General features: G+C 72.2%; 44 protein-coding genes (2 of these 44 cut by a window edge). 22 read left to right on the top strand and 22 right to left on the bottom strand.

Annotated elements, in window-relative coordinates:
- Positions 1 to 2,226, bottom strand: partial view of a preprotein translocase subunit SecA gene (secA, locus tag AB1K56_RS04335; RefSeq protein ID WP_371204728.1) — the 5' portion only. 573 nt of this gene lie to the left of the window's left edge; the window shows 2,226 of its 2,799 coding nt (coding positions 1–2,226); its start codon is at positions 2,224 to 2,226; its stop codon lies beyond the left edge, outside the window.
- Between the two features lie 184 nt (positions 2,227 to 2,410).
- On the opposite strand from secA, the gene AB1K56_RS04330 reads away from it, so the two are divergent.
- Entirely contained in the window at positions 2,411 to 3,724 is a 1,314-nt protein-coding gene (locus AB1K56_RS04330) for a hypothetical protein (protein ID WP_371204727.1), read from the top strand.
- Positions 3,725 to 3,787: 63 nt separating this feature from the next.
- Here the strand turns inward: AB1K56_RS04330 and hpf are convergent, their stop codons facing one another.
- From hpf to mtrA, 5 genes are all read right to left on the bottom strand, one after another.
- Positions 3,788 to 4,450: a ribosome hibernation-promoting factor, HPF/YfiA family gene (hpf, locus tag AB1K56_RS04325; RefSeq protein WP_136586986.1), complete on the bottom strand. Its 663-nt coding sequence runs from the start codon at positions 4,448 to 4,450 to the stop codon at positions 3,788 to 3,790.
- A 93-nt stretch (positions 4,451 to 4,543) separates the two neighbouring features.
- Positions 4,544 to 5,209 (bottom strand): ComF family protein, encoded by a 666-nt coding sequence (locus AB1K56_RS04320; protein ID WP_371204726.1) that lies wholly within the window; start codon positions 5,207 to 5,209, stop codon positions 4,544 to 4,546.
- A gap of 86 nt (positions 5,210 to 5,295) precedes the next feature.
- Positions 5,296 to 6,954 (bottom strand): LpqB family beta-propeller domain-containing protein, encoded by a 1,659-nt coding sequence (locus AB1K56_RS04315; protein WP_371204725.1) that lies wholly within the window; start codon positions 6,952 to 6,954, stop codon positions 5,296 to 5,298.
- Positions 6,951 to 8,636 (bottom strand): MtrAB system histidine kinase MtrB, encoded by a 1,686-nt coding sequence (mtrB, locus tag AB1K56_RS04310; protein WP_371204724.1) that lies wholly within the window; start codon positions 8,634 to 8,636, stop codon positions 6,951 to 6,953. Before mtrB ends, AB1K56_RS04315 begins: the two co-directional genes overlap by 4 nt.
- A 7-nt stretch (positions 8,637 to 8,643) precedes the next feature.
- Positions 8,644 to 9,324, bottom strand: a complete 681-nt coding sequence (gene mtrA, locus AB1K56_RS04305; RefSeq protein WP_136586990.1) for an MtrAB system response regulator MtrA — start codon at positions 9,322 to 9,324, stop codon at positions 8,644 to 8,646.
- Positions 9,325 to 9,487: 163 nt separating this feature from the next.
- Between mtrA and AB1K56_RS04300 the strand changes: the two genes are divergently transcribed.
- The 8 genes from AB1K56_RS04300 (at position 9,488) to AB1K56_RS04265 (ending at position 20,019) form a co-directional block, all read left to right on the top strand.
- Positions 9,488 to 10,990 (top strand): glycerophosphoryl diester phosphodiesterase membrane domain-containing protein, encoded by a 1,503-nt coding sequence (locus AB1K56_RS04300; RefSeq protein ID WP_371204723.1) that lies wholly within the window; start codon positions 9,488 to 9,490, stop codon positions 10,988 to 10,990.
- Positions 10,987 to 11,643, top strand: a complete 657-nt coding sequence (locus AB1K56_RS04295; protein WP_371204722.1) for a DUF4129 domain-containing protein — start codon at positions 10,987 to 10,989, stop codon at positions 11,641 to 11,643. Before AB1K56_RS04300 ends, AB1K56_RS04295 begins: the two co-directional genes overlap by 4 nt.
- Complete coding sequence (locus AB1K56_RS04290) at positions 11,640 to 12,809, top strand: DUF4350 domain-containing protein (RefSeq protein WP_371204721.1); 1,170 nt, start codon at positions 11,640 to 11,642, stop codon at positions 12,807 to 12,809. The genes AB1K56_RS04295 and AB1K56_RS04290 overlap by 4 nt, the downstream gene beginning before the upstream one ends.
- Before the next feature lie 197 nt (positions 12,810 to 13,006).
- A complete protein-coding gene (locus AB1K56_RS04285; protein ID WP_136587204.1) occupies positions 13,007 to 13,936 on the top strand; it encodes a MoxR family ATPase in 930 nt (309 codons plus the stop codon).
- Entirely contained in the window at positions 13,936 to 15,237 is a 1,302-nt protein-coding gene (locus tag AB1K56_RS04280; RefSeq protein ID WP_371204720.1) for a DUF58 domain-containing protein, read from the top strand. Before AB1K56_RS04285 ends, AB1K56_RS04280 begins: the two co-directional genes overlap by 1 nt.
- A gap of 125 nt (positions 15,238 to 15,362) precedes the next feature.
- Complete coding sequence (locus AB1K56_RS04275) at positions 15,363 to 16,385, top strand: 3-oxoacyl-ACP synthase III (protein WP_371204719.1); 1,023 nt, start codon at positions 15,363 to 15,365, stop codon at positions 16,383 to 16,385.
- Positions 16,382 to 19,063: an alpha/beta fold hydrolase gene (locus AB1K56_RS04270; RefSeq protein WP_371204718.1), complete on the top strand. Its 2,682-nt coding sequence runs from the start codon at positions 16,382 to 16,384 to the stop codon at positions 19,061 to 19,063. The genes AB1K56_RS04275 and AB1K56_RS04270 overlap by 4 nt, the downstream gene beginning before the upstream one ends.
- Positions 19,060 to 20,019 carry an NAD-dependent epimerase/dehydratase family protein gene (locus AB1K56_RS04265; RefSeq protein WP_371204717.1) on the top strand — a complete coding sequence of 320 codons (960 nt, stop codon included), beginning with the start codon at positions 19,060 to 19,062 and terminating at the stop codon, positions 20,017 to 20,019. The genes AB1K56_RS04270 and AB1K56_RS04265 overlap by 4 nt, the downstream gene beginning before the upstream one ends.
- Before the next feature lie 243 nt (positions 20,020 to 20,262).
- Here the strand turns inward: AB1K56_RS04265 and katG are convergent, their stop codons facing one another.
- From katG to AB1K56_RS04250, 3 genes are all read right to left on the bottom strand, one after another.
- On the bottom strand, positions 20,263 to 22,515 hold the full coding sequence (gene katG / locus AB1K56_RS04260; protein WP_371204716.1) for a catalase/peroxidase HPI: 2,253 nt from the start codon (positions 22,513 to 22,515) through the stop codon (positions 20,263 to 20,265).
- A complete protein-coding gene (locus AB1K56_RS04255; RefSeq protein WP_136586998.1) occupies positions 22,512 to 22,973 on the bottom strand; it encodes a Fur family transcriptional regulator in 462 nt (153 codons plus the stop codon). The genes katG and AB1K56_RS04255 overlap by 4 nt, the downstream gene beginning before the upstream one ends.
- Positions 22,974 to 23,276: 303 nt before the next feature.
- Complete coding sequence (locus AB1K56_RS04250; protein WP_371204715.1) at positions 23,277 to 24,272, bottom strand: stage II sporulation protein M; 996 nt, start codon at positions 24,270 to 24,272, stop codon at positions 23,277 to 23,279.
- Positions 24,273 to 24,288: 16 nt separating this feature from the next.
- Between AB1K56_RS04250 and AB1K56_RS04245 the strand changes: the two genes are divergently transcribed.
- Positions 24,289 to 25,119, top strand: a complete 831-nt coding sequence (locus AB1K56_RS04245; RefSeq protein ID WP_371204713.1) for an RDD family protein — start codon at positions 24,289 to 24,291, stop codon at positions 25,117 to 25,119.
- A 152-nt stretch (positions 25,120 to 25,271) separates the two neighbouring features.
- On the opposite strand, the gene AB1K56_RS04240 is transcribed toward AB1K56_RS04245, so the two are convergent.
- Positions 25,272 to 25,478, bottom strand: a complete 207-nt coding sequence (locus AB1K56_RS04240; protein WP_136587001.1) for a DUF3499 family protein — start codon at positions 25,476 to 25,478, stop codon at positions 25,272 to 25,274.
- A gap of 273 nt (positions 25,479 to 25,751) precedes the next feature.
- Here AB1K56_RS04240 and AB1K56_RS04235 point away from each other — a divergent pair, with 273 nt between their 5' ends.
- Positions 25,752 to 26,099: a hypothetical protein gene (locus tag AB1K56_RS04235; RefSeq protein WP_371204712.1), complete on the top strand. Its 348-nt coding sequence runs from the start codon at positions 25,752 to 25,754 to the stop codon at positions 26,097 to 26,099.
- 142 nt (positions 26,100 to 26,241) lie between these two features.
- On the opposite strand, the gene AB1K56_RS04230 is transcribed toward AB1K56_RS04235, so the two are convergent.
- From AB1K56_RS04230 to manA, 4 genes are all read right to left on the bottom strand, one after another.
- Positions 26,242 to 27,633, bottom strand: coding sequence for a DUF5719 family protein (locus AB1K56_RS04230; RefSeq protein ID WP_371204711.1), 1,392 nt, complete (start codon positions 27,631 to 27,633; stop codon positions 26,242 to 26,244).
- A complete protein-coding gene (locus tag AB1K56_RS04225; RefSeq protein WP_371204710.1) occupies positions 27,630 to 30,473 on the bottom strand; it encodes a glycosyltransferase in 2,844 nt (947 codons plus the stop codon). The genes AB1K56_RS04230 and AB1K56_RS04225 overlap by 4 nt, the downstream gene beginning before the upstream one ends.
- A 104-nt stretch (positions 30,474 to 30,577) precedes the next feature.
- On the bottom strand, positions 30,578 to 30,901 hold the full coding sequence (locus AB1K56_RS04220; RefSeq protein WP_136587005.1) for a WhiB family transcriptional regulator: 324 nt from the start codon (positions 30,899 to 30,901) through the stop codon (positions 30,578 to 30,580).
- A 143-nt stretch (positions 30,902 to 31,044) separates the two neighbouring features.
- Positions 31,045 to 32,208 (bottom strand): mannose-6-phosphate isomerase, class I, encoded by a 1,164-nt coding sequence (gene manA / locus AB1K56_RS04215; protein ID WP_371204709.1) that lies wholly within the window; start codon positions 32,206 to 32,208, stop codon positions 31,045 to 31,047.
- Positions 32,209 to 32,269: 61 nt separating this feature from the next.
- Here manA and AB1K56_RS04210 point away from each other — a divergent pair, with 61 nt between their 5' ends.
- The 4 genes from AB1K56_RS04210 (at position 32,270) to AB1K56_RS04195 (ending at position 37,975) form a co-directional block, all read left to right on the top strand.
- Positions 32,270 to 33,670: an O-antigen ligase family protein gene (locus AB1K56_RS04210; protein WP_371204708.1), complete on the top strand. Its 1,401-nt coding sequence runs from the start codon at positions 32,270 to 32,272 to the stop codon at positions 33,668 to 33,670.
- Positions 33,667 to 34,998 (top strand): O-antigen ligase family protein, encoded by a 1,332-nt coding sequence (locus AB1K56_RS04205; protein WP_371204707.1) that lies wholly within the window; start codon positions 33,667 to 33,669, stop codon positions 34,996 to 34,998. The genes AB1K56_RS04210 and AB1K56_RS04205 overlap by 4 nt, the downstream gene beginning before the upstream one ends.
- A 98-nt stretch (positions 34,999 to 35,096) precedes the next feature.
- The gene (locus AB1K56_RS04200) at positions 35,097 to 37,007 is read left to right on the top strand and encodes a glycosyltransferase (RefSeq protein ID WP_371204706.1); all 1,911 of its coding nucleotides are present in this window, start codon (positions 35,097 to 35,099) and stop codon (positions 37,005 to 37,007) included.
- A 2-nt stretch (positions 37,008 to 37,009) separates the two neighbouring features.
- Positions 37,010 to 37,975: a glycosyltransferase family 2 protein gene (locus AB1K56_RS04195; protein WP_371204705.1), complete on the top strand. Its 966-nt coding sequence runs from the start codon at positions 37,010 to 37,012 to the stop codon at positions 37,973 to 37,975.
- Between the two features lie 145 nt (positions 37,976 to 38,120).
- Here AB1K56_RS04195 and AB1K56_RS04190 read toward each other — a convergent pair whose 3' ends face one another.
- Genes AB1K56_RS04190 through glf form a run of 4 tightly spaced genes read right to left on the bottom strand, consistent with a single transcriptional unit; the run spans position 38,121 to position 42,861 of the window.
- Positions 38,121 to 38,861 (bottom strand): ABC transporter ATP-binding protein, encoded by a 741-nt coding sequence (locus tag AB1K56_RS04190; protein WP_264630243.1) that lies wholly within the window; start codon positions 38,859 to 38,861, stop codon positions 38,121 to 38,123.
- Positions 38,861 to 39,652: an ABC transporter permease gene (locus tag AB1K56_RS04185; RefSeq protein ID WP_371204704.1), complete on the bottom strand. Its 792-nt coding sequence runs from the start codon at positions 39,650 to 39,652 to the stop codon at positions 38,861 to 38,863. Before AB1K56_RS04185 ends, AB1K56_RS04190 begins: the two co-directional genes overlap by 1 nt.
- A 22-nt stretch (positions 39,653 to 39,674) precedes the next feature.
- Positions 39,675 to 41,717 (bottom strand): acyltransferase family protein, encoded by a 2,043-nt coding sequence (locus tag AB1K56_RS04180; protein WP_371204703.1) that lies wholly within the window; start codon positions 41,715 to 41,717, stop codon positions 39,675 to 39,677.
- 7 nt (positions 41,718 to 41,724) lie between these two features.
- Positions 41,725 to 42,861 (bottom strand): UDP-galactopyranose mutase, encoded by a 1,137-nt coding sequence (glf, locus tag AB1K56_RS04175; RefSeq protein WP_136587013.1) that lies wholly within the window; start codon positions 42,859 to 42,861, stop codon positions 41,725 to 41,727.
- Positions 42,862 to 43,008: 147 nt separating this feature from the next.
- Between glf and AB1K56_RS04170 the strand changes: the two genes are divergently transcribed.
- The 7 genes from AB1K56_RS04170 to AB1K56_RS04140 are packed head-to-tail and all read left to right on the top strand — an operon-like array spanning position 43,009 to position 52,967.
- Positions 43,009 to 44,934 carry a DUF6541 family protein gene (locus tag AB1K56_RS04170; protein WP_371204702.1) on the top strand — a complete coding sequence of 642 codons (1,926 nt, stop codon included), beginning with the start codon at positions 43,009 to 43,011 and terminating at the stop codon, positions 44,932 to 44,934.
- A 1-nt stretch (position 44,935) separates the two neighbouring features.
- Positions 44,936 to 46,138: a glycosyltransferase family 4 protein gene (locus tag AB1K56_RS04165; RefSeq protein WP_371204701.1), complete on the top strand. Its 1,203-nt coding sequence runs from the start codon at positions 44,936 to 44,938 to the stop codon at positions 46,136 to 46,138.
- Positions 46,135 to 47,331: a glycosyltransferase family 2 protein gene (locus AB1K56_RS04160; protein ID WP_371204700.1), complete on the top strand. Its 1,197-nt coding sequence runs from the start codon at positions 46,135 to 46,137 to the stop codon at positions 47,329 to 47,331. The genes AB1K56_RS04165 and AB1K56_RS04160 overlap by 4 nt, the downstream gene beginning before the upstream one ends.
- 5 nt (positions 47,332 to 47,336) lie before the next feature.
- The gene (locus AB1K56_RS04155) at positions 47,337 to 48,470 is read left to right on the top strand and encodes a glycosyltransferase family 4 protein (protein ID WP_371204699.1); all 1,134 of its coding nucleotides are present in this window, start codon (positions 47,337 to 47,339) and stop codon (positions 48,468 to 48,470) included.
- On the top strand, positions 48,463 to 49,701 hold the full coding sequence (locus AB1K56_RS04150) for a hypothetical protein (RefSeq protein ID WP_371204698.1): 1,239 nt from the start codon (positions 48,463 to 48,465) through the stop codon (positions 49,699 to 49,701). Before AB1K56_RS04155 ends, AB1K56_RS04150 begins: the two co-directional genes overlap by 8 nt.
- A gap of 31 nt (positions 49,702 to 49,732) precedes the next feature.
- Positions 49,733 to 50,710: a glycosyltransferase family 2 protein gene (locus AB1K56_RS04145; RefSeq protein WP_371204697.1), complete on the top strand. Its 978-nt coding sequence runs from the start codon at positions 49,733 to 49,735 to the stop codon at positions 50,708 to 50,710.
- 52 nt (positions 50,711 to 50,762) lie between these two features.
- Positions 50,763 to 52,967, top strand: coding sequence for a glycosyltransferase (locus AB1K56_RS04140; protein ID WP_371204696.1), 2,205 nt, complete (start codon positions 50,763 to 50,765; stop codon positions 52,965 to 52,967).
- Between the two features lie 131 nt (positions 52,968 to 53,098).
- On the opposite strand, the gene AB1K56_RS04135 is transcribed toward AB1K56_RS04140, so the two are convergent.
- From AB1K56_RS04135 to AB1K56_RS04120, 4 genes are all read right to left on the bottom strand, one after another.
- Positions 53,099 to 54,307 (bottom strand): ABC transporter ATP-binding protein, encoded by a 1,209-nt coding sequence (locus AB1K56_RS04135; RefSeq protein ID WP_371204695.1) that lies wholly within the window; start codon positions 54,305 to 54,307, stop codon positions 53,099 to 53,101.
- Between the two features lie 5 nt (positions 54,308 to 54,312).
- Positions 54,313 to 55,179: an ABC transporter permease gene (locus AB1K56_RS04130; RefSeq protein WP_371204694.1), complete on the bottom strand. Its 867-nt coding sequence runs from the start codon at positions 55,177 to 55,179 to the stop codon at positions 54,313 to 54,315.
- A gap of 96 nt (positions 55,180 to 55,275) precedes the next feature.
- The gene (locus AB1K56_RS04125; RefSeq protein WP_371204693.1) at positions 55,276 to 57,204 is read right to left on the bottom strand and encodes a rhamnan synthesis F family protein; all 1,929 of its coding nucleotides are present in this window, start codon (positions 57,202 to 57,204) and stop codon (positions 55,276 to 55,278) included.
- A protein-coding gene (locus AB1K56_RS04120; RefSeq protein ID WP_371204692.1) for a rhamnan synthesis F family protein crosses the window boundary here: on the bottom strand, positions 57,201 to 57,671 show its 3' portion. The gene runs 1,488 nt beyond the window's last position; the window shows 471 of its 1,959 coding nt (coding positions 1,489–1,959); its start codon lies beyond the right edge, outside the window; its stop codon occupies positions 57,201 to 57,203. The genes AB1K56_RS04125 and AB1K56_RS04120 overlap by 4 nt, the downstream gene beginning before the upstream one ends.

The raw sequence follows: 57,671 nt of genomic DNA, 5'->3' as shown, positions 1-57,671 counted from the left end.
GTCCGAGATGATCTCGCGCTTGAGACCGTCGGGGGTGATGCGGCCCTTGTTGCCACCGGCCTCGGCCACGACCTCATCGATCGTGACGCTCACCGGGTAGAGGGTCTTCAGCTCGGTCCACAGGGCGTCGAAGTCCCACGACTCGGTGTGGCCCGAGCCGGTGTGATCGTCGATCACGGCGGTGATGGCGTCTTCGATGAAGTGCTGCACGCGGTCGGCGATGTCGTCGCCCTGGAGCATGTGGCGACGGTCGGCGTAGATGGCCTCGCGCTGGCGGTTGAGCACGTCGTCGTACTTGAGGACGTTCTTGCGCATCTCGGCGTTGCGGGCCTCGACCTGCGACTGCGCGCTCTTGATCGCGCGGGAGACCAGACCCGACTCGATCGCGACGTCGTCGGGGAAGTTGGTGCGCGCGAGAATCGCCTCGGCCGCGCCCGACTGGAACAGACGCATGAGGTCGTCGGTCAGCGACAGGTAGAAGCGGCTCTCGCCCGGGTCGCCCTGACGGCCGGAGCGACCGCGCAGCTGGTTGTCGATGCGGCGCGACTCGTGGCGCTCGGTGCCGAGCACGTAGAGACCCCCGGCCTCGGTGACCTTCGCCGCCTCTTCGGCGACGGTGTCGCGCATCGCCTGGTAGACCGAGTCCCACTCCGCCTCGTACGCCTCGGGCGTTTCGACCGGGTCGAGGTTCTTCGCCTTCATCTCCTGCACGGCGAGGAACTCCGCGTTGCCGCCGAGCATGATGTCGGTACCGCGACCGGCCATGTTGGTGGCGACCGTGACCGCGCCGAGGCGACCGGCGCGGGCGACGATCTCGGCCTCGCGCGCGTGGTTCTTCGCGTTGAGGACCTCGTGGCGCACGCCCTTCTTGGCGAGCAGGCGCGAGAGGTACTCGCTCTTCTCGACGCTCGTGGTGCCGACGAGGACCGGCTGGCCCTTCTCGTGGCGCTCGACGATGTCTTCGACGACCTGCGCGAACTTCGCGGTCTCGTTCTTGTAGACGAGGTCGGCCTGGTCCTTGCGGATCATCGGCTTGTTCGTCGGGATCGGGACGACGCCGAGCTTGTAGGTCGACATGAACTCGGCCGCCTCGGTCTCGGCGGTACCGGTCATGCCCGAGAGCTTGTCGTAGAGGCGGAAGTAGTTCTGCAGCGTGACGGTGGCGAGCGTCTGATTCTCGGCCTTGACCGGCACGTTCTCCTTGGCCTCGATGGCCTGGTGGATGCCCTCGTTGTAGCGGCGACCGACCAGGATGCGACCGGTGTGCTCGTCGACGATCATGACCTCGTCGTTCATCACGACGTAGTCGGTGTCGCGCTTGAACAGCGCGATCGCCTTGATCGAGTTGTTCAGGAACGAGATCAGCGGGGTGTTCGCCGACTCGTAGAGGTTGTCGATGCCGAGGTAGTCCTCGACCTTCTCGATGCCGGGCTCGAGCACGCCGATGGTGCGCTTCTTCTCGTCGACCTCGTAGTCGACCCCGGCCTCGAGGGTGCGAGCGAGCTTGGCGAACTCGGCGAACCAGCGGTTGGCCTCGCCCGACGCCGGACCCGAGATGATCAGCGGGGTGCGGGCCTCGTCGATGAGGATCGAGTCGACCTCGTCGACGATCGCGAAGAAGTGTCCGCGCTGCACGAGGTCTTCTTTGCGCCAGGCCATGTTGTCGCGCAGGTAGTCGAAGCCGAACTCGTTGTTCGTGCCGTAGCTGATGTCGGCCTCGTACTGCTCGCGGCGCACCTCGGGGGTCTGGCCCGCGACGACGGTGCCCGTCGTCATGCCGAGAGCGCGGTAGACGCGCCCCATGAGCTCGGACTGGTAGCTGGCGAGGAAGTCGTTCACCGTGATGACGTGGACGCCCTTGCCCGCGATCGCGTTGAGGTACGCCGGAAGAGCCGCGGTCAGGGTCTTGCCCTCACCGGTCTTCATCTCGGCGATGTTGCCCAGGTGCAGGGCGGCGCCGCCCATGATCTGCACGTCGTAGGGGCGCTGGCCGAGGGTGCGCTTGGCCGCCTCGCGGACGGCGGCGAAGGCCTCGGGCATGAGCTGGTCGAGCGTCTCGCCGGCGTCGTAGCGGGCACGCAGCTCGATGGTCTCGTTGCGCAGCTCGTCGTCGGTGAGCTGCTCGTAGTCCTCTTCGAGGGCGCCGGTCGCCTTCACGACGCCCTGTAGGCGGCGCAGGATGCGGCCTTCGCCGGCGCGCAGCAGTTTCTCGAGCGGATTTGCCACGAAGAATCTCCATCTGTCGGGTGCGGCGCCCGCGCGGACGCCGGCCTGCGAACAGGCATACGACCCTCATGCTATCCGTGTTACCCGTTCGTGACCTGCGAGGAGGCCGCAATCCGAAAGTCTCCGCGCGCGCCCGCAGCGAACACACGGCGACGCCCGCGAAACCGCCGCCTAGGATCGGTCCATGGCCGGTTTCTGGGGCAAGAGGAAGCGCGAAGAGCAGGATGCGGCGGACGCCGACCTGGCACGGCGGGCGGAGCTCGCGATCGTCGCCGCCGACGAGCGGGTGCGGCTCACCTCCGATGAGCTCGATTTCGCCCGCGCCGAGCTCGGCGACAAGGCGACGGAAGACCTCGCGGCGGCGCTCGACTCCGTTCGCACGCATCTGGCCGAGGCGTTCCAGCTGCATCAGCTGAACCACGACGAGATCCCCGACACCAAAGAAGAGCTGCGCACGCGCAACGCGCGCATCATCCAGCTGTCGGAGTGGGCCGAAGACCTCCTCGAAGAGCGCACCCAGGTGCTGCAGCCGAAGATCGACGCCGTGCGCCGCGCGCCCGAGACCCTGGCGCGCGTGCGCGCCGATCGCGAGCGCCTCGCCGCGCGAATCCCCGGCGCCCGCGAGGTCGTCGACCGCCTCTCCCGCCGCTACAGCGAATCCGCTCTCGCGCAGATCGGCGGCAATCCCGACGAGATCGAGCAGCTCCTCGACTTCGCGGTGCACACCGCGGGCGTCTCGGAGCGTCGCCGCGAGGCCGGCCAGCGAGAGCAGGCCTCCGTCGCCCTCGAGGCCGCGACCGAAGCGGTGCGTCGCGCCGAGTCCCTCCTCGATGCGGTCGACACGTTCGAGATCGAGGCGCTGCGCGCCGAATCCACGCTGGCCGCCGTCGTCGACGACTCGCGCAACGACCTGGTCGAGGCGCGGCAGGGCGCCCAGACGCCCGCCGTGACGACCGCGATGGCCGCGCTGCAACAGGCCCTGACCGCCCTGCCCGCCTCGGGGACGCGCAGCGACCCCTTCGCCGCGCTGTCGTCGCTGCGTCAGGCCAACGCCGCCCTCGACCTCGCGCGCGAGCGCGCCGCCCGTCCGGTGCCGTCGCAGGAGCAGGTCGAGCACGCCATCGACGACGCCGACCGACAGCTCGCGGTCGCCCGCGGACTGATCACCGGTCACCGCGGCTGGATCGGCGCCGATGCCCGCACCCGCTTCGTCGAGGCCGAGCGACTGCGCGCCGGCCTCCCGCTCGGACCGGTCGCGGAAGACCAGCGCGAGACGGCCCTCGCCACCGCGCGGCGCGCCGGGTCGTTGGCATCCGAGGCTCTGCAGATCGCCCAGCGCGACATCGAGCAGTCCCGCCCGAACGACTGGGGCGGCGACGGATACGGTCGCGGAGGCGGCTACGGCCGCGGAGGCGGCATGGGCGGCGGCAACATGGTCGGCGGAATGCTCGGCGGTCTCGTCATCGGCTCGCTGCTCGGCGACATCTTCGACGGCTGAGCCGCTCCCCCGTCACGACGACGCCCCCGGCCCATCGGCCGGGGGCGTCGCTTCATGCGTGCGTCAGGACGCCACCGACACCATCGGCGACGCCTGCGTCGTCAGCTCGATCACACCGTAGTCCCAGCCCTTGCGGCGGTACACGACGCTCGGGTGGTCGGTGCGGGCGTCGATGAACAGGAAGAAGTCGTGGCCGACGAGCTCCATGCGGTCGACGGCGTCTTCGACGGTCATCCACTCGGCCTCGAACTCCTTCTGCCGGATGACGACGGGGCAGTAGTCCTCTTCTTCGGCGACGTCGGCCTGCACCGGCACGGAACCGGTGGCGACGGCGCGGAGCACATCGACGGAGGCGGGCTCGACGTCGATGCCGGCGAGCTCGCCGGTCCCCTTCTCGAACTTCGCGCCGCGCGGGTGGTTGCGGGCGTCGACGCGCTTGTCCTTCGCGCGGCGGACCTGCTCCGAGATCTTGTCGACCGCGAGGTCGAGGGCCGCGAACTTGTCGGCATCGGTGGCCTCAGCGCGAACGACGGGACCCTTGCCGTCGAGCGTGAGTTCGACCGTGTCGTCCTCCATTCGACCGTTGCGATAGGAGCGATGCGTGACCTTGACCTCGAGGGTGTTCGCCCGGGGAGCCAGGTGCTCGATGCGGCTGACCTTCTCTTCGACCACCGAGCGGAAACGATCGGTGATCCCGACTCCCACGCCGACGATGTTGGTGTCCATCCGTGACCTCCTTGTTCCGGGTTCCGCCCGGTCTAAGGGCGGAACGTCCGTCGCCTTCAGTCATCCTTACGCTAGTGCCGCGACACGGCCGTGTCACGTGTCAATCACCTCCGGTTCACCTCCGAATCCGCCACGACGCGGCGTGTGCGCCAAAGTGACCGCGAGGACCCGGGTCGCGCCCGCCTCCATCAGCACACGCGCGACCTCGCGGATGGTGGCCCCGGTCGTGACCACGTCGTCGACGAGGACCACGGGGCGCCCGTCGACGGCGCGGGCGACGAACGCACCCCCGACGTTGCGCCGACGGGCGTCGCGGTCGAGCCCGCGCTGATCCCGCGGGGTCCGACGCAGCCGGACGAGCCGGCGATCGCGGTATCCGGCACGCCGCAGGATGAGTTCGACGGGTCGGAACCCCCGCCGCCGCATCGCGGCGCGCGTCGAGGGGACGGTCGTGACGAGGGCGTCGGCCGGCATCCCGCTCAGGAGCCCTCGCAGGGCAGGGGCGAGGGCGCGGGCGAGCGGGGTGCGTCCCTCTTCTTTCAGTGCCCGGATCACGCGGGCGGCCGCGCCCTCGAAGGCGATCGCGCTCGTGACCGACAACCCCGGCGCGAGCGGGCGACGGACGGGGACGGGAACGAGGGCGCCGCGGCATCCGTCGCACAGCTCGACATCGAGCGCCCCGCACCCCGCGCACGCGACGGGGAGCCAGAACGTGAGCGCGTCGCGCAGGGACGCGGCGACGATCGGACGCAGGTGCATGACCCGAGCCTCGCGCCTGCGCCGGCCCCGCGGGACGCGGATCGCCCTCCCGTGGAGGGGAACGGCGCTGGGGAGGAGGGGTCGGCTCAGTTGGTGGTGCCCTGCTGCGCCGCCAGCACGCGGATGCCGGAGGCCACGAGCGTCCACGAGCTGCCGCGCCGGCTGTACAGACGTCCCTGATCGTCGAGGACGCGGACGCTCGTGCTCCCCGCCGCAAGGGTGCGCGCCCCGTCGGGGGCGGTCGCCTCGGTGCCGCGGCCGCCGACGTTGAGCTCCCGCAGCCGACTGACGCCGTCGACGCTCACGAGCACGCCGATCGTGGTGTCGTCGAGCCAGGCCAGGTCGAACGCGCCCTGCTGGCTGAACGACAGCACGTGGGGAGGGCCGAGGTTGACCTCGCTCCCCTCGCGCTCGATACCGGCGACCCACACTTCGCGCACCCCGGAGACGGTGACGATCGCCGCCACGCGGGTGCCGTCTCGCGACACCTGCATCGAGACGATCTCGGAGGCGTCGGGCCACGCGTTGCCGACCTCTCGCGGCACGCCCTCGGGCGTGATCGCGCGCACCTGCGTGGGGGCGTTGGCCGGGACGCTCCAGATCTCGCCCTCCCCGTCGATCGAGGGGGCGATGAGCCCGGGCCTGTCGTCGAGCAGGAAGGTGCGGCCGTCGCTCAGGGCGCTCGCGACCGTGCCCTGCTGCGTGCGAACGGCGGCCAGGCTCCGATCGGCCTCGAGTTCGACCGCGGAGGGGGTCAGCGACTCCACGGCGTCGGAGAGGCCGTCGATCGGTTCCACCGTGTCACCGGCCAGTGCGCCGAAGACGCCGAGCGAGGTGAGCACGGCGGGCGAGGGATCCACGCGCGTCACGCGCACGGGAACCTCCGAGGCGGTGATCGGCGTCCCCTCCACCGTCATCTGCACGTCATTGATCCCCGCGGTGGACAGGCTGCGCACGAGCTGGGTCTGCATGCGGTCGAGCGTCGTCCGATCGAGGCTGAGGGCCGCGCGGGGCAGCTGCACCTGAGCGATCCCGTCGGACGACAGCGTCACCGACCGCCCCACGAGCGACAGCTCGTCGGGGAAGGCGCTGCGCACCGCGTTGGCGAGCCAGGCACTGGGTTGACCGTCGACGAGGGCGGTCGCCACCCGGCTCGCGACGAGGGGCCGTGGGAACCACCGCACGTCGGGGACGATGAAGCTGTACGTGGGATCGAAGTACGCCACGGATGCCGACTGGTAGACGGTCGGGAAGACCTCCTCGTACAGTACGACGCCGTCGGGGGCGGAGGTGATGCGCCACTGGTCGTCGACGCGGGCGAGGGTGAAACTCAGGGTCTCGGCCGAGCCCGCCGCCGTCGGCGTGTACGCGCCGTCGGCGTCGACCGACGCCACGGTGGTCACGGCGACGGCGACCGAGGTGCCGTCGGCGTTCGCGGTCGCGCGCCGGTCGGCGAGGCGGTCGATCGTCACGCGCGAGCGGGGATCCCACTGCGTCCCGGACGCCAGGAAGAGCTTGGCCGTGGCCCAGTCGTCGGCGGGACCGGAACCGGCACGCAGGAACCCCTCCACGATCTCGGCCGGGCTCGCGTCGTCCTGGGGGCCGTCGGGCACGAAGGCGAATGCCTGCGTGTCGTCGGCCTGCGGGCCGCGGCCCGGGTTGACGTAGCCCGAGGTCGGCAGGCCCGTGCAGGCGGCGAGCGCGAGCACGAGGGCCAGGCTCACGAGGGAGAGGGCGCGTCTCATGTCGTCCTCCGAACGCCGGGTCGGGTGGAGATGGGCTGCGTGAGGCCGAGAGCCTCGAGCGCCCCGCCCTGCTCGTCGTCGGGGACGAGGGGAAGGGGCGAGCCGGTCACGGGTCGTCCGTCGCGCGGCAGCGTGAGCACGAAGTTCGATCCGCGCCCCGGCTCCGACCACACCGCGAGGGTGCCCCCGTGCAGGCGGGCGTCGCCGAGGGCGATCGACAGTCCCAGACCGGTGCCGCCGATGGTGCGCACGCGGGACGGGTCGGCTCGCCAGAAGCGGTCGAACACGCGATCGACGTCCTCCGCCTTCATGCCCATGCCGAAGTCGCGCACCCCGAGGGAGACGGTGTCGCGGTCGCTGTCGACCGAGACGACGATCGGGCGCCCCTCGCCGTGCTCGATCGCGTTGCCCAGGAGGTTGCGCACGATGCGACGGATGCGCCGCGCGTCCATGTCGACCGGTGTGTAGCCGCCGGGGGCGACGAGGCGCACGTCGGAGCCGTGCCCCTCGGCCAGCTGCTCCATCGACTCGATCACGTCTTCGGCGAGGTGCGCGAGGCTGGTCGCCTCGCGCTCCAGCTGCACGGAGCCCGCGTCGTAGCGGCTGATCTCCAGCAGGTCGGTCAGAAGCACCTCGAAGCGCTGCACCTGCGTGTGCAGCAGCTCGGCGGCGCGACCGGTGACCGGGTCGAACTCCTCGCGCTGGTCGTTGATCATGTCGGCGGCGAGCTTGATGGTCGTCAGCGGCGTGCGCAGTTCGTGCGAGACGTCGGAGACGAAGCGCTGCTGCACGAGCGAGAGGTCGGCGAGCTCCTTGATCTGCGACTCGATGCTGTCGGCCATGGCGTTGAACGAGCGGTTCAGCGTCGCCAGTTCGTCTTCGCCGCGGACGGGGAGGCGCACCCCCAGGTCGCCCGCCGCGAGCTTCGCGCTGGTCTCGGCGGCATCCGCGATCGGGGTGGTCACCGACCTCAGCACGAACCAGGCGATCGCCCCGATCAGCACCACGAGCACGAGCCCGACCACCCACAGCAGCACCTGCACGAAGGCGAGCGTCTGCGAGGCGCTCGACAGGTCGTACCCCATGTAGAGCTCGTAGGAATCCACGCCGTCCTCGGCGGGGAAGCGCAGTTGATGACCCACCAGGATGCCGGGAACCTCGCGCCCGTTGTCGGAGGGCAGCGCGACCGACTGCCACCACTGCAGGTCGGGGCTCGACTGCACCTGGGTGCGCAGCGCGTCGGTGACGAGGCGGGACTCGAACGCGGGAGAGATGAACGGCTGGGGGGCCAGGGGCGACGGCGGGCCGATGCGGTAGAGGGCGATCAGATCGCTCGAGGACTGCTGCGACAGGCGCGTGGCGATGCCGTTCATGAGCGTCTGCGCGGCGGCCGGATCGGTCGAGTCCACGGCGGCGTCGAGCGTGGCCTGCGCCGCCGCGGTGGCCCGCTGCGCTTCGAGCAGCACCTGGTCTTTGCGGGCGGTGAAGAGCTCGTTCTGGATGACGAGAGCCATCGCGACGCAGGTGACCAGGATGGTCACGGCGGTGAGTGCCACCGTGATGAGGATCGTGCGGAAGCGCAGCGACCGCCGCCAGAGGGTCGCGAGACGGTCGCGGGTGCGGCGCCAGTCGCGCCAGCCGCCCACCCGCGGGGAGGGGGCGGTGCGCACCGCGCCCGTCATGAGGACCTCAGGCCACCGCGCCGGCGCGGTAGCCCACGCCGCGCACGGTGGTGACGATCCGCGGGTTGTCGGGGTCGGCCTCGATCTTGGCGCGCAGACGCTGCACGTGCACGTTCACCAGTCGGGTGTCGGCCTTGTAGTGGTAGCCCCAGACCTGTTCGAGGAGCATCTCGCGCGAGAAGACCTGCTGCGGCTTCTCGGCGAGGGCGACGAGCAGCTCGAACTCGAGCGGGGTGAGCGCGATGGGCGCATCGCCGCGACGCACCTCGTGCGCGGCGACGTCGACGACGAGATCGCCGATGCGGAGGGTCTCGTCGACCGGCGCCTGCACCGGTCGCAGTCGCGTGCGGATGCGGGCGACGAGCTCCTTCGGGTTGAAGGGCTTCATGATGTAGTCGTCGGCGCCCGACTCCAGGCCCTTGACCACGTCGGCGGTGTCGGTGCGCGCGGTCAGCATGATGATGGGAACGCCGGACTCGGCGCGCACGCGCGTGCAGATCTCGATGCCGTCGACCCCGGGGAGCATGAGATCGAGCAGGATGAGGTCGGGACGCTCGGTACGCCAGGCGTCGACGGCCTGCGCGCCGTCGGCGCAGAACACGGTGTCGAATCCCTCGGTGCGCAGCACGATGCCGATCATCTCGGCCAACGCGGTGTCGTCGTCGACAACCAGGATCCGTGAAGTCATTCGGGTGTACGTCTTCCGTCTCGAACCCGCTCGGGGACGGGTATGACGCCCCGGGTGGGGGCACGTCGTATCGAGAGTAGTCGACCTCCCTGCACGACAGGCGTGCGTGTCGGAGGTGTGTGACACGATGAGGGCACCGTCGCGTGAGGAGAGGGGCCCCACCATGACCGCGTCCGCGAGCTGGCGACCGGCGTCGCGTCCGGGGATCGTCCCCCTGCATCCGTACGGCTTCGGCACGATCCTGGGTCGCTCGTTCGTGGCCCTGCGGCACAACCCGAAGGTGCTGCTCGGGTTCGCCCTCATCGTGCAGGCCGTCGCCTACGTCGTGCTCACCGCGGCGGTCGGCGGCGTCGCGATCGCGAGCTTCTCGCGCCTCGACACCGTGCCCCCCGGCAGCGAGGACTACGACGCGATCCTGGCCGGCTCCGCCGTCATCACCGCCGTCACCGCCTTCGTCCTCGGCATCGCCACCGGGGCGCTGAGCGTGATCGTGCAAGGAGTGGTGGTCGCCGAGGTGGCGCACGCGGTCGTCGCCGAGAAGCCCACGCTCAAGGCCGTGTGGGCGCGCGTCAAGCCGGTCGTCTGGCGTCTGATCGGCTACAGCGCGCTGTATCTGCTGGCCACGCTGCTGGTGATCGGCGTGCTCGCGGGCATCGTCACGCTCCTCGTGATCAGCGTCCTCTGGGTGGGCGTCGTCGTGGGCGTGCTCGTCGTGCTGGCGCTCATCCCCCTGTACCTCTGGCTCACGCCGAAGCTGTTCCTCGTGCCGTCGGTGATCATCCTCGAGCGCGCCCCCCTCTTCCGGGCGATCGCGCGATCGTGGCAGCTGACGCGCGGTCGCTTCTGGTCGACGCTGGGCGTGGTCGTCATCATCTCCGTCGCCTTCAGCATCGTCGCGCAGGTCATCTCCGTGCCGTTCAGCCTCGTCGCGGGCATCATCCCCGGCATCCTCGCCCCCACCGGCGAAGATCCGACGGGGGCTCTCGTGGGCGTCATCGGTCTGCAGGTGGTGGGCCAGTTCGGCATCCTCCTGGTGCAGTGCATCGCCCTGGTGGTGCAGTCCACCTCGGCGGTGCTGGTGTACGTCGACGCGCGCATGCGCGTCGAGGCGCTCGACCACGACCTCACCGCCTACGTCGAACAGCGCGACGCGGGCGCCGCCGACCTCGCCGATCCGTACCTCGTGGGCGTGGGGCGAGTGGTGGAACGTCCTGCTCCGACGCCCGTCGGCGCTCCCCCCGCCTTCGCGGGCTACGCCGCCGGGCCGGGCGCGGGTGCGCCGGCGTACGGCGCGCCGCCGTACGCGACGCAGCCTCCTTACGGGACGCAGCAGTACGGGACGCAGCCGTACGGGGCTCAGCAATACGGGGCTCAGCCGTATGGGACGCCGCCGAGCGGGACGCAGCAGAACGGGGCTCAGCCGTACGGGACGCCCCCGGCTGCCGCGGCAGCTCCGGGCGCCCCCGCGCCGAGTGCCCCCGCTCCCGGGGAGACGACCCCGCCGCCCGCCGCGCCGACATCGAACCCCGTCTCCCCCACCGGAGCCGCCCCCGGCGGCGCCCCGGATGCCGCGACCGCCGATCCCGCGTCCGCTCCGGCCGCGGATGCCGCGTCGCCGTCCTCGCCGACGACCTGGGCGGCACCGGGATCGAACGGAGACGCGTGAACCTCGCCGCGCCGGCCGCCGCGTTCTCCCCCCTGCTGCCGGATCCCGATCAGGCGCGGGAGTGGGCCGAGAAGGAGCTCGCCGACCCCGCGTACCAGGCGGCGGAGCCCACCCTCATCGACCGCGCGTCCCGGGCCGTCGCCCGCTTCTTGAACGACCTCCTCGAGGTTCCCCAGACGGACGGGTGGGGTCCCGCCGTCCTCGTCGTCCTCGGCGTTCTGGTGGTCGCGGCGATCGTGGTCGGCATCCTGATCTGGGGACGCCCGCGGGCGAGCGTGCGTGCCGCGCCCGCCGCGCGCGCCCTGTTCGACGACGACGACACCCGGTCGGCCGACGAGTTGCGCGCCGAGGCCGAGGCGGCGGCGCAGCGCGACGCCTGGGACGACGCCGTGGTGCTGCGCTTCCGCGCCGTCGCGCGCGGGCTGTCGGAACGCGGCCTGGTCGACCCGCCTCCCGGGGCGACGGTGCGCGCGTTCGCACGCGCGGCCTCGGACGCCCTCCCCGCCCTGTCGGCGGGCCTCGAGACGGCCGCGACGACCTTCGACGACGTGCGCTACCTGCGTCGGCCGGGAACACGCGAGCGCTACGCGCTCACCGTCGATCTCGACGACGCCGCCGTCCGCGCACGCCCCGCGCCGGTGGGAACGACGTGAGCACCGTCGCCGTCGCCCGGCCCGCGTCGCGCGGCCGAGCGGCCCTCGGATGGGTCGTCCTCGTCGTGGGGCTGCTGCTGGTCGCGCTCGTGGGCGGTCTGTTCGTCTACGCCGGCTACACCCAGCGCGCCGTGCTCGATCCGGAGTCGGCCGGGCCGGACGGAACCCGTGCCGTCGTACGGATCCTCGAGCAGCAGGGCGTGCGCGTGGTCGTCGCGCGCGACCGCGACGCCGCGGAGCGCGCGCTGACCGGCTCCGACGCCACCCTCGTGATGCGCGATGCGCCCATGCTCTCCGACGACACGCTGCGCGGGATCGCGTCGACGGCCCGGCACGTCGTGCTCGTCGAGCCGCGCTCGCGCGCCCTCGACGTCCTCGTGAACGGATCGTCTCTGGGCGGCTTCGCCGACGACACGGCCGTGGCCGCCGCGTGCGAACTGGCCGCCGCCGCCAACGCCCGGACGGCACGGGTGGGCGAACTGATGGTGCCCGGAGACGGGGTGACCGGGTGCTTCCCCGTGAACGGGGAGTTCGGCCTGCTCTCCCTGAGCGACGGCGACCGCACCGTCACCGCCCTCGACGGCCTGAGTACGCTGACCAACAAGACCCTGCCCGACGACGGGGACGCCGCTCTGGCGCTGGGCGTGCTCGGCTCGTCCGAGACGCTCGTCTGGTACGTGCCGTCGCCCGCCGACGCCGATCCCGGCAGCGCGCCGCCCACGCTGAGCGAGCTCACTCCACCGTGGGTGACCCCCTCGATCGTGCTCCTACTGCTCGCCGCCCTCACCGCCGCCGTCTGGCGGGGCCGACGCTTCGGCCCCCTGGTGACCGAACGACTCCCGGTGACCGTGCGGGCGAACGAGACCACGGAGGGCCGCGCACGTCTGTACGCCGACGCACGCGACGCCCCGCACGCCCTCGACGAGCTCCGCCGCGCCGCGCGGGTGCGACTCGTGCGGCTCCTGGGTCTCGCGGGCCGCACCTCCCCCGCCGACGTCGCCGACGCCGTCGCCGAACGCCTGGGCGCCGATCGCGCCCGCGTGCGCGGCATCCTCGTCGACGACATCCCCCGCACCGATCGCGACCTCGTCGCCGCCGCCGACCGTCTGCGCGACCTCGAAGAGAGCGTGCGCGTCGCCGTCCGAACCGAAGGGACACCCCGATGACCGAGAATCCCGAGACCCCCGGCACCGCTCCCGCGCCCGGCTCGCCCCCGGCTCCGGCTCCGGCTCCGGCTCCGGCTCCGGCTCCGGCTCCGGCGACACCGTCGGACGCCGCGACATCGTCGACGCCCGACGCCTCGAACGCCGCGCGCACGGCCACCGGCACCGACCCGGACGAGCACGCGCGCCTGCGCGAGGCCATGCACCGCGTGCGCCTCGAGGTCGGCAAGGCCGTCGTGGGACAGGACGGCACGGTGACCGGCCTGCTCATCGCCCTCCTCTCGCGCGGACACGTGCTGCTCGAGGGCGTCCCCGGCGTCGCCAAGACCCTGCTCGTGCGCTCGTTCAGCCGCGCCCTCGGCCTCGACACGCACCGCGTGCAGTTCACGCCCGACCTCATGCCGGGCGACGTGACCGGATCCCTCGTCTACGACGCCCGCGCCGGCGGGTTCGAGTTCCGCGCCGGGCCCGTGTTCACCCACGTCCTGCTCGCCGACGAGATCAACCGCACGCCCCCGAAGACGCAGGCGGCGCTGCTCGAGGCGATGGAGGAGCGACAGGTCTCGTCCGACGGCGTGAGCCGACCGCTCCCCGACCCCTTCCTCGTCGCCGCGACGCAGAACCCCATCGAGCACGAGGGCACGTACACGCTGCCCGAGGCCCAGCTCGACCGCTTCCTGCTCAAGCTCGTGGTCGACCTTCCGGGGCGCGACGCCGAGGTCGACGTCCTGCGCCGCCACGCGCAGGGCTTCGATCCGCGCCGCCTCGACGACGCCGGCGTCACCCCGGCCGTCACGGCGGCCGAGATCCTCGCCGCGCAGCGCGCCGCGGCATCCGTCGCCGTCGCCGACGACGTGCTCGGCTACGTCGTCGATCTCGCCCGGGCGACGCGCCAGAGCCCCTCGGTGCTGCTCGGGGTGAGCCCGCGCGCGACGACGGGTCTGCTCGCCGCGGCCAAAGCGTGGGCCTGGCTCGGCGGATACCCGGCCATCACCCCCGACCACGTGCAGACGATGCTCGTCCCGGTCTGGCGTCACCGCATCCGGCTGCGCCCCGAGGCCGAGATCGAGGGCGTCTCGGTGGATGCCATCCTCACCTCGGTCCTGCAGCAGACGCGCGTCCCGATCTGATGGTCGTCACCGGCCGCCTCGCGCTCTTCGTCGCCCTCGGCGTCGCCCCCGTCGTGCTGTTGAGCACCGCGGGCGTCCCGGCGTGGGCCGCGGTGGGCGGGTGGGTGCTGCTCGCGGCGGCGTTCCTGTCGGTCGACGTCGCCCTGGCCGCCGACCCGCGGCGGGTCGAGATCACCCGCGTCCTGCCCGAGCGCGCCCTGCGCGACGAACCCGTCACGGGCGAGTTGCGCGTGCGCAACCTCGGCTCCCGGCTGCTGCGCGCCGTCGTGCGCGACGCCTGGCAGCCGACCGCGGGGGCGCCCGCCGACCGCGCCCGGGTGACGGTGCCGCCGGGCGAGCGCCGCGGAACCCCGCTGCCGCTCCTCCCCCGCCGGCGCGGCGAACTGCGCAGCGCGTTCGTCGTCGTGCGCTCCCTCGGACCTCTCGGACTGGCCGGCCGCCAGGCCGTGATCGACGCCCCGGGGCGCCTGCGCGTGCTGCCGCCGTTCACCTCGCGACGTCATCTCCCCTCGCGCCTCGCCCGTCTGCGCGAGCTCGACGGCAACACGACGCTGCAGGTGCGCGGACAGGGCACCGAGTTCGACAGCCTGCGCGAGTACGTGCGCGGCGACGACGTGCGCTCGATCGATTGGCGCGCGACCGCGCGCGCGGGCACGACCATGCTGCGCACCTGGCGCCCCGAGCGCGATCGGCACGTCGTCATCGTGATCGACACCGGCCGCACCGCCGCGGCGCGCGTCGGCGACGGCGTGAGGCTCGACGCGGCGATGGAGGCCGCCCTGCTGCTGTCGGTTCTCGCGGCGCGCGCGGGAGACCACGTTCACCTGATCATGTTCGACCGCGTGACGCGGGCGCGGGTCACCCGCGTCGACGGGACCCAGCTGCTGCCGGCGCTCGTGGACGCCATGACCCCCGTCGACCCGCAGCTGATCGACACCGACTGGGATGCCGCCTTCGCCCAGGTGCGCGGGCTGTCGGTGCGTCCCGCCCTGGTCGTGCTGCTGACGGCCGCCGACGATCCCGAGGCCGCGCGCGCGTTCCTCGCCGCGCTCCCCGCGGTGGCCGCGCGCTCGCGTCTGCTCGTGGCGACGGCGACCGACGGCCCCGGGGCCGTCCCCACCCACCGCGACGCCGCCGACGTCTACGCGGCCGCCGCGATCGAGCGCGCGCGTCACGACGCCGCCCGCGTGCGCGACGCCGTCGTGCGGGCGGGCGGCGACGCCGTGTCGGCCTCGGCCGACGACCTGCCGCCCCTCGTGGCCGACCGGTATCTCGCGCTGAAAGCCGCGGGACGGCTCTAGCACACCCAGCCCTCATGCAGCCCGAGACATACGTCGCGGCTTATCCTGGGGGGTACCCTTCCGGTCGTCAGCGTGTCCCCTCCGCGCGCGGCCTCGCCGTCTACGCACAGGATGCGGGAGCTCTCTTGCCAGGTAACGCCACCACGCACTTCGACGATGTGGCCCTCGTGTCGGTGGCGAGCGTCTTGCCCAGCCGCGTCACGACGTCGGATGACATCGAGGAGCGTCTGGCCCCGGCGCTGAAGCGCCTGAAGCTCAAGCCCGGCCTGCTGCGCCGCGTGGCGGGGGTCAACGAGCGCCGCAACTGGGCCGAGGGCGAATCGTCCGACGAGGCGACGATCGCCGCCGGCAAGCAGGCCCTGGCGGATGCCGGTGTCGACGCGAGCGAGATCGGGCTCATCATCAACACCTCGGTGACCCGCAAGCACCTGGAGCCGTCAGTGGCGGTGCGCCTGCACCACGGACTCGGCCTGCCGAGCTCCGCCATCAACTTCGACGTCGCGAACGCGTGCCTGGGGTTCATCAACGGCATGAGTCTGGCCGCCGGCATGATCCAGTCGGGGCAGGTGAAGTACGCCCTGATCGTCAACGGCGAGGACGCCGACGAGATCCAGGTCAACACCATCAACCGGCTCGTGCGGGACGACCTCGATCGCGACGCGTTCATGCAGGAGTTCGCCTCGCTCACCCTCGGCTCCGGAGCCGCCGCGGCCGTGCTGGGCCGGGCGAGCGACCACCCGGAGGGCCACCGCATCGTGGGCGGGGTGACGCGCGCGGCCACGCAGTTCTACGACCTGTGCGTGGGCAGCGTCGACGGCATGTTCACCGACGCCAAGGCGCTGCTCAAGGGCGGACTCGACCTCGTCGTCTCGGCCTGGAAAGAGGCCAAGGGCGAGTTCGACTGGACGGGAATGGACCGGTACGTCACGCACCAGGTCTCCTCGGTGCACACCAACGCGATCGTGCGCGCCGCCAAACTCGACCGCGACCGGGTTCCGGTCACCTACCCCGAGCTGGGCAACGTCGGTCCGGCATCCATCCCCATCACCCTGGCCGCCGAGCAGAAGACGCTGCGGCGGGGTGATCGCGTGCTGCTGATGGGAGTGGGCTCCGGCTTGAACACCGGCATGCTGGAGCTGGCCTGGTGAGCCACCCCCGCGTGACCGGAGCCCAGGCGACCCTCCCCCCGGTCGGGCTCCCCGGCCTCGACCCGTCGCTGTCGCGACTGGTGAGCGTCGACGGCGTCCTCGCCGACCGCGGAGCGTCGCGCCTGTGGCACGTGCTCGACACCGGCGACGCCCTCGCCGAGCGCGGCATCGAGCCGATCGGAACGATCGTCGCGGTCCACGGCAATCCCACGTGGTCGTACCTGTGGCGGGCGCTCGTGAACGCCTCGATCGTGCGCGCCGACGCGGGTCGTGCCGCCTGGCGCGTCGTCGCGGTCGATCAGCTCGAGATGGGCTTCTCGGAGCGCTCCGCGCTGCGCCGCACCCTGGCCCAGCGCATCGCCGACCTCGACGCCCTCGTGTCGGAGCTCGGCATCCGCGGTCCGATCGTGACCATCGGTCACGACTGGGGCGGACCCGTCTCGCTCGGCTGGGCGGTCGAGAACCGCGATCGCCTGGCCGCCGTGATCGCGCTGAACACCGCGGTGCACCATCCCGAGGGCGCCGACCTTCCGTTCGCGCTGCGCGTGGCCACCGCCCGCGGCATGCTCGCCGCCGGGACCACCGGCACGACCGCCTTCCTCGACGTCACTCTCGCTCTCGCCGACCTCGATCCCGAGGTGCGCGCCGCCTTCCGCGCGCCCTATGCGACCGTGGCCCGACGCCGCGGCATCGGCGGGTTCGTCGCCGACATCCCCGCGACGCCCGACCACGAGAGCACGCCCGCCCTGCATCGCCTGTCGGCGGGGCTGCGCGAGCTCGATGTGCCCGCCCTGCTGCTGCGCGGTCCGAGAGACCCCGTCTTCGGCGAGGACCACCTCGACGACCTCACCGAGCGCCTCCCCCACGCCGACGTGCACCGTTTCGAGGGCGCCGGCCACCTCATCGCCGAGGAACGCCCCTACGCCGACGTGGTGCTCGACTGGCTCGACGAGAAGGTCGTGGATGCCGCGGCGGCACCCGCGCGCTCGCGTCGCTCGTCCGCGAAGAAACGCACCGGCACCGTCACCGGCGCCGACGCCGCCCCCGCGGGACGCCTCTGGGACGCGCTCGACGCCCGCCGCGACGACGACGACACCGCGGTGATCGACATGACCACGATCTCCCGCGCGGGCGAGCCGCTGCGGGTGAGCTGGCGGGAGCTCTCGACGCGCGTCGACGAGATCGCCGCGGGCCTCGACGCCTTCGGCGTGCGCTCCGGCGACCGCGTCTCGCTGCTCGTGCAGCCCGGGCCGACGCTGACGGCCGCGCTGTACGCGTGCCTGCGCATCGGCGCCGTGGTCGTCGTGGCCGACCGGGGTCTCGGCATCCGGGGTCTGTCGCGCGCGGTGCGCGGCGCCGTCCCCGACGTCGTCATCGGCGAAGTCGCCGGTCTCGCCGCGGCGCGCGCGCTCGGCTGGCCCGGCCGCCGCATCTCGTCGGCGGCGCTCCCCGCCGCGACCTCTCGCGCGCTGGGCGTCGAGGCCAGTCTGTCCGACCTCGCCCGCGCCGGTCGTGGGCGTGCTCTCCCCGAGCCCCCCTCCGCCGACGCCGACGCGGCGGTGCTGTTCACCTCGGGCTCGACGGGCCCCGCGAAGGGCGTCGTATACACGCACGCGCAGCTCACCGCGCTGCGCGACACCCTCGCCGCCCACTTCGCGGTGACCGCCGACACGGGTCTGGTCACCGGGTTCGCGCCCTTCGCCCTGCTCGGCCCCGCACTCGGCACGCGCTCGGCGACGCCCGACATGGACGTCTCCGCGCCGCGCACGCTGACCGCCACCGCGGTCGCCGCGGCCGTGCGGGCATCCGACGCGAGGATCGTCTTCCTCTCCCCCGCCGCGGTCGCCAACGTCGTGGCCACGGCCGACCGGCTGACGGATGCCGACCGCTCGGCGCTCGCGCGCGTGCGGACGTTCCTGTCGACCGGGGCTCCGGTGGGCGTCGAGCTCCTGCGCGCGGCCCAGGCCCTCATGCCGAACGCCGTCGCGCACACGCCCTACGGCATGACCGAGTGCCTGCTCGTCGCCGATGTCACGCTCCCCGAGATCGAGGCCGCCGCGGGAGCGGGAGGCGATGGCGTGTGCGTCGGTCGCCCCCTCGGAACCGGCGAGGTGCGCATCTCCCCCCTCGACGCGTGGGGCCGCTCCGCCGACGAGACGACGACGGAGGCCGGAGTGACCGGCGAGATCGTCATCTCGGCGCCGCATCTCAAGCGCGGATACTTCCGCCTGCACCTGACCGACCGCGAGGCCCGCCGTGGTCTCCCCGCGCGCTGGCACCGCACGGGCGACGTCGGACACCTCGACGCCGAGGGTCGCCTCTGGGTCGAGGGCCGCCTCCCCCACGTCATCACCACCGCCGATCACCCGGTCACCCCGGTGGGGGTCGAGCAGGACGTCGAGACCGTCCCCGCCGTCGAGCGCGCCGCCGCCGTGGGAGTGGGACCGGTCGGACGACAGGTCGTCGTCGCCGTCGTCGAGACCGACGTCCGGCGCCCCGCCCTGGCATCCCCCGATCTCACCGACGCCGTCCGCGCGGCCACCGGTCAGCCCCTGGCCGCCGTGCTCGCGGTGCCGGCGCTGCCGACCGACATCCGCCACAACTCCAAGATCGACCGCTCCCGCGTCGCGGCGTGGGCCGAGCGGGTGCTCGCGGGCGAGAAGACCTCGGCACTGTGAAGGTCCTCGCCACCGGCACCTCCGGCTTCCTCGGTCGCGCCGTCGTCCGCGCCCTTCAGCAGGGCGGGCACGAGGTGCGCACCCTGCAGCGCCGCCCGTCGGGCGTCGACGGCGCCGAAGACCGCCTCGGTTCGGTGACGGATGCCGATGCCGTGGCATCCGCCCTCGACGGAGTAGACGGGGTCGTGCACCTCGCCGCGAAGGTCTCCCTCGCGGGAGATCCCGCGCAGTTCCGCGCGGTGAACGTCGAGGGCACGCGGACGCTCCTCGACGCGGCGGCCGCGCGGGGCGTCTCGCGGATCGTCCACGTGTCGTCGCCGTCGGTCGCGCACGCCGGACACGCCCTCGCGGGCGTCGGTGCCGAACCCGCCGACCCGCAGGCCGCGCACGGCGAATACGCCCGCACCAAGGCCGAGGCCGAGCTGCTCGCCCTCTCACGCGCCGGTGGGGCGACCGCGCTGGTCGCGATCCGCCCGCACCTGGTCTGGGGGCCGGGTGACACGCAGCTGATCGCGCGCGTCGTCGACCGCGCCCGGCGCGGCACCCTTCCGCTGCTCGACGGCGGTACGGCGCTCATCGACTCCACGTACGTCGACAACGCGGCATCCGGGATCGCCGCCGCCCTCGACCGGGTCGACGACGTCAGCGGCCGGGCGTACGTGCTGACGAACGGCGAGCCGCGTCCCGTGGGCGACCTGCTCGCCGGGATCTGCCGGGCATCGGGTGTGACGCCGCCGCGCTTCAGCGTGCCGGCGGGGCTCGCGAAGGCCGCGGGATCGCTCATCGAGCGGGTCTGGGCCGTGCGCCCGGGGCAGGACGAACCGCCCATGACGCGCTTCCTCGCCGAGCAGCTGTCGACGGCGCACTGGTTCGACCAGACCGAGATCCGCCGCGACCTGCGCTGGCGTCCCGCGGTGTCGATCGACGAGGGCCTGCGCCGACTGTCGCGCGCCTGAGCTCGCGCCATCCGACCGTTCGACGCCGCCGCCGGTCGCGCAAGACTCCTCCGCCCAGATCACACGATCGGCTCGAACGCACACGCTCCGAAGAGCGCCGAACGTGTGATCTCGGGCCGATCGTGTGATCTCGCGGTCGATCGACGCCGAGGAGCGCAGACGCTGAGCACGGCAGAAGGCCCGCCCCCGCAGAGGGGACGGGCCTTCCGGATGCCGCGACGACCGAGCCGCAGCGGACCTCGCTCAGACCAGGTCGAACCGGTCGAGCTCGGTGACCTTGCGCCAGGCGGCGACGAAGTCGCGCACGAACTTCTCCTTCGCGTCGTCGGAGGCGTAGACCTCGGCGAGCGCGCGCAGTTCGGAGTTCGACGAGAACACCAGGTCGACGCGCGTGCCGATGCCGACCTTCTCGCCCGAGCCGTCCTTCGTCCCCTCGAAGGCGTGCTTGCCGCTGTCGAGCGGCTTCCACGTCGTGCCGAGGTCGAGGAGGTTCGCGAAGACGTCGTTCGTGAGGGCCCCGGGGGTGTCGGTGAACACGCCCCAGTCGCTGCCGTCCCAGTTGGCGCCGATCGCGCGGAGGCCGCCGACGAGCACGGTCATCTCGGGAGCGGTGAGCGTGAGCAGGTTCGCCTTGTCGAGCAGCAGGAACTCCGCGGGAAGCCGCGCCTCGCGCGAGGCGTAGTTGCGGAAGCCGTCGGCGATCGGCTCGAGCCAGCGGAACGACTCGATCTCGGTCTGCTCCTGCGAGGCGTCGGTGCGGCCGGGGGTGAAGGGCACCTCGACCTCGACACCGCCGGCGAGGGCGGCCTGCTCCACGCCGGCGTTGCCGGCGAGCACGAGCAGGTCGGCGATCGACACCTTCTTCTCGCCCTGCGCGTCGAAGTCGGCCTTGACGCCCTCGAGCACCTGGAGCACGGATGCCAACTGCTCGGGGTTGTTGACCGTCCAGCTCTTCTGCGGCTCGAGGCGGATGCGCGCGCCGTTCACGCCGCCGCGCTTGTCGCTCCCGCGGAACGTGGATGCCGCGGCCCAGGTCGTCGTGACGAGCTGCTGCACCGTGAGGCCGCTGTCGAGGATGCGCTGCTTGAGGGCGGCGGCATCCGCCTGATCGATCAGCGGGTGGTCGACGGCCGGAACGGGGTCCTGCCACACGAGCACCTCGGCGGGCACCTCGGAGCCGAGGTAGCGCTCGCGCGGGCCCATGTCGCGGTGGGTCAGCTTGAACCACGCGCGGGCGAAGGCGTCCTGGAACGCGGCCGGGTCCTCGGCGAAGCGACGGGAGATCTTCTCGTAGGCCGGGTCGACGCGCAGCGCCAGGTCGCTCGTGAGCATGCGGGGCTCGCGACGACCGTCGGAGTGCGCCTCGGGGACCATGTCGGCTCCCCCGCCGTTCTTCGGACGCCACTGGTGCGCCCCCGCGGGGCTCTGGAAGAGCTCCCACTCGTACGCGAAGAGGATGTGGAAGAACTCGTTGTCCCAGCGGGTCGGGTGGTAGGTCCAGGTGACCTCGAGCCCGCTCGTGATGGTGTCGTCGCCCTTGCCGGTGCCGTGGCTGTTCTTCCAGCCCAGGCCCTGGTCGTTGATGTCGGCGGCCTCGGGGTTGACGCCCACGTGCGAGTCGCTGGCCGCACCGTGCGTCTTGCCGAAGGTGTGGCCACCGGCGATGAGGGCCACGGTCTCCTCGTCGTTCATGGCCATGCGGCCGAACGTCTCACGGATGTCGTTGGCCGACAGCTGGGGGTCGGGGTTGCCGTTGGGTCCCTCGGGGTTGACGTAGATCAGCCCCATCTGCACCGCGGCGAGCGGGCGCTCGAGCTCGCGGTTGCCGCTGTAGCGCTCGTCGCCGAGCCACGTGGTCTCGGGGCCCCAGTACACGTCGTCGTCGGGCTCCCACACGTCGGTGCGTCCACCGGCGAAGCCGAAGGTCGGGAAGCCCATGTCCTCGAGCGCGACGTTTCCGGCGAGGATCATGAGGTCGGCCCACGAGATGGACTGTCCGTACTTCTTCTTGACGGGCCAGAGCAGACGGCGCGCCTTGTCGAGGTTGACGTTGTCGGGCCAGCTGTTCAGCGGGGCGAAGCGCTGCATGCCCGCGCCCGAGCCGCCGCGACCGTCGGTCACGCGGTAGGTGCCGGCGCTGTGCCAGGCCATGCGGATCATGAGGGGGCCGTAGTGGCCGAAGTCGGCGGGCCACCAGTCCTGCGAGGTCGTCATGACGGCCTGCAGGTCTTTCTTGACGGCGTCGAGGTCGAGCGCGTCGAAGGCGGCCTTGTAGTCGAAGCCCTCGTCGAGCGGGTCGCGCAGCGCGTTGTTCTTGGCGAGGATCTTCACGTTCAGGGACTCGGGCCACCACACGCGGTTGGCCGATCCCCGGGTCGGGTGCGGCAGGGCGCCGGCGGGCTCGCTGTCGGCGGGGGCCTCGCCCACCGGCAGTCGGTTGTCGTCGGGGGCGGCGCCGTCGTGGAAGACGGGGCATCCGTTCAGAGTGTCGCTCATCGGGATCCTCTCGGTTGTTCGGCTTCGGACTCGGCCCGACAGTCGGGGCACACGCCCCAGAACGTCACCTCGGCGGTTTCGATGAGGAAACCGCTCCCCTCCGGCACGTGCAGACACGGAGCCGAGCCGACGACGCAGTCGACGTCGTCGATGCGGCCGCAGCGCGTGCACACCACGTGGTGGTGGTTGTCGCCGACGCGCAGCTCGAACGTGCCGGAGTGCCCGGCCGGTTCGATGCGGCGCGCGAGACCCGCGTCGGCGAAGTCGCCGAGCGCGTTGTACACGGATTGCTTGCTCGTGCCGGCGAGGGTGCCGCTGACGCGTGCGAACACGTCGTCGGCGGTGGCGTGGGGCCGGTCGCGCAGGGCCTCGAGCACGGCGACGCGCGTCGCCGTGACCCGCAGACCCGCACCGCGGATGAGCGCATCCGCGGGGGCGTCCGGCTGACTGTCGAGCATGCGTCGAGCCTACCTATTTTTGAATGAATCAAAAATGACACGCCGGTGAAGGATCGGATCGGCCGCCCTGCCCGAGACGCAACGCAGGAGATCCTCGGTGATCGAGCACCGCACGGGCCCGCGGGCGACGGAACGGGGCAGAACTCCTGCGTCATGGCGCCGCCGTCGGAACCCCGCGGCCGCACCCGACTCCCTCGCCGCCCCGAAATCCCCGCGGCCGCACCCGACTCCCGCGCCGCCCCGAAATCCCCGCGGCAACCCCGGACTCCCGCGCGACACCCCCGGAGCGGCATCCGGATGCCGTCAGCCCGCCGTCAGCGTCGGGGTTCCCGCCTCGTACTCGGTGAGGTCTCCGGTCTCCCCCGCGCGCGCGGCGCGGCGCCCGACCCACAGCATGTAGAAGAGGAAGATCCCGAGTGCGGCGGCGCCGATCGCGATCTTCACCTGCCACGGCCACTCGCGCGGGGTCACGAAGCCCTCGACGAGGCCCGACAGCGCGAGCGCGAAGACGAGACCGACCGCCACGGTCGCCAACGACCGACCCGCCGCGGCCAGCGCGGCCGCCCGCGTGCGTCGTCCGGGCGCGACCCAGGCCCAGAAGATCTGCAGTCCCGCGGCGCCCGCGACGAAGATCGCGGTGAGCTCCAAAAGGCCGTGCGGGAGGATGAACTGGAAGAACACGTCGGCGCGGTCGAAGGCGATCATGATCGCCGCCGAGGTTCCGACCCCGACCGCGTTCTGCATGATGACCATGAGCGGCCAGAATCCCGTCACCCCGAACAGCACGCACTGCGCGGCGATCCAGGCGTTGTTCGTCCAGACCGTGCCGGCGAAGATCGCGTTCGGGTTCTCGCGGTAGTAGGAGACGAACTGGTCGTCGGCGTAGCGCTGCAGGTCGCTCTGCGCCCCGAGGGCCGCGACGGCCTGCGGGTCGCCCGAGATCCACAGCGCCACGAGGGTCGACACGAGGAGGAAGAAGACGGTCACGGCGAGCGTCATCCACCGCACGCGGTACAGCGCGGCGGGCAGCTGCAGCAGGAAGAAGCGCGGCAGCTGCTTCAGCACGTTCTCGCGCACGCCGGTCAGGCGCAGACGGGTGCGCGCGAGGAGGATCGAGACGTAGTCACCCTGGGGGGTGCGCCCGGCCGAGGTCTTGATGTCGGCCAGATCGGCGGATGCCGCCCGATAGCGCGTGACGAGCTCGTCGACCTCTTCGCCGCGCAGGCGCCGCCGGCGGCCGAGTTCGTCGAGCCGCTCCCACTCGCGGCGACGCGCGGCCGTGAGGGCGTCGAGGTCCATGTGGTCAACTGTACGCATGGCATCGCCTCCGACATCTTCTCCCGCGGTCGCTCTCGTCTTCACCGACGCCGACGAGACGCTCACCGGCGAGGCCGTCGCCCTCGACGTGCAGCCGGTCGGCTTCTTCCTGCGCGCGGTGGGCGCCCTCATCGACTTCGTGATCGGCGCGTTGCTGCTGCTCGGCGGCGGTCTGCTGATCGCGTTCCTCGCCGGACAGGGCTCCCTTCCGGAGTCGGCCCTGGGCATCGCCATCGTCACCCTGCTCGTGGTCGTGATGGTGGCCGTCCCGACCACCGTCGAGACCCTGTCGCGCGGGCGCAGTCTCGGCCGCCTCGCCGTCGGCGCCCGCATCGTGCGCACCGACGGGGGCGCGGCCGGGTTCCGCCAGGCCCTGATCCGCGCCCTCGTCGGCGTGCTGGAGATCTGGTCCACCTTCGGGGCGATCGCCGCGGTGATCGGCATGTTCACCCCGCGGGCGCAGCGCCTGGGCGACCTGCTCGCGGGGACCGCGAGCGAGCGCACGCGCACTCCGCGCCTGCCCGCCGAAGCCCCCGGCATCCCCCTCGGCCTCGAGGCCTGGGCGCAGGTCGCCGACGTCTCGCGCCTGCCCGACCGACTCGCCGCGCGTCTGTCGCAGTTCGTCCGCGGGGTCGACGCCCTCACCCCCGACGCCCGCGCGCGGGTCGCGGCCTCGCTCGCCGACGCGGTGCGCCCCTTCGTCTCGCCGCTGCCCCCCGTCGACGCCGAGAGTCTCGTGCGCGCGGTGTCGGCGGTGCGTCGCGACCGCGAGTACCGCGCGCTGATGCTCGAGAACGAGCGCGCCGCCGCCCTCACGGAGCGCGGCTGACCCGGATTTCCACGCCGGGCGCCCCTCGAGCGCGATCCGGCCGTCGGCGCGCGCAGATCACGACCCACCGCGCGGAACACCCCCGAACCCGCCGCGTCGCTCTCGCGCCACGCTCGCACCCCGGGCCGACGCGGGCCGGCTGGACGCGGGGCTCAGGCGCGCAGCGTCTCGTGCCGCACGACGACCCATCCCTTGGGGACGGACAGTCGATCGGCGTGGATCGCGCAGAGATCGTGCGCGTGCGGGTCGCCCGCGGGACCGAGGGGACCGAGGGCCGCCATCTGGTCGCCGTAGTCGTAGGTGAGGGTGCTCATCGCCTCGCGGGCGCATCCCACCTTCGAGCAGAGTCTGTCGCGCATCGCGGTCAGCCTACTCAGCACCTCCGACGCGGCGGCGACGCCGCGCCGGGTCCCGCCCACGACACCCCGGATGCCGCGCCCCCGGCCGCCGCGGTCCGCCCGGCACCCGCCGCGCGCGGCCCCTCCGCACCGCACCGGACGCGGGCCGGACGGCACGGCACCGGTCGGCGAACGTAGGATGGGCGGATGATGCGTCGTCGATCCCGCGAAGCGCGTCCGGTGGTCCGGCCGTCCCGCCACGGCCGACACGGTCGGGAGAATCGCAGCCCGGTCGTGCGCCCCCCGCTCCCGCCGATCGACACGCGGGTCGAGCGGTTCGACGTCGCCGTGGGCGCGGCGGCGGAGTTCCTGCGCTCCGCCTGGCCCGAACTGCGCGAGGTCTCGTTCGAGATCGGCATCATGCCCCCGGGCGCGGCGGACGGCATCCCGCGCTGGACGGTGCTGCGAGAGGAGAAGCGCATCATCCTCTATCGCGTCCCCATCGAGCGCCTCGGCCACCCGCATCACGACGACGACCTCCACCGGCGCATGATGATCGAGGGCGCCGTCTTCCGCGCGGCGGCCGAGTTCCTCGACCGCGACCCCTGGGACCTCGGGCCCGAGCGCTTCCGTTTCCTCTGAGCCCGCGTTCGCCGTCGAGCCGGACGCCGACGCGCGCATCATCGCTGTCCGACGGCGGCACCCGCCCCGCGACACCGCGGCGGCACCGCTCGAACGCCGGCTCGCGCCCGGCCGGCGGTACCCGCCCGCCCCGCCGGTTCCGCTACGGAAGAACCGTGACCGCCGAGGCGGCGGCATCCGCCGGCCACAGCGGGTACGACGCGAGCGCCCCCGCGGCCGCGTACGACACCGCGGCGCGCACCGGGACGTCCGCCTCGAGCCGGTACACGCCCGCCGCGACCGGCGCGGCCGCGCTGGCTCCCGCCGCGACCGGGATCGAGAGGGCGTCCCCGCCGTCGACCGGGGTGAGGGTCACGGTGGCGTCGCTCGGGGCGCCGGCGATCACGACCTGCGCACCGACGCCGGGGGCGACGGCGATCACGCCGGGCGACGAGAACGCGGGAGCGGGGGCATACCACGCGAAGTCCGCTCCCTCCCCGAAACCGGTGGTCGACCACGCCCCGCCCACGACGGGTGCGGTCGCCGAGATGTCGAGGGTGTAGGCCCCCGCGGCGACACCCGACAGATCGAGCGAGGTCGGCAGCCCCGCGGTGAGGGGCACCGACCGCGGCTCGGGCGCCGCGGCCGCGGCATCCAGGGGCACCATCGTCACGGTCGCCGTGGCGTCCGCCCCGGGGGCGAGGAGGCGCAGCACCGTTCCGGCCTGCCCCTCGCCCGTCGTCACCACCTGCACGCCGGGGATCACGAGGCGTTCGTCGGCCTGCGCCAGCGGGGCGACCTGATCGCTCCCCCCGGGCAGCAGCACGCGCGTGAGGCTCGTCTGCAGCGACGCGTGCACGGGAGCTCCGGATGCCACGACGCGCACGACCGGGCTCTCCTCGCCCAGCAGCAGCCCGGCCAGGGGCACGACGCGCCGCTCGCCCGGAGGCACGACGAGGTTGCTGCCGCCGGGCGGGTTCGACACGCCCTGCGCGCCGTAGACCGACAGCTGCACCGTGGCGGGCACCGTGCCGGGGTTGGCCAGCACGACGAGGTCGTTCGATCCCGTCGTCGACGCGCCGCCCACCAGCCACGACTCCGCGAGCGGAACGCGGCAGGCTGAGGCGGCGAAGCCCGTGAGGTCGTCCGACACCGCGGTCGCCGAGCCGGCGGCGGCGAGGGGGGTCTGCGTCCCGTCCCGCGGGGCGGCGCGCAGGGCTTCGGCGGCGCCGTCGTCTCCGTCGGTGGCGCCGGTCAGTGACGCGGTCGACGCGGAGGCGTCGGAGGGCCCGCTCACGACCTGCTGCGCCGCGGCAGCGCTGAGACTGTTGGCGGCGTCGGCGCTGCGGCCGAGCGCGAGCAGCGGACCGTCGCACGCGAGCACGGTGTCGGACGGCGCCGGCGTGGCCTGCACCCGCACCGGCTCGGCGGTGTACGCGGGCCAGGGCGCGGCGATACCGGCGACCGTGCCCACGACGGCCGCCGTGGCCACGGCCGCACCCGCGACGACGCGGGCGCTCGTGGCGGCGAAGCGGACGAGTCGACGATCGCTCATCGCGAACCTCCCGAGATCGGTCCGACGGTGCGGGGGGTGCGTCGGGCGACCCGGCGCGAGGCGGCGGTCGGCACCGCGAGCAGGAGCGCGACGAGCACGACCCCCAGCGAGGCGAGCATCACCAGGCGCTGCAGCCGCAACTGGTGGTCGTCCATCGGGGTGCGGGCGGCGATGTCGGTGTTGACGCGCCACAGGTCGCCGCGGGAGGTCGCCCCCACCGGGTCGAGCAGATCGCGCTGATCGAGCGAGGTCGCGGCCCCCAGGCGGGCGCCGCGGATGACGTCGTCCTCGCCCGCGGGAGCGGAGGCCATCAGCACGAACCCGATCCCCCGTTGCGCGAGACGCGCGACCACGTCGTCGGCAGACGGGGTGACGAGGTCGGCGGCGAGGGCCGCGAGCTCGTCGTCGGCGGGCGACGCGGCGGTGCGCGTGGCCTGCACGGTGCTCTGCCCCGAGAGGGTGGCGCTGTCTCCCCAGACGACGTCGACGCGCATGCCGTCGGCGCGCGGGTCGAGCACGATGGTGCCCACGTCGGTGGAGCCGCGCCCCTCCGCGGCGACGAAGGCCGGCAGGGTCGAGACGGGGCCGTTGGTCAGCACCGAGCGCCCGCTGTCGGCGGCGGCCGTCTGCGCGGTGAGGGCGGGGGCGACGGCGACGAGCAGGGCGGCGACCGCGACCAGGGCCGCGATCGGGCGCAGGACGCGCACCCGCTCGACGATCCCCGCGTCGAGGGCGATCACGGCGGAGCCGACGAGGCCGATCCACGCCAGGCTGAGACCCGATCCCGCCCACACGGTCACGGGGATCGCGTCGCGGAACGACACCGCGATCCCCACCGCGGCGAAAGCCGTCGCGAGGCCCGTGACCGCGATGACGAGCAGGGCGGATGCCGTCACCCAGCGGGGGGTGAGAACGGCGAGCAGTGCGAGCACGGCGAGAGGGGCGACCAGCAGCCCCACCCACCAGACGGGGCCGTCGAACACGCGGGCCCACCCGCCGGGGTCCGAGGTGGGGAAGCCCGCGGCCAGGAGGGCCCGACCGAACGGATCGGCCGTGGCCTCGGCGCCCTGGTACGGCAGGCCCGGGTCGGCCAGCAGTGCCCACGGGGTGCCGCGGCGCACCTGGGTCCACACCAGCGGCGCGAAGATCACGGCCGACGGCACGAGGAGCCACACCACGCGGGCGACGCCGCGACCCGCGACGAGGGCGACGACGATGAGGGCCGCCGACCACAGCACGATCACGACGGGCGCGAGCGATGGCGCGCAGGCGAGAACCGCGACCAGAAGGAGGGATGCCGCTCCGGCCGGCGCCCAGGAGCGGTGCGCGACGCTGGCGGCGAAGAACAGCCACGGCAGCAGCAGGTGCAGCAGCACGGCGGCGGGGCGCCCCTCCACGATCGCGGCGAGGAAGGTCGGCGCCAGTGCCCAGGCGACGGCGGCGACGATGCGCAGCAGCGACGACTCGGTCACCCGGGTGGCGGCGAACCAGCCGCCCAGAACGGCCAGGGGAAGGGCGAGCACCCACAGCACGACGAACGCGCGCGAGGGGTCGCCCGGCGAGAGGGTGCCGATCAGCGCGACCAGGGCCGAGAACGGGTCGGCGGGACCGACCAGGTCGAGGCCGAGGGGGCGGGAGCCCCACGCGGCGTCCTGCCAGAGTTGCGAGAGGTCGGCGCGCAGCGGCAGCAGCCCTCCCCCGCCCAGCACGGGCCACGCGAGCAGCGGGGCGAACAGGGCCGTCGACACGGCGAGGGCGCCGAGCACGGCCCACGCCCCACCGCCGACGAAGAAGCGCAGCTCGCTCCGCACGGGTGCGTCGGGGTCGGCCCCGTCGGCGTCCAGGCGCAACCGCATCTGCGTGCGCGAGATGCGCAGCGGGGCGATGCGTGACCAGCCCACGGTGCGCACCGCACGGATGCGACGGCGGGCACGGGCCACCGCGGCCGGGCGGAACATCACCAGCAGCGTCGCGCCCCACTCGGGCAGGACGCGGTACGGCATCTTCGTCACCAGGTGCATGACCGTGCGCCACAGTGCCAGCGGCAGGAACGACAGCCAGTGCAGCAGCACGCTCGCGGTGGGCGCGTACGCCAGTCGTCGGTGCAGCTGAGCCGTCCGGGTCGCGAAGGCGCGGCGTCGCGCGCGACGGCGGCCGCGGGCCATCGCGGCGACGCCGTCGCCGGCCACCGCGACGCGCGCCGCGGGGACGAGTGAGACGAGCGCACCGGCGAGTCGGGCGCGCACGCCCAGGTCGAGACCCTCGTCGGCGCCGCCGAGAGCGGGGTCGAGGCCGCCGAGAGCGGTCCAGGCCTCCCGCCGCACCAGCATGCCGCGCACGTCGGCGCCCAGCACGTCGGCGTCAGCGTCGTGCTGGCCCTGGTCGAGCTCTCCCGCGGCGAGTTCGACCGTGCCGCCGTAGCGGTTCATGCTCACGCCGAGCGAGACGATCTCGTCGCGGTCGTCCCACGACACCAGCTTCGGAGCCGCGATGACGAGGGTCGACGACAGTTCGAGCGCGCCGGCCAGCCGTACGAGCGCGTCGGGGTCGGGCGCGGTGTCTTGCGCGAGCAGCCACACGGCGTCGCCGGTCAGGCGCGGCGTGGCCAACGCGGTCGCGACGGCGAAGGGCGTTCCGGCGGGGGCGGTGATGACGCCCTCGGCTCCGGAGGCGGCGGCGACCTGGGTCAGGGCGGGGTCGGCGCCGCAGAGCACGATGGTCAGCGCGTCGACCGGACGGGTCTGGGCCGCGAGGGCTGCGAGCGTGCGCTGCAGATGGTTCGCGGCGGGGGTGCGTCCTTCGGGACGCACGACGAGGATGGCGTGTACACGGGCGGGCATGACCGGATCAGCCTAAGTCGGCTCCTCCGCGATCACGGACGCCGCGCCGTCGGGATGCCGATCGTTTGCCCGCGGGTCACCCGAGGGGAGAGGGCGAGTGCGGCTCAGGCGCGGCGCTTGAGCTTGCGGCGCTCGCGCTCGCTGAGACCGCCCCAGATCCCGAAGCGCTCGTCGTTCTGGAGGGCGTACTCGAGGCACTCGCTCTTGACGTCGCAGGAGGTGCAGATGCGCTTCGCGTCGCGCGTCGATCCGCCCTTCTCGGGGAAGAACGCCTCGGGGTCCGTCTGCGAGCACAGCGCATCGGTCTGCCACGCGAGGGTGTTCTCTTCGGCGGCGTCGATGTCGCGGCGTACGCCGGGAACACCGAGGTCGACCGGGTCTACGAACCAGTTGTCCGGGACACCGGACCGGTACTGCGACGTCGCCATATCGTCCTCCGCCTCGTTCAAGCCCCCATGACGCGGTTCCGCGTAGACATAATTACACCCGTGTGATTCGGATTGGTCAAGTCGCGGATCGTAAACCCTCAAGGGCGACGTGAACCTTTACGATGCCCCTCGGCGTGTCGCGGTCAGGCCCCCGGCATCGCGACGAACACCTCGCCGCGACCGTCGCTCGTCAGCGGGGACTCGTCGGGCGTCACCAGCGCGGCCCGACCGGGAGCGACGCTCACGCGCGCACCCGAGGCACCGGTGACGGTCGCCTCACCGGCGACGCCGAGCACGATCGCCAGGCCCCGCAGGTCGAGCGAGCCCGCCGCCCCGGCGGCCAGGTGGCCGAGCGCGAAGTCGGCGATCCCCGGCGCGAAGACCTCGGCGCCCTCTCCCACCGCGGTCGGCCGCAGGAACGGAGGCTCGGCCGGGCGGAAGTCGACCAGCGAGAGCAGCTCGTCCACGTCGATGTGCTTGGGGGTCAGCCCCCCGCGCAGGACGTTGTCGCTCGCGGCCATGATCTCCACCCCCAGGCCCGCCACGTAGGCGTGCAGCACGCCCGCGGGCACGAAGACGGCCTCGCCGCGGCGCAGCTCGACGAGGTTCATCAGCAGCGCCACCACGATCCCCGGGTCGGCCGGATATGCCGTGTGCAGCGAGCGGGTCAGGGCGAGCTCCGACGCGAACTCCCCCGGATCGGCGGATGCCGCGGCATCCACGATCTGCGTGATCGACGCGGCGTCGGCCTCGCCGAGGAGCCAGCCGATGCTCGCGCGCAGCGCGTCGGCGGCGTCGGGCGCCGAGAGGTGGGCGCGCAGGGTCTGCACCGCGGGGGCGTCGCCGAGGCGGTCCACCAGGGCGCGCGTGCGCTCGATGTCGCGCAGACCCGCGAGCGCGGTGAAGGTCTCGCTGAGCGCGACGATGACCTCGGGCTTGTGGTTGTCGTCCTTGTAATTGCGCTCGCCCGCGTCGCGCGGCACCCCCGCGGCCTCCTCGCGCGCGAAGCCCTCGACCGCCTGCGGCTTCGAGGGGTGCACCTGGATCGACAGCGGAGCGCCCGCGGCCAGCAGCTTCAGCAGGTACGGCAGCTTCGTCGGCACGCCCAGGTCGGCGGCCTCGGCGGGGAGCCACGCGTCGAGCGTGCGCTCTGTCCCGTCGTGGACCACGGCGGGCGAGCCCGGGTGATCGCCGAGCCACACCTCGGCCTCGGGCGCGCCGGTGGGTCGACGCCCCTCCAGGTCGGCGATGAGCGTGGGGCTTCCCCAGGCGTAGTCGCGGGGCGTGTTCGAGATCGGGATCAGCACGGCGTCAGCCTAGTGGTCGGCCCGGGCGGTTCCGGATGCCGCCCGGTAGCCTGAGACCACCATGGCGATGCACACGAACCACCCGGTGTCGGCGCTGCCGACCGCGCCCACGCGCGAGACGACCGGGCACCTGCTGCTGCGCGCCTGGTGCGTGTTCGTCCTCGTGCTCGCCCTGGGCGGCGTCGGCTTGGTCAACGCCGTCGGCCCGGTCGTCACGGCGGTCGTCGTCGTCGCCTCCGCCGTGGTCTCCGCGGTCGTCTGGCTCGTCACCCGCCCCCCGCTCGCGGTGCGACGCCTGCCGTGGCTGGCGTTCGGCTACCTCGCCTGGGCGACGGCGTCGATCGCGTGGAGCGCGTGGCCGGCGGCATCCGTGCTCACGGTCCTGCTGCTGCTGATCACGACGTTCCAGGGGCTGTTCGTCGGCGCGGTGCTCACTTGGCGCGACGTCGTGCGGGCCGTGGCGTCGGCCGCGAAATGGATCGTCGGGCTGTCCCTGCTGTTCGAGATCGTCGTGTCGGTGTTCGTGCGCGGCCCGATCCTCCCCGGGTTCGTGCTCCCCGACGAACGCATGGACCCCATCGTCTACTGGTCGCGCGACAACCTCTTCGACGGGGGCCGCATCCAGGGGGTCTTCGGAAACGCCAACCTCCTGGCCGCTGTCATGCTCGTGGCGATCATCGTGTTCGCCGTGCGCCTGGCCGCCGGGGCTCCCCGCCGCATCCTGCTCGTGGTGTGGATCGCGGTCGCCGCGTTCCTCTTCGTGCGGGCGGGTTCGGCCACCGCGTTCATCTCGGCCGCGTTCGTGGCGCTCGTGCTCGGCACCGTGCTCGTGATGCGCACGGCCCGACGCCCCGGCGAGCGCACGCGCTGGTACCTGCTGTACGCCGCGATCGGCCTGGGCGGGGGCGCCGCCCTCTGGTTCGGCCGCGACGCCCTCTTCGGCCTGCTGGGGCGCGGCGCGGATCTGACCGGCCGCGAGGGCATCTGGGCCGACGTGATCGCGCGCGCCACGGAGCATCCCGTGATCGGCTGGGGCTTCTCGACGCCGTGGATCGCCTCGGAGCCGCTGATCGACGGGTGGATCGTCGACCACGGCCAGACCGTCGTGCAGGCGCACAGCATGTGGCTCGACGCCTACCTGCAGCTCGGCGGCGTCGGCGTCGTCCTGCTCGCGCTGGTCTACCTGGCGTACGTGTGGCGCTCATGGTTCTTCGCCGTCGATCGCCCGCGCTGGGATCTTCGCGACGACCGCCCCCACTCCCCGCTCACCCTGCTGCCGACGCTCGTGGGCGCCCTCCTCGTCGTGCAGGGGCTCACCGAATCGGGCCCCCTGCTGCTGTGGGGCTGGATGTTCGTGGTCCTGTTCGGCGCGAAGATCAAGCAGACCCCGCTCGTGGGGGTCGGCCCCAGCGAGCAGAGCATCTCGATCGAGCGGTCCGAACTGCAGAGACCGACGCCGTGAGCGCGGAGCCCGACGCGCTCGGCTCCCGCCTGCTCCCCCTGCTGTCCTCGGCGGCCCTCGCCCGCGCGTTCACGCTGACGGTGTTCGCCACGGCCTTCGGCGGGTTCGCGATCACCGCCGTCGCGGGGGCGGTCACCCTCGCGACGATCGTCGCGGGCCTGTGCGCCCTCGGCCTCGCCATCCTCGTGGCCCGGCGCGACGAGATCGAACTCGTGCGCCTCGCTCCCACCACCCTCGTGCTGCTGGTGGTCTGGGCGGGCATCAGCGCCTTCTGGAGCGCGGCGCCGGCCACCGCCCTCGCCGGGTGGGCGCAGCTCGCCGGCCTCGCCATGCTCGCCGTCGTGATCGGTCACGTGCGCGACGCCCTGCAGACCGTGCGGGCCCTCGGCGACGTCCTGCGGTGGCTGCTGGGCATCTCCCTCGCCCTAGAGGTGCTCAGCGGCATCCTTCTCGACCTGCCCATCCCCTTCCTCGGGATCCAGGGGGCGATCGCCGAACTCGGACCGGTGCAGGGGCTCTTCGGCACGCGCAACGCCCTGGGGTTCGTGACCGTGATCGCCCTGATCACTTTCCTCGTGGAGTTCCGCACGCAGTCGGTCGGCTCCGGGGTGGCGATCGGGTCGGTGGTGCTCGGCGGGATCCTCGCGGCGCTCAGCGGGTCGCCCACGGTCATCGTCGTCGCCCTCGTCACGGCCGCCGCCTCGCTCGCGCTCTGGGGCGTGCGCCGGGTGTCGCCCGCGCGCCGCCGGGCGGTGCAGGTCGCCCTCGGGGTCGGCGTGGTGGTCGCGATCGCGGTCGCCTCCGCCGCCCGGGCTCCGCTGATCGCCGCCCTCGGCGCTGAGAACGACCTCGAGACCCGCACCCGGGTGTGGACGCGCGTGCTCGACGTCGCCGACATCCGCCCGGTGCAGGGTTTCGGCTTCTTCGGCGCGTGGGATCCCGACGCGATCCCCTTCACCCTGGTGAACCTCGCCGACGGCACGGTGAACGCCTCCGCTCTCAACGCCTACCTCGACGTGCTCCTGCAGCTGGGATGGGTGGGACTGCTGCTGTTCCTCGCCCTCGGCGGCCTCGCTCTCGCGCGGGGCTGGCTCGTGGCGGGAGAGCGCCGGTCCGTGGTGCATGCGTGGGCGCCGCTCACGCTCGTGGCCCTGCTGACGGTCTCGCTGTTCGAGAGCTTCACCCTCACCGGACCGGGGTGGCTGCTGCTGGCCCTGTGCGCCGTGCGGGCGGGGCAGTCGCGGTCGTGGCGCGAGCGCCTCGACCTGCGGACGACGGATGCCGCCCGCCCGGCCCCGACCACCGACGGTCCCGCGTCCGGCGAGTGACGCCGCCCGTCCCGGGCGCTCAGGGCGGTGCCGGTGACGGCGGGTAGACTGCGGGCGGCCCCGCCGAGGCCTCCGCGCCTGAGACGAAAGACCCCTTCGTGACGTACACCCTGCAGAACGCCGTGCTCCCGCTCGACCGCGATCCCGACCTTCTCCCCCTGTACGTCGACCCCGAGACGTGGTCGACCATCGACGAAGAGCCCGTCCGGGTCACCAACGTCGCCCAGCTGAGCAACATCCTCGACCGCACCCGCGCGCGCATCGTCGCCGGGCGCCGCGTGTCGTTCGGCACCTACTTCAACGCCTTCCCCGCCTCGTACTGGCAGCACTGGACGCCCGTGCGCCAGGTGCGCCTGACGGTGCGCACCTCGGGCGACGCGACGATCCTGGTCTACCGCTCCAACGGCGGCGGCACGAAGCAGCGCATCGAGACGCGCGAGGTGCGCGGAGACGCGACGTCGTCGTTCGACCTCGCGCTCGACCAGTACAGCGACGGCGGGTGGATCTGGTTCGACGTCGCCGCCGACCGCGCGGACGCGATGTTCGAGGGCGCGGAGTGGACCACCGAGCAGGAGCCCGTGCGCGGCGGCAAGGCCAGCATCGGCATCACCACCTACAACAAGCCCGACTACTGCGTCGAGACGCTGACCGCCCTGGCCGACGCCCCCGACGCGCTCGACGTGATCGACCGGGTCTTCCTCATCGACCAGGGCACCGACCTCGTCGCCGACCAGGACGGCTTCCCCGAGATCGCGGGGCGCCTCGGCGAGACCCTGCAGGTCGTGCGCCAGCCCAACCTCGGCGGCTCGGGCGGTTTCGCCCGCGCGATGGTCGAGACGCTCGGACGCTCCGGCAGCGACTTCGTTCAGCTCCTCGACGACGACGTGCGCATCGAGCCCGAGTCGATCCGCCGCTCGGTCGTCTTCGGCCGCTACGCGTCGGTGCCGACCATCGTGGGCGCGCACATGTTCGACCTCCTCGACCGGCCGAAGCTGCACGCATGGGCCGAGGTCGTCGACGACGCCCCGTTCATGTGGCGCGCGCTGTTCCAGGAGCGCCTCCCCCACGACTTCAGCGTCGCGAACCTGCGCCAGTCCCCCCTGCTGCACATGCGCCTCGACGCCGACTACAACGGCTGGTGGATGTGCCTCATCCCCACCAGCATCCTGCGCGAGATCGGGCTGTCGCTGCCCGCGTTCATCAAGTGGGACGACGCCGAGTTCTGCGTCCGGGCGCGGGATGCCGGCTACCCCACCGTGTCGATGCCGGGTGTCGCGCTGTGGCACGTGTCGTGGCTCGGCAAAGACGACTCGATCGACTGGCAGGCGTACTTCCACGCCCGCAACCGCATCGTCGCGGCCCTGCTGCACTCGCGCTCCCCCCAGGGCGGAACGCTCATCCGCCACAGCCGACGCGTCGACCTCAAGCACCTGATGATGATGCAGTACTACCCCGTGGAGCTGCGCCACCGCGCGCTGCGCGACATCCTCTCCGGCCCCGAGCACATGCGCGCCAACCTCGCCACCGCGATGCCCGCGGCCCGCGCCGTGGCCAAGAAGCACCCCGAGACGGTCGTCCACAAGGACTCCGGCGTCCCGCTGCGCTCCCGCCGCGGTCGGCAGGTGTTCAAGCGCATGAAGAAGCACCAGTTCGACAGCCCGACCGGCATCGCCCTGCGCACCTTCACCGCGCGCACCCTGCTCTCGCACTGGTTCCACACCCCGCGGCCCGAGAACGTCGAGCAGCCCGAGGTGGAGTTCGGCAAGGGCGATGCGCACTGGTGGCGCGTGCCCCTGTACGACAGCGCCCTCGTCAGCGCCGCCGACGGGTCGGGCAAGAACATCTACACGCGCGACCGGGCAATGTTCCGTCGCATGCTCGTCGACAGCTGGCGGCTGCACCGCCGGCTGCAGCGCGAGTGGCCCTCCCTCTCGCGTCGCTACCGCCGCGCCCTGCCCGACCTCGTGTCCGAGTCGCAGTGGCGCGCCACCTTCGAGGAGCGTTCCTGACCGTGGCATCCTTCGATCCGACGACCGCGACCATCGTCGTCGTCACCTACAACCGCACGCACCTGCTCACCCGCCTGCTCGAGAGCATCGAGCAGATGGACCCGGCGCCCGGTCACCTCGTCATCGTCGACAACGCCTCGACCGACGACACCACCGCCGTCGTGGAGTCCTTCCGCGACCGTCTGCCAACGACCCTCGTCTACCGCCGTCTCGAGACGAACACCGGTGGCTCCGGCGGGTTCAGCGAGGGCATGCGGGTGGCGTACGACCTCGGGTCCGAGTGGATCTGGCTGATGGACGACGACGTCGAGGTCGTCTCCGACGGTCTCGCGCGCATGGGGCACTGGGCCCCGCGCTTCCGCAGCATCCAGGGGCGCCGCTACGACTACGACGGCAGCGAGTTCTACTGGCAGTACCGCGTGGCCGAGTCGATGGCGATCCCCATCCCCTTCGCCCCGGCCGGTTTCGACTCCTCGGGCTACAAGCCGATGAACTCGGGATGCTTCGAGGGCATGTTCATCCACCGCGACATCGTCGCGAAGATCGGCCTGCCCGACCCCCGCTTCTTCATCTACTGGGACGACCAGCTCTACGGCTGGCTCGCCTCGCGCCAGACGCCGTCGGTCATCGTCGACGAGTTCGTGCTGCGGCGCACGCGCGAGATCAAGCAGTGGGACATGGGCATCCGCCACATGAACGCCTCGAGCGACGCCTACCGCTACTTCATCATGCGCAACCGCGCGTACCTGGCGAAGTACTACCGCGAGCTGGGCGTCTACCGCGCGCTGCCGTTCACCGCCGGCACGGCCCTCACCTTCGTCAAGGAGCTCATCCGTCTCCTCGTGGTCGAGCGCAAGCTGCGCGGCACGAGCCACCTGTTCCGGGGCCTGCGCGACGGACGGGCGATCTCCCGCGACGCCTCGTGGCGGCCGATGCCCCCGCTCGAGCCCGCTCGGCCCGTCGCCTGAACCCGGGCGCGTGAGCCCGGACGCCTGAGCCCGGGCGCGTGCACCCGGCACCTGCGGCGCGCGGGCTCGACGGCGGCCCGTGGCGGTCGGCGACGCCCGCGGTGGTGCGGGCGAGCGCTGGTCGACACCGCCCCCGCCCCGCGGCTCAGCCGGCGGCGTGGTCGGCGTTGTAGCGGTCGAGCACCTCGCCGATCGGAGCGTCGAGCGTCAACGCCCCCCGGTCCAGGTACAGTCCGCGCGTGCAGAACCGGCGCAGGTCCTTCTCGTTGTGGCTGACGAAGAACAGCGTGCGTCCGCTTGCGAGCAGCTCGTCGATGCGGCGGTAGCACTTCTCGCGGAACGCGCGGTCGCCCACCGCGAGCACCTCGTCGACGAGAAGGATCGGCTCGTCCAGCTGCGACACGACCGAGAACGCCAGGCGCACCTTCATGCCGTTGGAAAGGTGCTTGTAGGGCGTGTCGACGAAATCGCCGATCTCGGCGAAGGCGATCATCTCGTCGAACCGGCGCGCGACCTCGGCGCGCGGCATCCCGTGCAGTCCCGCCGTGAGGCGCACGTTCTCGCGCACCGTCAGATCGCCGACGAAACCGCCCGTGATCTCGATGAGCGGAGCGACCCCGCCCTCGACCGCGACGGTGCCCTCGTCGGGGAGCAGCACACCGGCGACGAGCTTGAGCAGCGTCGACTTGCCCTGGCCGTTGCGCCCGACCACACCGATGGACTCCCCCGGCTCCACGCGGAACGACACGTCGCGCAGCGCCCAGAACTCGTCGGGACGCGAGCGTCGCGCGGAGCCGGCGAACAGGTCCTTCAGGCTCCGGCTCCCGCGGCGGTTGCGGCGGAAGCGCACGCCGAGACCTTCGACCTCGATGGCGGGGCGCGACATCACAGCTCCTTCAGCACGGGACGCTCGAGCCGCGGGAACACGAGCAGACCGATGATCAGGATGCCGAGACTCACGGCCGCACCCACCACGACGGTGAGGGGGTCCCACTGATCGGGGAAGAAGCCCACCCGATAGAGGGTGAAGATGCCGGCGAGCGGGTTGAACGCCGCGATGTCGGCGAAGACCCCGGGGAGGTTGCCCACGCCGTAGATGATCGGCGAGGCGTAGAACAGCGCCCGCAGCACGAGCCGCGTGGTGCGCTCGAGGTCGCCGAACATCACGCACAGGGGCGCCACGATGAGGCCGAGTCCGACCAGCAGCACCGCCTGCAGCAGCACCGCCAGGGGGAACGCCAGCAGCGCCCACGACACCTCCGCGCCGCCGAAGACGGCGAACAGCGCCAGCACCGGCAGGGCGAAGAGGAACTCGATGCCCTTGCTCAGCACGATCCGGTTGACCCAGATCCACCGCGGGATCGCCGTCGAGCGCACGAGCCGGGCGTCTTTCTTGAAAGCCTTCGTGAAGTCGGTCACGGCCGAGTTGAACCACACCCACGGCAGCAGCGCCGTGATGAGGAACACGATGTAGGGGTCCTCCCCCACCGAACGGTGGAAGACCTGGGTGAAGACGAACCAGTAGATCCCGGTCATCACGAGCGGGTCGAGAACCGACCACAGGTAGCCGAGAGCGCTCGTCGAGTACCGCACGCGCAGGTCGCGCGCCGACAGCAACCACAGGGAGTGGAGCGAGCGCCGCACCGATCCGGGGGCGCCGACGGCGGCGGAAGTCACCTCGAAATCCTATGCGGGCGCGTCAGCCGAGGCTGGACGGAAGCTGCTCGGCCAGCGAGGAGCCGAGGCTGCGGGCGTACAGACGGGTCAGGTGGTTGTCGTCGCGGTAGACCGCGACGTTGCCGATCACGCCGACGCAGAGGTCGTCGGGGCAGATCCATGGCGTGAGGTCGAGCAGGTCCACTCCGGGGCGATCGAGAACACGCGCCGGGTTCTCGTCGGCCAGCGAGGCCGAGCGGGGGGCGGCGCAGTCGAGGGGGTCCTCCGCCGCGATGACGCAGCCGTACATGTCGTAGGCGAACCGCGGATTGTCGCGCACCGCCAGCACGGGGATGCCGGCGTCGCCCATCCGATCGAGGAACCCCTCGATGCCGGGGCGCAGCGCCTCGTCGTCGTCGCCCGCGTCGGAGCGCGTGACCACGGTCATGACCGCATCCGGCGACATCCGCTCCACGAGCGCGATGGCTTCTTCGCGCCATCCGTCGCACCGCTCGTCCATGCCCGGCTCGGCGAGGCCCATCGAGCACCCGCCCTTGACGAGGCTCACGACGCCCCACCCGTTCTCATCCGCGACGGGCAGCAGCGCTCCGGTCATCTGCTGCGCATGCGAGTCGCCGATCACGACGATCGTGCGGTCGGCGCGCGCCGTCCGCGACGTCTCGAAGCACGTCCCGAGCAGGAGCTCGGTGTCGACGCTCCAGCCACCCGCGCACGGGTTCTCGAGCTGCACCCATTCGTCGTCGAGCAGGGTCGGCAGCGGCAGCAGCTCGGCGTCGGCCGGGATCTCCGCGAGCGAGGGGTCGCGCAGCACCGCGGCGCCGGGGTTGTCGCGCACCGCCTTCGCCTCGATCGCGCGCTCCTGCACCCACGTCGCCGCCTGCCAGGCCCCGAGCGGAAGCGCCACGACGCTCACGGCGACGGCGATCACGGCGAGGGGGACGAGCGGCGAGGCGTCGGAGCGGCGCCACGCGCGCACGGGTCGATCGACGGCCCAGGTGAGGGCGCGGGCGAGCAGCAGCGACAGCGCGATGATCGCCACTCCGCCCACCAGGCCCACCTCGACGCGGTCGTTGACGACCTGGAAGGTCACCAGGATCGGCCAGTGGACGAGGTACAGCGCGTAGGCGTCGCGACCGACCGCCTGGAGGGGCCGCGATGAGAGCAGGCGCGCCGGACCGCGGCCTCGATCGTCTCCCGACCCCGACACCACGATCGCGGCCGCGCACAGGACGGGCCACAGCGCGAGGAATCCCGGGAAGCCGCCGCGCACGTCGACGACGGCACCCAGCACGAGCAGACCGGCCAGGCCCGCCCACCCGACCAGCGCCCGCGCGCGGGAGCCGAGGCGCAGGTGCGGCAGGGCGACGACCAGCAGCGATCCGGCGGCGAACTCCCAGAGGCGGGCTCCGGTGTCGAAGTAGGCCTGCTCCTGCGCCGTGGCGGTGCGCACCACCGAGTAGACGAACGACACCGCGAACACGACACCGAACACGACCCCGACCACCCGGTCCGCCGACAGTCCGCGGCGACGGACCACGACCTGGCAGAGCCCGAGCAGCACCACCCAGAGCACGAAGGCCTGGCCCTGGACCGACACCGACCAGAAGTGCTGGAGGGGGCTCGGGATCTCGGTACGGGCGTAGTAGTCCACGGCATCCGCGGCGAGCGCCGCGTTCTGCACGTACAGCAGCGACGCCCACGTCTGCTCCCAGACCGAGCGCCACACCGTCGGCGGGTAGACCGCCCACACCACCGCGAGGACGCCGACCAGGGTCACGACCGCTGCAGGGAGAAGCCGTCGGAAGATGCCGAGCAGGTGGGGCAGCGGGCGGATGGGACTCGGCCCCGCCATGCGCCGCACGAAGCCCCGCGTGAGAAAGAACGCGGAGAGCATCAGGAAGACGTCGACGCCCCCCGAGACGCGCCCGAACCACACGTGGTAGGTGACGACGAGGAGGATGGCGACGGCGCGGAGCCCGTCGACATCGGACCGATACGCCCAGCGCCGCTCGTCGACCCGTCCGTCGGTCGACGGGCGGGTCCGCGGGTGCAGCGTCAGACGCACGAAGAGGTCACGCGAGCTGGTTGTTCCACATCGACAGCGCCGAGCCGATCGCCATGTGCATGTCGAGGTACTGGTACGTGCCGAGACGGCCGCCGAAGTGCACGTCGCGCTCGCCCTTGGCGAGTTCGCGGTAGGCCAGCAGGCCCGTGCGGTCGTCGGCCGTGTTGACGGGGTAGTAGGGCTCGTCGGCGCGCGTGGCGAAGCGCGAGTACTCGCGCACGACGACCGTCTTGTCGGTCGGGTAGCGGTCCGCGCGCTCGGGGTGGAAGTGCTTGAACTCGTGGATGCGCGTGTACGGCACGTCGGCGTCGGCGTAGTTCATCACGCTGGTGCCCTGGAAGTCGCCGATCGGCAGCACCTCCTGCTCGAAGTCGAGCGTGCGCCACGACAGCTCGCCCTCGGCATAGTCGAAGTAGCGGTCGACGGGGCCGGTGTACACCACCGGCACCTGCCCGACGGTCGCCTTCTTGTTCAGCGGCTGCGACTCGTCGAAGTAGTCGGTCGACAGCTTCACCTCGATGTTCGGGTGATCGGCCATGCGCTCCAGCCACGCGGTGTACCCGTCGACGGGCAGACCCTCCCACGTGTCGTTGAAGTACCGGTTGTCGTAGGTGTAGCGCACGGGCAGCCGCGAGATGACCTCGGCGGGGAGATCCTTGGGGTCGGTCTGCCACTGCTTCGCGGTGTAGTCGCGGATGAACGCCTCGTACAGCGGCCGGCCGATCAGGGCGATGCCCTTCTCCTCGAGGTTCGCGGCATCCTTCGCGTCGAACTCGCCGGCGAGCTCCTGAACGAGGGCCTTCGCCTGATCGGGCGTGTAGGCGGCCTGGAAGAACTGGTTGATCGTGCCGAGGTTGATCGGCAGCGGGAACACCACGCCCTTGTGGGTCGTGTAGACCCGGTGGACGTACGAGGTGAAATCGGTGAAGCGGTTGACGTACTCCCACACGGTCGGGTTGGACGTGTGGAACAGGTGCGCGCCGTACTGGTGCACCTCGATGCCGGTCTCGGGCTCGTTCGCCGAGTAGGCGTTGCCGCCGATGTGATGACGACGATCGATGACCGTCACCTTGCGGCCCGCGGCGGCCGCGCGTTCGGCGATCGTGAGACCGAAGAAACCGGAGCCGACGATGAGGAGATCCATGAAGAGGTGCGTCTTTCGTGTCGCGGACGCGCGGGAGCCCTCCCGCGCGCACCCAGTCTAAAGGGGCACCCCGCCGTGGCCCTCAGGGGCGGGTCAGCGACCGTCCGTTAGCATGGCTGACTGTCGTCCAGCGAGAAATGGGAGTGCATGAGCGATTCCTGGTGGGTGATCGTGATGCCTCTGATCGTCTCGGTCCTCGCTCTCGTCGTCCCCGGAATCGCGGTCCTCGCCGCGGGATGGGGCGTGCGGCGACTCCCGGTGCTGGCCCTCGCCCCCGTCGTGTCGATCGCCGTCCTCTCGGTCGCCGCCATCGCCGCGCCCGTCGCGGGACTGTCGTGGTCGCTCCTGCCCGTCGCGATCGTCACGGTCGTCGCCGCCGCGGCCGCCTACGGGCTGCGCCGCTGGGTCGGTCCGGAATCGGAGCCGGCGACCTCCGGCCGGACGGCGCTGTGGGGCGGCCTCTCGCTGGTCGTCGCGGGCGTCGCCATCGCCCTTCAGCTGGCCTGGGTCTTCGGCGGTCCGGCGCACATCTCGCAGACCTTCGACGCGATCGTGCACCTGAACACGGTGGCCTTCGCCGTCGACACCGGGAACGCCTCGGCGTTCCACATCGGCCTCACCTCCGACATCGGCTTCTACCCGAACGGCTGGCACACCGTCGCCGCCCTGGCCGCCCAGGTGACCGGGGCCGCCGTGCCCGTGGCCGTCAACGCCGCGAACATCGCGCTCGCGGCGGTCGCCTGGCCGCTCTCCGTGGTCGCTCTCAGCGTCGTCCTGCTGTCGGAGCGCACGGCCGTCGTCGTCAGCGCCGCGGCCCTGTCGACCGGCTTCGGAGCCTTCCCCCTCCTGCTGATGTACTTCGGCGTCCTGTACCCGAACGCGATGGGCTACGCCGTGCTGCCGGGCGGCGTCGCCGTCGTCGTCCACCTCCTGCGGGCGACCGGGCTCGCCGCGCGGGTGCGCGCCGCGGTGCTCCTGCTCGTCGCCGCCGCGGGTGTGGGCCTCGCCCATCCGAACGCCTTCCTGTCGATGGCCGCCCTGGGCGCCGGTATCGCCGTGGTCGAGCTGATCGGCCGGGCCGTGCGGCATCCGTCCCGCCGACGCTGGTGGGCGACCACCGCGATCCTGCTCGCCCTCGCCGTCGTGCTGAGCGTGCTGTGGCGCGTCATGCGCACCAACGCCGAGATGTCGGTCTGGGCGCCGTGGCAGACGACGGCGCGCGCGGTCGGAGAGGCCCTGCTGCTCTCCCCCGGCGGCTACACGATCACGGTCACGATCTCGGTCCTGATCGCCGTCGGCGTGTTCCGCATCGTCCGTCAGCCCCGCCTGCTGGTGGTGGCGGCTCCCATGGTCGTGGCGACGATCCTGTTCGTCGTGGCTTCCGGAACGGCTGCGGGCAACGCGCTGCGCGAGTTCCTCACCAACCCCTGGTACAACGACTCGTACCGTCTGGCCGCGCTGCTGCCGGCCGCCGGCATCCCCGTCGCCGTCCTCGGCGCGGTGACGATCGCGGATGCCGCGGCCCGGGCCCTCGCCCGTGCACGCGCCGGACGCCCGGTGCGCATCGCCGTGGCCGCGCTCGGGGTCGTGGCGGTGTTCTCGGTCGCGGTGAGCCCCAACATCCTGCGCACCGCCGCCGATGCGCGCGCGGCCTACGACCTCAGCGCCTCGTCGCCCCTGCTCACCGCCGACGAGGAGGCCCTGCTCGAGCGCCTTCCCGAGACCACCCCCGTCGACGCGGTGATCGCGGGCAGCCCCTGGACCGGAGCCTCGCTCGCGTACGCCATCGGCGACCGCGAGGTGCTGCGCAAGCACGTGTTCGGCACGATCGGCACCGATGAGCAGTACCTCGACAACCGGTTGAGCGCGATCGATTCCGACCCTCGCGTGTGCGAGGCCGTCGACCGTCTCGGCGTGGACTACGTGCTCGACTTCGGCGCCCAGAATGTCTGGAACAACCCCGGGGTCGGACTGGATCGCCAGGGCCTGTACAACCTCACCCCGTCCGAGCATCTCGTGCTCGTCGACGCGCAGGGCCCGTCGGCGCGCCTGTTCAAGATCGAGGGGTGCTGACGTGTCCCGCGAGAATCGGATCGCCATCGCCTACGACTGCCTCTTCCCGTACTCCACCGGCGGAGGCGAGCGGCAGTACCGCGCCCAGGCCGTCGCGTTCGGCGACAAGGGGTTCGACGTCGACTTCCTCACCGCCGTGCAGTGGGACGGGCCCACCCCGCGCGAGGAGGACTTCCGCGTCGTGCCGATCACGGGTCGGCTGTCGCTGTACACCGACGCCGGGGTGCGACGCATCCCGGCCGCGCTCCGCTACGCCGCGTCGCTCTTCTCCGCCCTCGTGCGCCGCCGCCGGCGGTACGCGGCCGTGCTCGTGAGCGGCCTGCCGATCTTCAACGTCTTCGCCGCTCGGCTGGCACTGCTCGGCTCGGGCACGAAGCTCGTCGTCGACTACCTCGAGGTCTGGCACCGCCGTCAGTGGATCGAGTACTCGGGAGCGGTCACGGGCACGATCGCGTGGGTCCTCCAGCGCGCCGCGATCGCCGTCACCCCGCTCGCGACGTGCCACTCGCAGCTGACCGCCACCCGCCTGCGGCGCGAGGGTCTGCGCCGCGCGCCCCAGGTGAGCCCCGGGCTCATCGACGGGGCGGTCGAGGTGCCGACCCCCGGACCCGCCGCCGCTCCGCCCTACGTGCTATACGTCGGGCGCCACATCCCCGACAAGCGCGTCGAGGTCCTGCCCGCCGCCGTCGCGGCCGCGCGCGAGAGCATCCCCGGCCTGCAGCTCGTGGTGCTGGGCACCGGCCCGAGCTCCGAGGCCGTGCGCGCCGAGGTCCGCCGCGTGGGCGGTGAGGCCTGGACGCGCTTCCCCGGCTTCGTCTCCGACGCGGAGCTGAACGAGCTGCTCCACGGCGCCGCCTGCCTGGTGAACCCCTCCCGTCGCGAGGGATACGGCCTCGTCGTCGTCGAGGCCAACGCCCACGGCGTGCCCGTCGTGCTCGTGGCCGACGAGGGCAACGCCTCGACCGAGCTCATCGACGCCGGAGTGAACGGCGTCGTCTCCCCCACCGCCTCGCCCACCGACCTCTCCCGGGCCATCCGGGACGCCGTCGACGGCGGCGACGACCTGCGCCGCTCCTCGCGCGCCTGGTACGACGCCGCGGTCGACACCCGCACCATCCGCCGCACCGTCGAGGGGATCCTGTCGGCACTACCGCTGCCGCTGCCGACCCCCTCCGCGGTGAAGACGAAAGAAGACAGCCCGTGACCACTCCCGCACCCACGGACCTCGAACTGACGATCCTCATGCCGTGTCTCAACGAGGCGGAGACGCTCGAGGTGTGCATCCGCAAGGCGCAGGGGTTCCTGCAGCGCAGCGGCATCCGCGGAGAGGTGCTCATCTCCGACAACGGCAGCACGGACGGCTCGCAGGCCATCGCCGAGCGACTCGGCGCCCGCGTCTCGCACGCCCCCCGCCGCGGCTACGGCGCCGCCCTCATCAACGGCATCGAGCAGGCGCGCGGAACGTACGTCATCATGGCCGACGCCGACGACAGCTACGACTTCGAGAACCTCGAGCCGTTCGTGGACCGCCTGCGTGCCGGCGCGGACCTCGTGATGGGCAACCGCTTCCGCGGCGGGATCGCCCCGGGGGCCATGCCCCCGCTGCACAAGTACCTCGGCAACCCGGTGCTGTCGTTCATCGGCGAGCTGTTCTTCCGCCCCGGCATCCGCGACTTCCACTGCGGCCTGCGCGGCTTCAACCGCGCCCGCATCCGTCAGCTCGACCTGCAGACCACGGGCATGGAGTTCGCCTCCGAGATGGTCGTTCGTGCCTCCCTCGCGCGCTACCGCATCGAAGAGGTTCCGACGACGCTCAAGAAAGACGGACGCTCGCGCCCGCCGCACCTGCGCAGCTGGCACGACGGCTGGCGCCACCTGCGCTTCCTGCTGCTGTTCGCCCCGCGCTGGCTGTTCGTTTACCCGGGCCTGGTGGCGTTCTTCCTCGGCGCGATCGCGGTCGGTGTGCTCGCCTTCGGCGGGGTCAACATCGGCGGGGTCGGTTTCGACGTCACCACGATGGTCTACGCGAGCGCCCTGTGCGTGATCGGCTTCCAATCGCTGCTGTTCTTCTGGTTGACCAAGCTCTACGCCACCCAGGAGGGCTTCCTGCCCACGAGTGAGCGCTATCGCCGGATCGTGGCCAAGTGGTCGGCCGAGCGGGGCCTGCTCATCGGCGTCGCACTGTTCGTCCTCGGCGTGGTGATCGGCATCGTGCAGGTCGTGCTGTGGGGCAGCCTCGACTTCGGGCAGCAGAACGCCGCGCAGGCCGTGCGCATCGCGGTGCCGAGCGCTCTGCTGATCATCCTCGGCTTCCAGACCGTGATGATGAGCTTCTTCTCGGGCGTGCTGACCACGCCCCGGCGCGAGCAGCGCCCCGAAGCCGTCATCGAGAGCTGACCGCCGTGCGGATCCTCGTCGATCTGCTCGGCTACACCGGCGGTCGCGGTGGGACCGAGACCTACGTGCGCGAGCTCCTCCCGCGGCTCGCCGCGGAGATGCCGGATGCCGACTTCGTCGCCCTCACGGGGTCGTCCGGGGCGGCGGCGGTCCGTCGCTTCGCCCCCGGCGAGGTGCGCGTGGTGGAGTGGGTGGGCGACGGGCGCGCCTCGTGGGCCGCGGGCGAGATCGTCGCCGTGGAGCAGGCGGCGAAGGCGGTGGATGCCGACCTGGTGTGGAGCCCCGCGAACTTCGGCCCCCTGACCGCCGGTGCCGTCCCCCGCGTGGTATCGGTGCACGACGTCATCTACCACGAGGTCCCCGGCGCCGGCCTCGAACGCCTCACACGGGCCGTGACGGCATGGCTCATGACGCGCACCGCGCAGACCGCGCAGGCGGTCGTCACCGTCTCGGACACCGCGGCGAGCGCGATCGCGCACCACCTCGGTGTGGAGAGGGACCGCATCACGGTCGTGCACAACGGCGGCTCCGAGATCTCGGGCGTCGACGACCCGTGGCGCCTGCTCGCGCCCCTCGGCATCCGTCCGGGCCGGGCCCTGCTGCTGTCGACGGGCAACCGGATGCCGCACAAGAACTTCGACGGCCTGCTCGCCGCGGTCGCTCGCGTGCCGGTCGAGGAGCGCCCCCTGACCGTGATCACGGGCGGTGGAGCCGACGACCCGCTGCGCCCGGCGGTCGAGAAGCTCGGGCTCGGCGCCGACGTGATCCTGCCCGGATGGGTCAGCGACGAGCAGCTCCGCGCGCTGTACCAGGTGGCCGACGTCTACGCGTGCCCCTCTCTCACCGAGGGATTCGGTCTTCCGGTCGTCGACGCCCTCGGCGCGGGGGTTCCCGTCGTGGCCCACGACACCGCCGTGCTACGCGAGGTCGGCGGCGAGTGGGCGCGCTACGCCGACGCCACCTCGCCGCAGGCGTTCGCCTCCGCGATCACGGACGTCCTGGCGCTGGACGAGACGACCCGCGAGACCCTGCGCGCGGGGGGCCGGGCGTGGGCCGCGCGGTTCAGCTGGTCGGCGGCGGCCGTGGCGCTGTCGGTCGTGTTCCGCCGCACGGCGGCGCGGGGGAACCGTCGTGGCTGAACCGGCCTCGCTGCGCTCGCGCCTGTTCGGCTTCACGCTGATCCCGGCGGTCGCGGCGGTCTCTCCCCTCGTCGTGCTGCCGGCGGTGTCGCGCGCGGCCCCCGACGGCTGGTCGAGTGCGATCGCCGGTGAGTCGATCGGGACGTTCGCGGCGATCGCCGTCGCCTACGGGTGGACGACCGTCGGCCCCGCTCTCGTGTCGATCGCAGCCGACGACGTCCGCCGCGGGCGGTTGTACCGCGACGCCCTCGTCGTGCGCGTGGCGACCTCCCTGATCGCCCTCCCCGCGCTCGTGGTGGTGTGCCTTCTCGTGGCCACCCCCGGATACGGGCTGCTCGCCGCCCTGATGGGGCTGCAGGGCGCCATGATCGCCCTGTCGTTCACGTGGTTCTCGGTGGGCGTGGGTGATCCCCGCTCGATCCTCTTCTACGACGCGATCCCGCGGCTCGTGGTCGCCGTGGGGTCGATGCTCGCGATCGTCAACGGCGCGCCCGTCGAGGTCTACCCGCTCGCCGGAATCGCGGTGACGGTGGTGGGGACGACGCTGTTCTCGCTCCGCCTGCTCCGCCGCTACCCCTCGCCGTGGCCGCCCGTCCGCGAGATCCCGGGGCTCTTCCGGGTCGGCGCGCCCGTGGCGCTGAACGACGCCGCGCTCGGCGCCTACTCCGCCGTGCCCACGCCTCTCGTGAACGTGCTGTCCGCGGGAACGGCGGCCTCGGGCTTCGCCTCCGCCGACAAAATGGCCAAGCTCGGGCAGTTCCTCCCGCTCACCCTGGCCAACGCCCTGCAGTCGTGGTCGGCCGAGGTCACGGGCTCCGCCCGCAGGTCGCGGCTGCGCCTGGCCCTGCTGATGCACGGGGGCTTCGGCGTGCTCGGCATGCTCGTGCTCGGCTTCGCCGGTCCCCCCGTCAGCGCGCTGATGTTCGGCGAGCCGGCGGCGGCGCCCTTCGCGGTCTGCCTCGCCCTCGGCCTCGCCTTCGCCCTCTTCTCGCTGCGCACCTCGATGACGCGGCACGTGCTCTTCCCCGCCGGCGAGCAGCACGCCGTGATGCGGGCCACCCTCACGGCCACGGTCGTCGGCATCCCCCTCATGATCGGTGCGGGGCTGCTCCTGGGCCCCGTCGGCGTGGCGGCGGGACTGGCGGTGACCGAGGCGATCTCCACCCTGATCCTGATCGGGCGCACGCGCCGCCACGTCGATCTCGTCGCCGTCGAGGAGTCCGCCCCGTGATCGCCCCGAACGCCGGAAAGGCGGCTACGCCATGACCGATGCACCCGAGGTCGACCTCGTCATCCCCGTCTACGGCGGCTGGGACTTCGTACGGGAGTGCCTGCGCGCCGCGACGCGCCAGAACGTTCCCGCGCGGGTGATCGTGGTCGACGACCACTCCCCCGACGACACGGCCGATCGGGTCGCGGCGGAGTTCCCCGACGTGACGCTGCTGCGCAACGAGCGCAACCTCGGCTTCGCCCGGGCCTGCAACGTGGGCCTGTCGGCCGGCACGGGCCGTCTGGTGATGCTCGTCAACAGCGACGTCGTGCTCGAGGCGGATGCCGTGGAGCGGGTGCTCGCCGCGATGCCCGACGCTCGCGACGCACGCCGGATCGGCAGCGGGGCCACTCTGCTCCTCGCCCCCGACGGCACCGTCGACTCCTACGGCATCGTCGCCGACGTCACCGGCGCCGGGTTCGTCCGGTTCCACGGCGCCGCCCTCGCGGCGGCCGACCCCGTCGACCCCCCGGTGCTCGGCCCCTACGGCGCCGTCGCCGTGTACGTTCGCAGCGCCCTCGACGAGGTCGGCCTGTTCGACACGAACATCTTCATGTACGGCGAGGAGCTCGACCTGGCCTTCCGCCTGCGCGCCGCCGGGTGGGGGTGCATCGCGATCGAGGGAGCGCTCGGTACGCACCTGGGCGGGGCGAGCGCCGGTCGCGAGTCGGCGCGTCAGCGACGACTGTCGGGCTTCGCGCGGGGCTACCTGCTGCGCAAGTACGGCATCCTGCGCTCCCGCCGCGCGCTTCGGGCCCTCGCGGTCGAGATCGTGGTCAGCGGTGCACGGCTCGTCCTCCGCCGCGACATGCTCTCGCTGCGGGGACGGTGGGAGGGGTGGCGCCGCGGCGCCGACGCGCCCCGCGCGGTCCTGCCGCTCGACGCGGTCGACCGTACGATCGGCCTGCGCGAATCGATGCGCATGCGTGGCGACCGGTACTGGGCCGAACGTCCCGCGTCGCGGTCGTGACGGCATCCCCCTCCCGTCCGGATAGCGCGGACGCCCTGCCTACACTCGAAGAGTGCTGACCGCCCTCCGCTCGCGCGTGCGCGCCGCGCGCGACCTGCCGCTGCTCCGCCCCCTCGTCGCCCGGGTGGATCGCCTGTGGTGGGCGCGCGTCATCCGTCGGGCCGGGGTCGTCGACCTCGATTACGTGCGCGCCCAGGTCGGGCGTCCGATCAGCGAGGCCGCGGCCGTCCGACGATACGTCGACGGCGGCTTCCGCGAGGGCCTTCGCCTATCGCCGCTCTTCGTCGACACCGCCGTCGGCGACCACCTCCCCGAGGCGTGGCGCGTTCCCGCGCTGTACGCCTATCTCGTCGCTGATCCGCGCGGGTTGCAGGTGAGCCCGCTGTGGGATGCCGTCGCCTACGGCACGGCGCACCCCGACGCGTGGGAGGCCCCCGGCGGCCCCCTCGGCCACGCGTGGCGTCGTCGCGAGACGGACTCCCTCCCCCTCGGTCCGAGGTCGGAACCCGCCGCGGCCCCCTGGCCGGTGCTCTCGCGCGTGATCGTCGACGCCGCCGACCGCGCCCGACGCGGCGGCGAGGTCGCCCCCGGACCCGCGGCCGAACCCCTCGCGCGCGAGCTGATCCTCGCGGTGGGGCCGGAGGAGTGGGACTTCGACGAGTCCTTCGCCGAGGCGGTGGCCTTCGCGGACGCCCCCGATCAGGGCGTCGCGATCGCCGTGCTCGACGACCGAGTCGAAGACTGGATGCTGGCCTCCGTGCTCGCGGCGGGGCACCCGCGCGTGCGCGTCGCTCGACGACGTCACGACGACGCGAGCGCGGCCCTCGACGAGCTGCTCGCCGGCTCGCGTGCCGAGATCGTCGTCGTACGCGGCCCCAATCAGACCCTCACCGCGACCGACGCCGCGCGCCTCGCCGAGCGCGTCGACACGCTGCCCGCCGATGCGGTGGTCGGTCCCGTGTGGAGGGACGGCGACGGCACGATCGCCGCGGCCGGCGCGGTCGCGGACGGCCGGTTCCTCGCGGGGCACCCGATCGAAGACCTCGGCGCCTTCGGGTCAGCGACCGATCTGGAGGTTCCGGCGTTGGCGGGGACGACGTTCGCCGCCCGCCGCTCGCGCATCACCACTGCCCTCCGCGGTGCCGACGCCGCCGCGCACCTCGACGGGCCGGCGGTCGTCGCGCTCGACGTCGAGACCCGTACGCGGTCGATCGCCGCACCGGCGGATCTGCCCCCGACCCTCTCCGGCGGCGACGACCTGCTGAGCAGGGCGGGCTGGGAGCGCGTCGCCGACGGCCCCCTGCCGCGGGTGCGCCGCCCGCAGCGAGAGGTCGACCTGTCCGACGGCGAGCGCGTCCCCGTCCTGCGGTGGGCGCTGCGTACGGCCGCCCCCGTCGGTCCACGCGCCGAGGGATGGGGCGACACGCACTTCGCCCGCGCCCTCGCGGCGGCCCTCCGGCGCCTGGGGCAGGAGGTCGTCATCGACTCCTACCCCGCCCGCGAGCGCCCCACACGCCACCTCGACGACGTCACGGTCGCCCTGCGCGGACCCGAGCCGCTCGAGGCCTCCGAGGTCGGGACCTCCCTGCTGTGGATCATCAGCCATCCCGACGAGATCGGAGCCTCCGACGTGGCCGGCTTCGACGAGGTCTTCGCCGCATCGGCGCCGTGGGCGCGGTCGACCGGTCGCGCCCTCGGCGTCGCGATCACCCCCCTGCTGCAGTGCACGGACGCGACCCGCTTCTTCCCCGCGGGGCGCGCACGCGGCCGTGACATCCTCTTCGTCGGCACCGCGCGCGGCATCCTCCGTCCCTCCGTCGTCGAGCCGATCCGCGCGGGTGTCCCGGTGACGGTGATCGGGCCGGACTGGCGCGGATGGATCCCCGCCGAGCGCATCGCCGCCACCGGGGTGCGCAACGACGAGCTCCCGGCCCTCTACGAGAGCGCAGGCGTGGTGTTGAACGACCATTGGCCCGCTATGCAGGAGCGCGGATTCATCGGCAACCGTCTGTTCGACGTCGTCGCCGCCGGCGGCCGCGCGATCAGCGACCGCGTCGAGGGGATCGACGAGCTCTTCGGCGGGGTCGTGCGCACGTGGGACACCGTGCCCGAACTCATCGACCTGCTCTCGGGCGACCTCGACGCGGTCTTCCCCGATCGCGCCCGGGCGGATGCCGCGTCGGCGCGCATCCGCGCGGAGCACTCGTTCGACGCCCGAGCGCGGACGCTGCTGGAGGCGGCGCTGCGGCGGCGCTGACGCGGCGGCGGGCGAGCGGGCCCGACGTCTGGGGCGGGGCGGCGGGGTCCACGCACGGGGCCGGAGCGGGAGCCCGCATCTCCGCCGCCGTCGCGGGCGGACGGGTCCGCGTCAGCCGTCAGCGGAAGCGCTCAGCGGAAGCGCACCTCGGCCGGGACCGAGCCCAGCGAGTCGGATCGCCCGTGCACCGTGAATTCCGCGCCCTGCATGAGCGCGTGCGAGGTGGACTCGCTGATGCCGTGCAGGTTGGCATTGATCCAGTAGCTTCCGGGATTGAAGCGCGCACCGTCGACGTCGATCTCGATCGTCACGGTCTCCCCCTCGCGCAGGGGCGGTACCGAAGCCCCCAGCATGCTCGTGTTCGACGCGAGGGCGAGCACACCCGACGACGTGTCGATGCTGAAGCCCAGCGCCCACTCGTCGAGGGGGCGGAGTCCGCGGACGGCGATCGCGACGCGGAACGACTCGCCGGTCTGGAAGTCGTTCGAGCGTCGCCCATCGGCGGCTCGCACGTCGACTGAGACGATCTCCGCGGCGCGCGTGATCTGATCCGGACGGGCCGAGACCTTGCCCGAGCCCTCCTCGAGCAACTCGCGGAACCGCTCGACGGCGGCCTCCGCCAGTCCGTCGAACGCGACGCGCCCCTTGTCCATGAGGATGACGCGGTCGCAGAGCTCCTCGATCTGGTCGAGTGCGTGAGAGACGATGATGATCGTGCGTCCCTGGCGCTGGAACTCCTTGATCTTGTCGAGGCACTTGCGCTGGAACTGCTCGTCGCCGACCGCGAGCACCTCGTCGACGAGGAGGATGTCGGGGTCGGTGTGCACCGCGATCGCGAAGGCGAGGCGCACGAACATGCCCGAGGAGTAGAACTTGACCTGGGTGTCGATGAAGTCCCCGACGCCGGAGAAGTCGAGGATGTCGTCGAAGCTCGCGCGCGTCTCCTCGCGGCTCAGGCCGAGCACCGAGGCGTTGAGGTAGACGTTCTCGCGGCCGGTGAGGTCGGGGTGGAACCCCGCGCCCAGCTCGATGAGAGCGGCCACGCGTCCGCGCTGGCGGACATCGCCGGAGGTGGGCTGGATGATGCCGCCGATCACCTTGAGCAGCGTGCTCTTCCCGGAGCCGTTGTGCCCGATCAGTCCGATGGTGTTGCCGGCGCGGATGTCGAGGCTGACGTCGCTCAGCGCCCAGAAGTTCTGGCGGTGCCGACGCCCGGCGCGACCGAGCGTCACGATGCGCTCCTTGATGGAGGTGTCGCGACGCACCACGAAGCGCTTGGACACGTCGGTGAGCACCACGACCTCGGGGCGCACCGCGGGGACATTCACGTCGAACGACATATCGATCACAGTTCCTGGGCGAAGTTGCCCTGCAGGCGTACGAAGACCCGGTGGCTCAGAACGAGAAGGACGAGACCGATGAGCAGAGCGACCGCCATGCGCAGCACGAGGTGCGCGGGCCCCTCCAGGCCGTCGCCTCCGAGCCAGAAGGCCCGCTGGAAGCCCAGCACGGCGAGGGTGAGGGGGTTGTTCGTGTAGACCTCGAGCAACGTGGGGCTGGTGATGATCTGCTTCGCGAGGTGCCAGGCGTAGAGCACCGGCGAGAGCCACATCAGCAGCATCGTGACGACCTCGACGAGGTATTGCACGTCGCGCAGGTAGACGTTCACGGCGGCGAAGAACAACGCGAAAGCCAGGCCGTACACGAGGATCAGCAGAAGCGACGGGACCGCGTAGACGATCTGCCAGTGCAGCGGCGGTTTGCCCGCGATCACGGTCGCCGCAAGGAGCACGCCCAACTGGATCATGAAGTTGAACAGGGCGGACCCCGTCGCGGCGAGCGGGAAGATCTCCCGGGGCATGTAGACCTTCTTCACCACACCGCCGTTGGCGATGATGGATCCCGTGCCGCCGACCGCGATCTCCTGGAAGAGGCTCATGGCGGTCAGGCCGGTGAAGATGAAGATCGCGAAGTCCGGGATGCCACGCGCCGCGCCCAGGAACTGCCCGAGAACGACGAAATAGATGCCGAGAAGGATGAGCGGGCGGATGAGCGCCCAGATGAAACCGAGAGCCGAGTCCTTATAGCGCGCCTTGATGTCGCGCTTGACGAGGAGATCGAGCATCTCCCGGCGGGCGAAGATGTCGCGGAGCGTCGTCCACAACGAAGCGAACCCGAGTCCGGGGGTGACGCCGACCGTACGCATCGGCATCTCCGCGAGCCGAGCGAAGCGCGCGTTATCCCCGGAGGGTGAAGGACTAGGCATGGGGTCCGATTCTAGTGGGCTGTTCCTGCGGGACGTCTGAACTCAGCGACGACGCAACCGCTGACGTGCGCGCCACAGACGACCGCGTACGCCCTCGCTGCGGGCGAACAGCCGATCGATCCGCGCCGCGGAATCCGGGCGGTGCAATCGCACCCACATGTCGACGAAATCGCGGAAGCGGCCCCACCCGATGTATCCCGCGCGACGAAGAAACTCGATCTGATGCTGGGTGTCCTCCGGCATGGTGGCCGACATCTGGTCGAGGTTGTAGTCGAAGGCCGTGTAGCTCTTGGCCAGGTAGGCGGGCGTCGCGATGGTCATGGAGTGGAAACCGAGCTCCCCCGCCGCGTACACCGGCATGCGCTCCAGGACGTGTGCGAGACCGCCGTCGACGTATGCTTCCGCTCCCCCGAACTCGTCGTACGTCCACTCCCGTTCCACGAGAAGACGCAGCGCCTGCGGCCGTGCGAAGAACATCGACCCGAAGGGAGCGAGCGGCGAGACCTCGTCGAGGGGAACCCGGATGCCGAGTTCACGGCACAGCTTCTCCACGCCCGGGCGATTCGCCCACCATGCGTGGCCCATCGTGGGGTGACCGAGGTGGACTGTCGGCGGGAAGGCGAGCCCGAGTCCGGGCTGCTGCTGGAACAGTGCGACCACGTTGGCCGCCTCATGCGGACCGTGGAGCAGGTTCTCGAACTGCTGCCGGCGGAAATGCCGACCGACATTCGCCCCGTCCTGCGGTGTCTTCTTCGAGTGGATCTTGACGACGAGGTCGTATTCGTCCGACAGCAGGATGTCGCGGCATCCGATCAGGAACGCAGCCTGGTCGCGACCGTTGTTCGACGCCACGACCCGCACCTCCACCCGGCCCGGCAGGTTGCGGGCGGCGATGATGTCCTCGATGGCGCGTGCGCGTTCGGCATCCGGCGTGGTCACGATGAGATCGGTCGCGCCGGGAAGGTACCCCGCGCGATCCACGATCTCGTCCGTCATCTCGACGTAGAAGATGTGCGCGAAGACCGCCGTCCGCAGCGGTGCCGCCGGGTCGTAGTCGTCGTCGGTCGGCGAGAGGACGCGCAGCAATGCGGCGTCCGCGTTCAGCACACGTGGTTCCACATTGCGCGCGAGGTCGTCGAAGATGAGCTCCACCGGGTAACCGCTGCGTTCGGCCGCCTCCAGGGTCCACTTGCCGACCACGGCGACACGGTCGAGGAAGACCGGCCACTGGAAGAACGGCCGCCGCTTGAGCGTCGGGCACCCCGCCTCGATCAGCTGCTCGGCGTACAGCACGGCGTGGTTCTCGATCTTGTCGGTCAGGGTCGGGAAGGCGACCTCGCCGGAGAAGCCCTGCTGCGTGAAGTGCTCGGTGAAAACGCCCTCGTGCTTGGTCACGGCGTCGGAGTACGACGTCATCTCGGGCAGGTCGCGCCAGTACGCCGTCCACTCGGGCGAGAGGAACATCTGCCGGCGCACGGCGACCCAGTACGACTGGAGGTGGTAGGGCAGGTACCCCTCTTGGGTGAAGGGGTGCGGTTCCACGCGCAGGTGATCGGTCATGCCCCAGAAATGCAGAGGGCGCCCGTTCATGCGCTCGAACAGCGGCGCGAAGGGCCGAATGGGCCCGAACCAGGTGTCGTTGACGAGCAGAAGCTCGTCGAACTCCTCGAGGCGGTCCTGCATCGCGTCCAGGCCGTGCTTGTAGCCCCAGATGTCGTAGCCCTCGTTGGGGCGCTCGAGCACCATGTCCCCCAGCGCCTCCAGGCGCTCACGTCCACCGGTCGTCAGCGGGCCGTTGGAGACGACCACGATCGTGTCGCAGAACTCCCGCATGCGTTCCAGCGCGTAGACGACGAAATCGCCCACCTCGCCGCGTCGGTCGTAGACGACGTAGACGAGCAGGCGCTTGCCGCCGTCGGGGAAGGTGTCGGCCGGTCGCGTCCAGTCGCCGATGAGCTCCGCGGTCTTCACGATGAGGCCTCTCGTTCTTTCTCGCCGCGTTCACTGCGCAGGCGCGATGCCACCCGACGTCCTGCCGACAGGACGCGGTGCCCGCGCAGTGCGAGGTGGTAGACGGGACGGAACACGTCGGCCACGCGGGGGTGGTTGATGCGCATGAACATCCGGACCAGCGCGACGGTGCCGCCGTACCCGGTGTATCCGGCGCGATGCAGCAGCCCGATTTGCTCGACCGGCCACCCGCGGGTGGTGGAGAACATCTGATCGACCTTGTACTCGAGAGCGGTGTGCCCGATCTCCGTGTGGGCGAAGTTCATCACGGTCCGGCTGGAGAAACCCGCTTGCCCCGCCGCCGCGCTGATGAGGCGTTCCTGCAGATGGGCGAGGTGCCCGAAACGGCGCTGGTACTTCCAGTCGTAGTCGGCGAAGGTCCACCGCCGCTGCATCATCACGCGGAACGCCGCGGGACGGGCGATCCA

The sequence above is a fragment of the Microbacterium sp. BWR-S6Y genome, assembly GCF_041379845.1.
Taxonomy (GTDB): domain Bacteria; phylum Actinomycetota; class Actinomycetes; order Actinomycetales; family Microbacteriaceae; genus Microbacterium; species Microbacterium hydrothermale.
The sequence above is the reverse complement of the archived record's forward strand: the minus strand, read 5'-3'. Positions and strand labels throughout refer to the sequence as shown.

What these genes read in the sequence shown, in the direction of transcription:
- hpf (WP_136586986.1), bottom strand. Translation starts at nt 4,450, where the DNA reads ATGGACACCAACATCGTCGGCGTGGGAGTCGGGATCACCGATCGTTTC.
- katG (WP_371204716.1), bottom strand. Translation starts at nt 22,515, where the DNA reads ATGAGCGACACTCTGAACGGATGCCCCGTCTTCCACGACGGCGCCGCC.
- AB1K56_RS04250 (WP_371204715.1), bottom strand. Translation starts at nt 24,272, where the DNA reads ATGGACCTCGACGCCCTCACGGCCGCGCGTCGCCGCGAGTGGGAGCGG.
- AB1K56_RS04190 (WP_264630243.1), bottom strand. Translation starts at nt 38,861, where the DNA reads ATGTCGCGCCCCGCCATCGAGGTCGAAGGTCTCGGCGTGCGCTTCCGC.
- AB1K56_RS04330 (WP_371204727.1), top strand. Translation starts at nt 2,411, where the DNA reads ATGGCCGGTTTCTGGGGCAAGAGGAAGCGCGAAGAGCAGGATGCGGCG.
- AB1K56_RS04320 (WP_371204726.1), bottom strand. Translation starts at nt 5,209, where the DNA reads ATGCACCTGCGTCCGATCGTCGCCGCGTCCCTGCGCGACGCGCTCACG.
- AB1K56_RS04300 (WP_371204723.1), top strand. Translation starts at nt 9,488, where the DNA reads ATGACCGCGTCCGCGAGCTGGCGACCGGCGTCGCGTCCGGGGATCGTC.
- AB1K56_RS04225 (WP_371204710.1), bottom strand. Translation starts at nt 30,473, where the DNA reads ATGCCCGCCCGTGTACACGCCATCCTCGTCGTGCGTCCCGAAGGACGC.
- AB1K56_RS04145 (WP_371204697.1), top strand. Translation starts at nt 49,733, where the DNA reads ATGACCGATGCACCCGAGGTCGACCTCGTCATCCCCGTCTACGGCGGC.
- mtrA (WP_136586990.1), bottom strand. Translation starts at nt 9,324, where the DNA reads ATGACTTCACGGATCCTGGTTGTCGACGACGACACCGCGTTGGCCGAG.
- mtrB (WP_371204724.1), bottom strand. Translation starts at nt 8,636, where the DNA reads ATGACGGGCGCGGTGCGCACCGCCCCCTCCCCGCGGGTGGGCGGCTGG.
- AB1K56_RS04170 (WP_371204702.1), top strand. Translation starts at nt 43,009, where the DNA reads ATGAGCGATTCCTGGTGGGTGATCGTGATGCCTCTGATCGTCTCGGTC.
- glf (WP_136587013.1), bottom strand. Translation starts at nt 42,861, where the DNA reads ATGGATCTCCTCATCGTCGGCTCCGGTTTCTTCGGTCTCACGATCGCC.
- AB1K56_RS04255 (WP_136586998.1), bottom strand. Translation starts at nt 22,973, where the DNA reads ATGCTCGACAGTCAGCCGGACGCCCCCGCGGATGCGCTCATCCGCGGT.
- AB1K56_RS04210 (WP_371204708.1), top strand. Translation starts at nt 32,270, where the DNA reads ATGGCGATGCACACGAACCACCCGGTGTCGGCGCTGCCGACCGCGCCC.
- AB1K56_RS04130 (WP_371204694.1), bottom strand. Translation starts at nt 55,179, where the DNA reads ATGCCGATGCGTACGGTCGGCGTCACCCCCGGACTCGGGTTCGCTTCG.
- AB1K56_RS04240 (WP_136587001.1), bottom strand. Translation starts at nt 25,478, where the DNA reads ATGCGCGACAGACTCTGCTCGAAGGTGGGATGCGCCCGCGAGGCGATG.
- AB1K56_RS04285 (WP_136587204.1), top strand. Translation starts at nt 13,007, where the DNA reads ATGCACCGCGTGCGCCTCGAGGTCGGCAAGGCCGTCGTGGGACAGGAC.
- AB1K56_RS04220 (WP_136587005.1), bottom strand. Translation starts at nt 30,901, where the DNA reads ATGGCGACGTCGCAGTACCGGTCCGGTGTCCCGGACAACTGGTTCGTA.
- AB1K56_RS04230 (WP_371204711.1), bottom strand. Translation starts at nt 27,633, where the DNA reads ATGAGCGATCGTCGACTCGTCCGCTTCGCCGCCACGAGCGCCCGCGTC.
- AB1K56_RS04135 (WP_371204695.1), bottom strand. Translation starts at nt 54,307, where the DNA reads ATGTCGTTCGACGTGAATGTCCCCGCGGTGCGCCCCGAGGTCGTGGTG.
- AB1K56_RS04280 (WP_371204720.1), top strand. Translation starts at nt 13,936, where the DNA reads ATGGTCGTCACCGGCCGCCTCGCGCTCTTCGTCGCCCTCGGCGTCGCC.
- AB1K56_RS04245 (WP_371204713.1), top strand. Translation starts at nt 24,289, where the DNA reads ATGGCATCGCCTCCGACATCTTCTCCCGCGGTCGCTCTCGTCTTCACC.
- AB1K56_RS04315 (WP_371204725.1), bottom strand. Translation starts at nt 6,954, where the DNA reads ATGAGACGCGCCCTCTCCCTCGTGAGCCTGGCCCTCGTGCTCGCGCTC.